60 protein-coding genes (1 of these 60 cut by a window edge) are annotated in these 55,888 nt (G+C 68.6%); 27 read left to right on the forward strand and 33 right to left on the reverse strand.

The window, feature by feature from the left end:
• The 3 genes from NS4_RS08505 to NS4_RS08515 form a co-directional block, all read left to right on the forward strand.
• A partial coding sequence (locus tag NS4_RS08505; protein WP_063058971.1) for a WXG100 family type VII secretion target occupies positions 1 to 270 on the forward strand: 270 nt, incomplete at its 5' end.
• A complete protein-coding gene (locus tag NS4_RS08510) occupies positions 267 to 1,751 on the forward strand; it encodes an ADP-ribosyltransferase (protein ID WP_063058972.1) in 1,485 nt (494 codons plus the stop codon). The genes NS4_RS08505 and NS4_RS08510, both read left to right, overlap by 4 nt.
• Before the next feature lie 16 nt (positions 1,752 to 1,767).
• Positions 1,768 to 2,055: a hypothetical protein gene (locus tag NS4_RS08515; protein WP_063058973.1), complete on the forward strand. Its 288-nt coding sequence runs from the start codon at positions 1,768 to 1,770 to the stop codon at positions 2,053 to 2,055.
• A gap of 209 nt (positions 2,056 to 2,264) precedes the next feature.
• Here NS4_RS08515 and NS4_RS08520 read toward each other — a convergent pair whose 3' ends face one another.
• Together NS4_RS08520 and NS4_RS08525 are read right to left on the reverse strand one after the other, a co-directional pair.
• Positions 2,265 to 2,519 (reverse strand): tetratricopeptide repeat protein, encoded by a 255-nt coding sequence (locus tag NS4_RS08520; protein WP_063058974.1) that lies wholly within the window; start codon positions 2,517 to 2,519, stop codon positions 2,265 to 2,267.
• Between the two features lie 240 nt (positions 2,520 to 2,759).
• Entirely contained in the window at positions 2,760 to 3,647 is an 888-nt protein-coding gene (locus tag NS4_RS08525) for a LysR family transcriptional regulator (RefSeq protein WP_063058975.1), read from the reverse strand.
• Between the two features lie 133 nt (positions 3,648 to 3,780).
• On the opposite strand from NS4_RS08525, the gene NS4_RS08530 reads away from it, so the two are divergent.
• On the forward strand, positions 3,781 to 4,128 hold the full coding sequence (locus NS4_RS08530; RefSeq protein WP_063058976.1) for a DoxX family protein: 348 nt from the start codon (positions 3,781 to 3,783) through the stop codon (positions 4,126 to 4,128).
• Between the two features lie 251 nt (positions 4,129 to 4,379).
• Here the strand turns inward: NS4_RS08530 and NS4_RS08535 are convergent, their stop codons facing one another.
• Together NS4_RS08535 and NS4_RS33295 are read right to left on the reverse strand one after the other, a co-directional pair.
• Positions 4,380 to 4,757, reverse strand: coding sequence for a VOC family protein (locus NS4_RS08535; RefSeq protein ID WP_063058977.1), 378 nt, complete (start codon positions 4,755 to 4,757; stop codon positions 4,380 to 4,382).
• Positions 4,758 to 4,812: 55 nt separating this feature from the next.
• Positions 4,813 to 5,325, reverse strand: a complete 513-nt coding sequence (locus NS4_RS33295; protein WP_245665190.1) for an SDR family NAD(P)-dependent oxidoreductase — start codon at positions 5,323 to 5,325, stop codon at positions 4,813 to 4,815.
• Here NS4_RS33295 and NS4_RS32095 point away from each other — a divergent pair.
• A complete protein-coding gene (locus NS4_RS32095) occupies positions 5,254 to 5,460 on the forward strand; it encodes a hypothetical protein (protein ID WP_063058979.1) in 207 nt (68 codons plus the stop codon). The two genes, NS4_RS33295 and NS4_RS32095, sit on opposite strands and share 72 nt — an antisense overlap.
• A 174-nt stretch (positions 5,461 to 5,634) precedes the next feature.
• Positions 5,635 to 6,108 carry an NUDIX hydrolase gene (locus NS4_RS08550; protein ID WP_063058980.1) on the forward strand — a complete coding sequence of 158 codons (474 nt, stop codon included), beginning with the start codon at positions 5,635 to 5,637 and terminating at the stop codon, positions 6,106 to 6,108.
• Positions 6,109 to 6,540: 432 nt separating this feature from the next.
• Here the strand turns inward: NS4_RS08550 and NS4_RS08555 are convergent, their stop codons facing one another.
• The 4 genes from NS4_RS08555 to NS4_RS08570 form a co-directional block, all read right to left on the reverse strand.
• Positions 6,541 to 7,509 (reverse strand): NADPH:quinone oxidoreductase family protein, encoded by a 969-nt coding sequence (locus tag NS4_RS08555; protein ID WP_063059033.1) that lies wholly within the window; start codon positions 7,507 to 7,509, stop codon positions 6,541 to 6,543.
• 5 nt (positions 7,510 to 7,514) lie between these two features.
• On the reverse strand, positions 7,515 to 8,309 hold the full coding sequence (locus NS4_RS08560; protein WP_063058981.1) for an enoyl-CoA hydratase-related protein: 795 nt from the start codon (positions 8,307 to 8,309) through the stop codon (positions 7,515 to 7,517).
• Between the two features lie 277 nt (positions 8,310 to 8,586).
• On the reverse strand, positions 8,587 to 9,609 hold the full coding sequence (locus NS4_RS08565; RefSeq protein ID WP_063058982.1) for a phosphotransferase family protein: 1,023 nt from the start codon (positions 9,607 to 9,609) through the stop codon (positions 8,587 to 8,589).
• Entirely contained in the window at positions 9,606 to 10,907 is a 1,302-nt protein-coding gene (locus NS4_RS08570) for an acyl-CoA dehydrogenase family protein (RefSeq protein ID WP_063058983.1), read from the reverse strand. Before NS4_RS08570 ends, NS4_RS08565 begins: the two co-directional genes overlap by 4 nt.
• 36 nt (positions 10,908 to 10,943) lie before the next feature.
• Here NS4_RS08570 and NS4_RS08575 point away from each other — a divergent pair, with 36 nt between their 5' ends.
• From NS4_RS08575 to NS4_RS08600, 6 genes are all read left to right on the forward strand, one after another.
• Positions 10,944 to 11,609 (forward strand): TetR/AcrR family transcriptional regulator, encoded by a 666-nt coding sequence (locus NS4_RS08575; protein WP_063058984.1) that lies wholly within the window; start codon positions 10,944 to 10,946, stop codon positions 11,607 to 11,609.
• Between the two features lie 84 nt (positions 11,610 to 11,693).
• Entirely contained in the window at positions 11,694 to 12,926 is a 1,233-nt protein-coding gene (locus tag NS4_RS08580; RefSeq protein ID WP_084487030.1) for an acyl-CoA dehydrogenase family protein, read from the forward strand.
• Positions 12,927 to 13,071: 145 nt separating this feature from the next.
• On the forward strand, positions 13,072 to 14,013 hold the full coding sequence (locus tag NS4_RS08585; protein ID WP_063059034.1) for an acyl-CoA dehydrogenase family protein: 942 nt from the start codon (positions 13,072 to 13,074) through the stop codon (positions 14,011 to 14,013).
• 6 nt (positions 14,014 to 14,019) lie between these two features.
• A complete protein-coding gene (locus NS4_RS08590; protein ID WP_063058985.1) occupies positions 14,020 to 14,799 on the forward strand; it encodes an enoyl-CoA hydratase/isomerase family protein in 780 nt (259 codons plus the stop codon).
• Between the two features lie 13 nt (positions 14,800 to 14,812).
• Positions 14,813 to 16,009 (forward strand): acyl-CoA dehydrogenase family protein, encoded by a 1,197-nt coding sequence (locus tag NS4_RS08595; RefSeq protein WP_063059035.1) that lies wholly within the window; start codon positions 14,813 to 14,815, stop codon positions 16,007 to 16,009.
• Positions 16,009 to 17,148, forward strand: coding sequence for an acyl-CoA dehydrogenase family protein (locus tag NS4_RS08600; protein WP_063058986.1), 1,140 nt, complete (start codon positions 16,009 to 16,011; stop codon positions 17,146 to 17,148). Before NS4_RS08595 ends, NS4_RS08600 begins: the two co-directional genes overlap by 1 nt.
• Here NS4_RS08600 and NS4_RS08605 read toward each other — a convergent pair.
• The 8 genes from NS4_RS08605 to NS4_RS08640 form a co-directional block, all read right to left on the reverse strand.
• Positions 17,112 to 17,780: a TetR/AcrR family transcriptional regulator gene (locus NS4_RS08605; protein WP_063058987.1), complete on the reverse strand. Its 669-nt coding sequence runs from the start codon at positions 17,778 to 17,780 to the stop codon at positions 17,112 to 17,114. The two genes, NS4_RS08600 and NS4_RS08605, sit on opposite strands and share 37 nt — an antisense overlap.
• Positions 17,781 to 17,814: 34 nt before the next feature.
• Positions 17,815 to 18,303 (reverse strand): DUF3237 domain-containing protein, encoded by a 489-nt coding sequence (locus NS4_RS08610; RefSeq protein WP_063058988.1) that lies wholly within the window; start codon positions 18,301 to 18,303, stop codon positions 17,815 to 17,817.
• Between the two features lie 5 nt (positions 18,304 to 18,308).
• Positions 18,309 to 18,773, reverse strand: coding sequence for an ester cyclase (locus NS4_RS08615; RefSeq protein WP_063058989.1), 465 nt, complete (start codon positions 18,771 to 18,773; stop codon positions 18,309 to 18,311).
• Positions 18,774 to 19,263: 490 nt separating this feature from the next.
• Positions 19,264 to 20,976: a class I adenylate-forming enzyme family protein gene (locus NS4_RS08620; RefSeq protein WP_063058990.1), complete on the reverse strand. Its 1,713-nt coding sequence runs from the start codon at positions 20,974 to 20,976 to the stop codon at positions 19,264 to 19,266.
• Positions 20,977 to 21,027: 51 nt separating this feature from the next.
• Complete coding sequence (locus tag NS4_RS08625) at positions 21,028 to 22,218, reverse strand: MaoC family dehydratase (protein WP_063058991.1); 1,191 nt, start codon at positions 22,216 to 22,218, stop codon at positions 21,028 to 21,030.
• A gap of 12 nt (positions 22,219 to 22,230) precedes the next feature.
• Positions 22,231 to 23,214 carry an acrylyl-CoA reductase (NADPH) gene (gene acuI, locus NS4_RS08630; protein WP_063058992.1) on the reverse strand — a complete coding sequence of 328 codons (984 nt, stop codon included), beginning with the start codon at positions 23,212 to 23,214 and terminating at the stop codon, positions 22,231 to 22,233.
• A gap of 161 nt (positions 23,215 to 23,375) precedes the next feature.
• Positions 23,376 to 24,152, reverse strand: coding sequence for an SDR family NAD(P)-dependent oxidoreductase (locus NS4_RS08635; protein WP_063058993.1), 777 nt, complete (start codon positions 24,150 to 24,152; stop codon positions 23,376 to 23,378).
• Positions 24,149 to 25,687: a class I adenylate-forming enzyme family protein gene (locus NS4_RS08640; RefSeq protein WP_084487032.1), complete on the reverse strand. Its 1,539-nt coding sequence runs from the start codon at positions 25,685 to 25,687 to the stop codon at positions 24,149 to 24,151. The genes NS4_RS08635 and NS4_RS08640 overlap by 4 nt, the downstream gene beginning before the upstream one ends.
• Positions 25,688 to 25,768: 81 nt before the next feature.
• Between NS4_RS08640 and NS4_RS08645 the strand changes: the two genes are divergently transcribed.
• From NS4_RS08645 to NS4_RS08655, 3 genes are read left to right on the forward strand one after another with little or no spacing between them, the layout of a single operon-like run.
• On the forward strand, positions 25,769 to 26,959 hold the full coding sequence (locus NS4_RS08645) for a CaiB/BaiF CoA transferase family protein (RefSeq protein WP_063058994.1): 1,191 nt from the start codon (positions 25,769 to 25,771) through the stop codon (positions 26,957 to 26,959).
• Complete coding sequence (locus NS4_RS08650; RefSeq protein WP_063058995.1) at positions 26,956 to 28,215, forward strand: acetyl-CoA hydrolase/transferase family protein; 1,260 nt, start codon at positions 26,956 to 26,958, stop codon at positions 28,213 to 28,215. Before NS4_RS08645 ends, NS4_RS08650 begins: the two co-directional genes overlap by 4 nt.
• Positions 28,216 to 28,983: an enoyl-CoA hydratase/isomerase family protein gene (locus NS4_RS08655; RefSeq protein WP_063058996.1), complete on the forward strand. Its 768-nt coding sequence runs from the start codon at positions 28,216 to 28,218 to the stop codon at positions 28,981 to 28,983. It begins immediately after the preceding gene.
• A 171-nt stretch (positions 28,984 to 29,154) separates the two neighbouring features.
• Here NS4_RS08655 and NS4_RS33970 read toward each other — a convergent pair whose 3' ends face one another.
• Entirely contained in the window at positions 29,155 to 30,483 is a 1,329-nt protein-coding gene (locus tag NS4_RS33970; RefSeq protein WP_084487033.1) for a GNAT family N-acetyltransferase, read from the reverse strand.
• Positions 30,484 to 31,083: 600 nt separating this feature from the next.
• Here NS4_RS33970 and NS4_RS08665 point away from each other — a divergent pair.
• Both NS4_RS08665 and NS4_RS08670 read left to right on the forward strand, forming a co-directional pair.
• Entirely contained in the window at positions 31,084 to 31,776 is a 693-nt protein-coding gene (locus NS4_RS08665; RefSeq protein WP_063058997.1) for a type 1 glutamine amidotransferase domain-containing protein, read from the forward strand.
• Positions 31,777 to 31,879: 103 nt separating this feature from the next.
• Positions 31,880 to 32,902 carry a zinc-dependent alcohol dehydrogenase family protein gene (locus NS4_RS08670; protein ID WP_063058998.1) on the forward strand — a complete coding sequence of 341 codons (1,023 nt, stop codon included), beginning with the start codon at positions 31,880 to 31,882 and terminating at the stop codon, positions 32,900 to 32,902.
• Between the two features lie 120 nt (positions 32,903 to 33,022).
• Here the strand turns inward: NS4_RS08670 and NS4_RS08675 are convergent, their stop codons facing one another.
• A complete protein-coding gene (locus NS4_RS08675) occupies positions 33,023 to 33,226 on the reverse strand; it encodes a ferredoxin (protein WP_063058999.1) in 204 nt (67 codons plus the stop codon).
• Positions 33,227 to 33,231: 5 nt separating this feature from the next.
• Positions 33,232 to 34,521: a cytochrome P450 gene (locus NS4_RS08680; RefSeq protein WP_063059038.1), complete on the reverse strand. Its 1,290-nt coding sequence runs from the start codon at positions 34,519 to 34,521 to the stop codon at positions 33,232 to 33,234.
• A gap of 143 nt (positions 34,522 to 34,664) precedes the next feature.
• On the opposite strand from NS4_RS08680, the gene NS4_RS08685 reads away from it, so the two are divergent.
• Genes NS4_RS08685 through NS4_RS08700 form a run of 4 tightly spaced genes read left to right on the forward strand, consistent with a single transcriptional unit; the run spans position 34,665 to position 38,919 of the window.
• A complete protein-coding gene (locus tag NS4_RS08685; protein ID WP_063059000.1) occupies positions 34,665 to 35,825 on the forward strand; it encodes an acyl-CoA dehydrogenase family protein in 1,161 nt (386 codons plus the stop codon).
• Positions 35,826 to 35,857: 32 nt separating this feature from the next.
• Complete coding sequence (locus tag NS4_RS08690) at positions 35,858 to 37,093, forward strand: acyl-CoA dehydrogenase family protein (protein ID WP_063059001.1); 1,236 nt, start codon at positions 35,858 to 35,860, stop codon at positions 37,091 to 37,093.
• Between the two features lie 27 nt (positions 37,094 to 37,120).
• The gene (locus NS4_RS08695) at positions 37,121 to 38,041 is read left to right on the forward strand and encodes an LLM class F420-dependent oxidoreductase (protein ID WP_063059002.1); all 921 of its coding nucleotides are present in this window, start codon (positions 37,121 to 37,123) and stop codon (positions 38,039 to 38,041) included.
• 14 nt (positions 38,042 to 38,055) lie between these two features.
• Complete coding sequence (locus tag NS4_RS08700; RefSeq protein WP_063059003.1) at positions 38,056 to 38,919, forward strand: SDR family NAD(P)-dependent oxidoreductase; 864 nt, start codon at positions 38,056 to 38,058, stop codon at positions 38,917 to 38,919.
• Positions 38,920 to 39,085: 166 nt separating this feature from the next.
• Here the strand turns inward: NS4_RS08700 and NS4_RS08705 are convergent, their stop codons facing one another.
• Positions 39,086 to 39,544 carry a MarR family winged helix-turn-helix transcriptional regulator gene (locus NS4_RS08705; protein ID WP_063059004.1) on the reverse strand — a complete coding sequence of 153 codons (459 nt, stop codon included), beginning with the start codon at positions 39,542 to 39,544 and terminating at the stop codon, positions 39,086 to 39,088.
• 69 nt (positions 39,545 to 39,613) lie between these two features.
• Between NS4_RS08705 and NS4_RS08710 the strand changes: the two genes are divergently transcribed.
• Complete coding sequence (locus NS4_RS08710; protein ID WP_063059005.1) at positions 39,614 to 40,216, forward strand: TIGR03086 family metal-binding protein; 603 nt, start codon at positions 39,614 to 39,616, stop codon at positions 40,214 to 40,216.
• A gap of 43 nt (positions 40,217 to 40,259) precedes the next feature.
• On the opposite strand, the gene NS4_RS08715 is transcribed toward NS4_RS08710, so the two are convergent.
• Positions 40,260 to 40,760 (reverse strand): cupin domain-containing protein, encoded by a 501-nt coding sequence (locus tag NS4_RS08715; RefSeq protein WP_063059006.1) that lies wholly within the window; start codon positions 40,758 to 40,760, stop codon positions 40,260 to 40,262.
• A 340-nt stretch (positions 40,761 to 41,100) separates the two neighbouring features.
• On the opposite strand from NS4_RS08715, the gene NS4_RS08720 reads away from it, so the two are divergent.
• Positions 41,101 to 41,403: a putative antibiotic biosynthesis monooxygenase gene (locus NS4_RS08720; RefSeq protein WP_157105954.1), complete on the forward strand. Its 303-nt coding sequence runs from the start codon at positions 41,101 to 41,103 to the stop codon at positions 41,401 to 41,403.
• A 28-nt stretch (positions 41,404 to 41,431) separates the two neighbouring features.
• On the opposite strand, the gene NS4_RS08725 is transcribed toward NS4_RS08720, so the two are convergent.
• The 8 genes from NS4_RS08725 to NS4_RS08760 form a co-directional block, all read right to left on the reverse strand.
• Entirely contained in the window at positions 41,432 to 42,232 is an 801-nt protein-coding gene (locus NS4_RS08725) for an NAD(P)-dependent oxidoreductase (RefSeq protein ID WP_063059008.1), read from the reverse strand.
• Positions 42,233 to 42,318: 86 nt separating this feature from the next.
• Positions 42,319 to 43,158, reverse strand: a complete 840-nt coding sequence (locus NS4_RS08730) for an NAD(P)-dependent oxidoreductase (RefSeq protein WP_063059009.1) — start codon at positions 43,156 to 43,158, stop codon at positions 42,319 to 42,321.
• 21 nt (positions 43,159 to 43,179) lie between these two features.
• Entirely contained in the window at positions 43,180 to 43,701 is a 522-nt protein-coding gene (locus NS4_RS08735; RefSeq protein ID WP_063059010.1) for a DoxX family protein, read from the reverse strand.
• 4 nt (positions 43,702 to 43,705) lie between these two features.
• The gene (locus NS4_RS08740; RefSeq protein WP_245665188.1) at positions 43,706 to 44,704 is read right to left on the reverse strand and encodes an alpha/beta hydrolase; all 999 of its coding nucleotides are present in this window, start codon (positions 44,702 to 44,704) and stop codon (positions 43,706 to 43,708) included.
• The gene (locus tag NS4_RS08745) at positions 44,694 to 46,379 is read right to left on the reverse strand and encodes a thiolase C-terminal domain-containing protein (RefSeq protein WP_063059011.1); all 1,686 of its coding nucleotides are present in this window, start codon (positions 46,377 to 46,379) and stop codon (positions 44,694 to 44,696) included. Before NS4_RS08745 ends, NS4_RS08740 begins: the two co-directional genes overlap by 11 nt.
• Before the next feature lie 117 nt (positions 46,380 to 46,496).
• Entirely contained in the window at positions 46,497 to 47,849 is a 1,353-nt protein-coding gene (locus tag NS4_RS08750; RefSeq protein WP_063059012.1) for a cytochrome P450, read from the reverse strand.
• Positions 47,850 to 47,865: 16 nt separating this feature from the next.
• A complete protein-coding gene (locus NS4_RS08755) occupies positions 47,866 to 48,060 on the reverse strand; it encodes a ferredoxin (protein WP_030521009.1) in 195 nt (64 codons plus the stop codon).
• Positions 48,061 to 48,105: 45 nt separating this feature from the next.
• A complete protein-coding gene (locus NS4_RS08760; protein ID WP_063059013.1) occupies positions 48,106 to 48,813 on the reverse strand; it encodes an SDR family NAD(P)-dependent oxidoreductase in 708 nt (235 codons plus the stop codon).
• 233 nt (positions 48,814 to 49,046) lie between these two features.
• Here NS4_RS08760 and NS4_RS08765 point away from each other — a divergent pair, with 233 nt between their 5' ends.
• On the forward strand, positions 49,047 to 50,513 hold the full coding sequence (locus NS4_RS08765; protein WP_063059014.1) for an aldehyde dehydrogenase family protein: 1,467 nt from the start codon (positions 49,047 to 49,049) through the stop codon (positions 50,511 to 50,513).
• Positions 50,510 to 51,718 carry a CaiB/BaiF CoA transferase family protein gene (locus NS4_RS08770; protein ID WP_084487035.1) on the forward strand — a complete coding sequence of 403 codons (1,209 nt, stop codon included), beginning with the start codon at positions 50,510 to 50,512 and terminating at the stop codon, positions 51,716 to 51,718. Before NS4_RS08765 ends, NS4_RS08770 begins: the two co-directional genes overlap by 4 nt.
• A gap of 57 nt (positions 51,719 to 51,775) precedes the next feature.
• Here NS4_RS08770 and NS4_RS08775 read toward each other — a convergent pair whose 3' ends face one another.
• Positions 51,776 to 52,030: a hypothetical protein gene (locus tag NS4_RS08775; RefSeq protein ID WP_063059041.1), complete on the reverse strand. Its 255-nt coding sequence runs from the start codon at positions 52,028 to 52,030 to the stop codon at positions 51,776 to 51,778.
• A 210-nt stretch (positions 52,031 to 52,240) separates the two neighbouring features.
• Here NS4_RS08775 and NS4_RS08780 point away from each other — a divergent pair, with 210 nt between their 5' ends.
• Positions 52,241 to 52,678, forward strand: coding sequence for a TIGR03667 family PPOX class F420-dependent oxidoreductase (locus NS4_RS08780; RefSeq protein ID WP_063059015.1), 438 nt, complete (start codon positions 52,241 to 52,243; stop codon positions 52,676 to 52,678).
• A 38-nt stretch (positions 52,679 to 52,716) separates the two neighbouring features.
• Here the strand turns inward: NS4_RS08780 and NS4_RS08785 are convergent, their stop codons facing one another.
• Positions 52,717 to 53,013, reverse strand: a complete 297-nt coding sequence (locus NS4_RS08785) for a hypothetical protein (RefSeq protein WP_063059016.1) — start codon at positions 53,011 to 53,013, stop codon at positions 52,717 to 52,719.
• Positions 53,014 to 53,232: 219 nt separating this feature from the next.
• Positions 53,233 to 53,970: a TioE family transcriptional regulator gene (locus NS4_RS08790; protein ID WP_063059017.1), complete on the reverse strand. Its 738-nt coding sequence runs from the start codon at positions 53,968 to 53,970 to the stop codon at positions 53,233 to 53,235.
• Positions 53,971 to 54,050: 80 nt separating this feature from the next.
• Between NS4_RS08790 and NS4_RS08795 the strand changes: the two genes are divergently transcribed.
• Positions 54,051 to 55,208, forward strand: a complete 1,158-nt coding sequence (locus NS4_RS08795; protein WP_084487036.1) for an erythromycin esterase family protein — start codon at positions 54,051 to 54,053, stop codon at positions 55,206 to 55,208.
• Between the two features lie 200 nt (positions 55,209 to 55,408).
• Here the strand turns inward: NS4_RS08795 and NS4_RS08800 are convergent, their stop codons facing one another.
• Positions 55,409 to 55,888, reverse strand: partial view of an amidohydrolase family protein gene (locus NS4_RS08800; protein ID WP_063059018.1) — the 3' end only. It continues 780 nt past the right edge of the window; only the last 480 of its 1,260 coding nucleotides appear in the window; its start codon lies beyond the right edge, outside the window; its stop codon occupies positions 55,409 to 55,411.

A 55,888-nucleotide genomic window follows, 5' to 3' on the forward strand; every position in this document is an offset into this window, starting at 1 on the left:
GGTGACCGGCTCGGCAACCTCATCGGGTTTCTGGAGGACTGTCTCGATCAGATCGAGAAGCGGGTGGGTGTGCTGCGGCAGGGCTGGTCCGGTGAGGCGGCCACCGCCTACGACGACGCGCACGCCGACTGGCTTACCGGCGTGCAGGATATGAAGGACGGTCTTCTGCGGATGCAGGAGGCCGCCCGTACCGCGCACACGAACTACACCAGCGCGGCACAGACCAATGTGGCGATGCTGGGTCGCGGCCCGGCCCCCGGTGCGCAGTGACCGATACCGCCACGATCGATGTAGACCCGCAGGTCTACTACGACGCCGCTACGGCGCTCACCACAGCCTCTATGGCGTTCGCCCACGCGGTCGATGATCGGTGGTCGGCGCTGGCCGACTGCGAACAGATGGCCGGCTCCTACGATGACGCCAAAACCTGGGCCGCCGACTACGACGCCCGAGCCGGTGAGGCCATCAAAACCTCCCGAATGCTGTGGGAGGCGGCGTGGAGCTATTGCCGGCTGATCGGTGAAATGGGCCACAATCACGCGCTGGCCGACTGGGCGTCGGTGGTCAACAACACCGCCCCGCTACCGCAGTACCCGAAGATGCCCGATTGGCTCAGCATCACGTGTCGGCCCGAACTGCCCTCTGCCGGTGGCCCGGGTGAGGGTCTGGTCGTAGAGGGTCTTTCCGGCGCGGTCGATCTGCTAGACGAAGTCGGGGTGATCATTCCCGACGGCAATACCGGCAAACTCGCCAACGCCGGCCGGATCTGGTCGGAGATGGCCGCCGACCAGGCAGTGGCGAATTTCAGTGCCGAGCTGAACCGCATTGCCGACATGTTCGCCGCCGTGACCACGCCGGAAGCGCAATACATCGATGAAGACCTGCGCAAAATGGCGACCGCCACCGTAGAGGTGGTGGGCCTGATCGGCGAACTCGGTATCGCGGTCAACGATCACATGGTTTCCCTCGAAGAGCTGCGCAACAAGCTGAAAGATCAGCTCATCGCGCTCGGTATCGAGATCGGCAAAGAGGTCCTGATCGGTATCGGACTCTCGGTGATCACAGCCGGTTTCGGGGCGGCGCTGGCCACCGCCCGCGGCGCGGCCGCGGTCAAGAAGTTCGCCGGGCCGATCCGCTCGCTGGTGGTCATGTTCAAGAACGCGAAGATCACCAAAGGGGTCAAGCCCACCAACGCCCCCGCCAAACACCAGCCGACGCTGGCCGAGCTGGCAGCACGGAAACCAGCGACCACCCCGACCAAGCCGACCAGCACCGTCACCAATGCGCTCACCGAAGACGACCATATCGCCATCAACTCATACAGTGGCCAGGCGTATCAGTTCATGAACGCCTACCTGCGCAACCCGCTTGCGCCGGATGACCCCTATATCAACAGTCGTGTCAAGGCCCTCGACGAGGCGCTGGGCAAGCTGCCAAACTACGAGGGGCCCGTGGTCCGCCACACCAACCTCCCTCCGGAAGTGCTCGACAAGTACGTCCCGAATCACACCGTCATCGAAGACGGGTTTTTTTCGACCAGCCGCAACCCCAACGGCGCCTCTCCGATGTTCGAGAATGGTGCGGAGGTCGAATTTCAGGTCTTGTCCAAGACCGGCAAAGACGTCTCGGCGTACTCGAAGGAGCCGCAAGAGATGGAAGTGCTGTTTCCATCCGAGACACCGTTCATCTGCACAGAGAAGACTTTCGATCCGGTGAAGAATCGGTGGTTCATCCGCCTGATCGAGCCGTAGGAGCAAGGAGACACAGATGCCCGAACACATCGCAGGAAAGACGTTCTTGACCCCTGAAGAGGCGCGCGCCGCGGGGCGCCGCGTGCTGACCCCGGAAGAGATCGCCGAAGCAAACGCCAAATTCGACGCATGGGAGAAGACCCGCAACCCCGACGCGCCCGCCCCTGTGCCATTCGGCGGCCGGTTCTCCGATGATCTGGTGGGCACCGAATACGACCCCGAGGCCGCCGGCTACCCCGACCACATGCGCAAGGAACTGCCCCCCGACTACCCCGAGGTGCTGCGGAAGCAGTTCAAGCGGTGACCCCGGCGACGCGGGCCGATGCTTTCGCCCGCTACACCGGGGCCGGAGCACCAGAGGCTTGACCGAAGGAGGGCCGGCCATGCGGAAGCCATCGCCCGTCCGCTTAGGGCGTACCCCAGATAGACGAGTTGGTTCTAACGAGTTTGTCGACACCGCAGCCGTAAGAGATTGCCCCGGTAGATCGAGATGTACGGGTGGTCTGAGTCGAGTTACTGTTCGGCCTCGGTGAGGTTCTGCTCGAACAGCGCGAGTGCCTCAGCCGCCCGGCCAGCGGACTCGTAGTCGTAGGCGAGGTTGTTTCGAGTGGTCAGGGTGCCTGGATGGCCGAGGCCCAGAACTCGCTCACGGTCGGTGAGGGTCGTTTCGAACAGCGAGATCGCCTCGGAGAATCGCCCAGCGAGGCAGCCGGTCTGCCCCCCGTCGTCGCCCCGGTCGACGAAGCGGGGATGATCGCCACCGCCCATTCGGCACTCTATCGAGTCAGCGCCGAATACCTCTGACGAACAGGGCGATAGGAAGAAGCTGTTCGTGATTCGCCGTCGAATCAGGTGCGCCGAGCAATGCCACCGGCTCACCACCGAGCCGCAGGGGGGAACATTGCGATGTCGGCGATCCGTGGGTGGACCTGCTGGGAGGAGTCCGACGAAACACACGCCGCCCGGGCACAGGCCGCGTCATCGGCTATGTCGCACGTCGGCTCGGGTTCAGGAGAGGGTCCCGTGGTCGCGGACGGTTCGGGCGAACGCGCGAATCAGTGAGGACTCTTTCGAGGTCTGCCATGCGAAGGCCCATCGGACTGGTGGGGCATCGAGCACCGGGAGGTAGACGAGGTTGGGCCAGGGGTAGAAGCGGGCTGCCTCGGCCGGGACGGCGAGGACGGCCTGGCCGGAGACGACCGCCTTGACCTGGTCGTCCCAGCTGGAGACCGTCGGGCCACGCGTGATCGGGCGACCGGAAGGGGTACGGAACGGCTGGAACGCTGCTTCCATCGCCACGGGGACCGGCGACGTCGGGGTGACGAAGGTGAGGTCGCCGTAGTCCTCCGAACAGACCGACACGCGGTCGGCGTACGGGTGGGATGCTGCCAGCATCAGCAGAACCGGCGAGGTATGGGTGACGGGTCCGATGGTGAGGTCGGGTTCGTGGATGGGCAGCCACAGATGCGCCACGTCGATCTCGCCCGAGCGAAGCAGGGCGAACGGAGCGACCGGGTTGATGTCACGGTGGTCGACGAGGGTGTCCGGGAAGCGGGTGCGGAACTGCTCGACGAGCTTGTCGACCATCCAGCCCTGCGGTCCCATGGTGCCCAATGTCAGGGTTGCGCCGGAACCGCGGGCGGTGGCCGACACTGCGTCGATCCCGTTCACGATTTGGCGGTAGCCGGCGTCGAGTTCACGGTAGAGCCGCTGTCCAGCAGGGGTCAGGCGGACCTTACGCGTGGTGCGTTCGAACAGGGTGGTGCCGATGCGTCGTTCTTGCTGCTTGATCGCCTGACTCACCCGAGCGGGGGTGATATGCAGCCGTTCGGCGGTACGGCCGAAGTGCAACTCCTGCGCCAGCGTCAGGAAGATCTCGATATCCCGTAGCTCCACCCGTCCTCCACATTGTGAAGCCTCACGTTAACAGTGTCGTGCGGGAACGCTCCTTTTTCGATGCCTTCACAGCAATGACACTGATCAACAGCATCATCTACATGAGCATTGCCAGGGAAGGGATCGAACTTCGATGAACACCGCCTACCACATCGTCGCTGTCGTCACCGCGCTGTGGATCGGCTTCTCGGGATACTCGCTGTTCGCCAAGCAGCAGTTCGTCGTCGAGCCACTCCAGCAGTACGGTGTCCCGCGGTCGTGGTGGAACTGGCTGGCTGTGGCCAAGTCCGCCGGCGCCCTCGGATTGGTGGTGGGTCTGGCCATCCCCGCGATCGGAGTAGCGGCCGCGGTGGGACTGATCCTCTACTTCCTCGGCGCCGCGGCCACCACGGTGCGGGCACACTCCTACAAGACCACCGTGTTCCCACTGTTGTACCTCGCACCGGCCGCGGCGACACTGACGCTGCAACTGGCCGAATAAGAGCAGAAAGAGATTGCGCTGTCGCCGACGGTGGCTGCCCTGATCGGCCGGGACCCGCGGTTTCTCCACCCTTCACGACACTCGGCGGCAAGCGCCCTCACCCGCGGCAACGCCACATCGGACCGATTTCGGCGAGTGCTACGGCGAGCCCGTGCCGTGGGGCCGCGGTGCCCGGCCGTCTGCCCCCCGCCCGGCTGCCGGGAACGCGGAACGCCGCCAGGCACCGGTACCTGGCGGCGTTCCGCCGGCTGCTAAACCGCCTGCCGGCACACGGCTTCGACGTTGTTGCCGTCGGGGTCTCGCACGAACGCGCCGTAGTACGCGGGGTGGTACTCCGGCCACAGGCGGGGCCGGTGCAGAACTTCCGCGCCGGTGTCCACCGCCGCGTGGAAGAAGGCGCGTACCGCCGCTCGGCTCGGTGCGGTGAAAGCGATATGCGATTCACGGAACCCGGCTCCGGCAGGCAGCGGTCCCAGCCAGAAGGAGGGTTGGGGTGGGTTCGTACTCCCGTAGCCGATGACTTCGTCGAAGTCGATCACCCGGGTCCCTCCCAAGGGGGCGAGTATTCGATCGTAGAAGGCGGCACTGGCCGCGATATCAGCACATTGAACCGCGAGATGATCGAGCATCCGGGGCCTCCATCGTAGAACTCTCTTTCGGGCGTGCGCCCTGTTCGGCAGGACATCAATCGGCGAATATCGCGCGAGTATCGGAGTTCGGCGCGGTACCGCGTCCGTGCCGGGCCTCCTGCGTCCGAATCGGCCTCGTCGTCATGCTTTCGACCGTAATCGCGCATAGGCCAGAGAATGTCCGCAATTCGAAGTCGGCGCGACCTCGCCGACCGGCCCCGCAGTGATACCCGCGGTGGCGATTGCCGACAGTGGTCCCCGGCGACGACCTCGCCCGGCGCCCGCCGTCGGTGGTGAGGAGCCGGATCACAGCGTCGCCGGTGAGCACGGCGCCGAGGTTCACCGCGAGCTCCCGCTGCATCGCGGCCAGATCCTGGTCGGCGCAACCGCCCATGAACTGGACGCCGGCATTGTTGACCAGCATGTCGATCGGACCGTCTGCTTCCGCGGCGGCCAGTAAGGCACGGAAGCCGCTCTCGTCGGTGACATCGAGAACATGGGCGGTGGCACCGATCTCTGCGGCGGTCTGCTCCCGATCGGCTACGAACTCGGTCTGCGCGCGGACAATGTCATCGCCTCGGCCGGGATCTCCATCGGCGCCGCCGCCCTGTACGACCGCACCGGCTCCGTCGGCACCTGCGTGGTGACCACACTGTCCAACGCCCGGCGTCAGGTCGACTTCTCGACCAACCCGGCCGCCTGAAATCCCGTGGCCGGAGGATGGCCGCAAGGGTGATCTCTGTTCGCCGGAACCTCCCGCCGACCGCGCCCGAGCTCGACGAGCGACGGATACGGGTCGCTGCCGTGTCACACCGGATTACCGGACAGTTGCGTGATGTTCTTATGAGCGACGAGGGGCTCCGGGCGGAGGTGTGTGGTGAGTTTCCGGTTGGCGGCGTATGCCGTGTGTGTCGACGGCGAGCGGGTGCTGCTCGTCCGCCACGTATCGCCGGCGGGTGACACGACTTGGACCCTGCCTGGTGGCAGGGTTGAGCACACAGAGGATCCGTTCGATACGGTGGCCCGGGAGTTCGCCGAGGAAACCGGTTGCGCGGCCGCGGTCGAGCGGCTGCTGGGCGTGGACTCCAGGGTGATACCCGCTGCCGAACGGGCGGTCCCCGGTGGACCCGATCATCAGAATGTCGGCATTTTCTATCAGGTCCGCATCGCCGGCGGGCGGCTCCGGCCGGAGCCGGACGGTCGAACCGTCGACCCGACGTGGACTCCGATGGGCGAGGTCGTATCCCTGCCTCGGTCATCGCTGGTGGATATCGGCCTCGCGCTGTTCCGCACCCGTCCGGCGACCGGCCATGTGGCTCCCGTACCGGTGACCGGATCGGTGCGGCACTGACGCGGATCCTCACCGCTGTACGAGGTCGGGGCCGCAGCATCCGTTTCGTGCGCGCCGGTGCCGAGGCCGATGGTTCGAAGCAACACCGGCCGCGCTGGCGCCGGCGTGCGCGGGTGCGAGTTCTCGATGATGGGCACGGTCGGAACGGTTGCCGTGACCGCGGTTCGGCGCACCGCGGCGACCTCGAGGTCATCGGTCGATAGTGCTGCGGGACGAACCGGCGACCACGGCTCCGCGGCAGGACGGGATCGAGAACCCGAAGTGAGCGGCTCCCGATCGACCGGAGCAGGGACTTTCGCGCCGGTGCGATGCTCGACGACGCGGCAGTGAGCGCGCACAGATCCGTCGATACGGGCAGGACACGAGTTCCGCGACGACGCCGGTGTCCCGATGGGCGACCGGGAAACATCGGCCTCGGCGTCGTGGGGACGATCAGGCTGTCACATCGATGACCACCTTGCCGATAGCCCGGCCCGCGGCGACCTGTTCGAGGGCACGGGCGCTATCGGCGAGCGGGAAGGTCGCGCCGATATGCGGTGCGACCCGGCCGTCGGCGAGGAGCCCCGCCAGTTCCCGCTCGTTGCGCTCGAACTCGTCGGGCTCGATATCGCGGAACTGGAAGCCGATGATCCGCACTCCTTTGACCAGCACCAGATTCAGCGGGATTCGCGGGACCGTTCCGGAGGCGTAGCCGATAGTGACGAAGCGACCGCCGCGGCCCAGCGCGCGCAGGGCCGGTTCGGACAGGTCACCGCCGACGGGGTCCAGGACTGCGGTGGCGCCCTCGGGGACCGCCGCGCGCAGGGCTGCCCGCACATCGGTCTCCCGATGGCCGATCAGGTACTTCGCCCCGTAGGACTCCGCGGCGGCGAGCTTCTCGGGCGAAGACGTGACCGCCACCACCTCGATGCCGAGCGCGTCGGCCAGCTGTACCGCCGCCAATCCCACCCCGCCCCCGGCACCGAGTACGACCACGGTGTCACCCGCGCGCACCCGGGCCACCGACCGCAGCGCGTGGTACGCGGTGCGATAGGCGACCCCGAACGCGGCGGCGGTCCGGTCGTCCACGCCCGGCGGGATCGGCGCAAGATTCGTGGCCGGGACGACGATCTCCTCGGCGAAGGCGCCGTACAGGCCGGTACCGGACACACGGTCCCCGATCGCGAACCCCGGGCAGTCCGGGCCGAGCTCGGTGATGTGGCCCGCGAATTCGCTACCCGGGACGAAGGGCGGCGGCACGGTGACCTGGTACCGCCCGGCGATCAGCAGAACATCGGGGAAATTCGCCGCGGCCGCGCGCACCCGTATCCGCACCTGCCCGGGGCCGGGCCGGGGGAGGGGCCGCCGTTCGATCCGCAGTACCTCCGGCGACCCGTACTCGGGGCAGACCACTGCCCGCACCGTGGTCACCTGCCCTGCCACACCGGAGCGCGTTTCTCCATGAACGCCGTCGCGCCCTCCTTGGCGTCCTCGCTGGCGAAGACCACACCCTGCCAGTGCCGCAGCCGGTGCGCCGCCTTCTCGGGGTCGGTGACCGACAGGCGCACCAGTTCCTTGCAGGCGGCGACCCCCAGCGGTCCGTTCGCGGCGATCCGGTCCGCGAAACCGAGGGCGGTGTCGAGCACGTCACCGGCCGGCACCACGGCATTGATCAGGCCGATCTCATAACCGCGGGCGGCGCTGAACAATTCGCCGGTGAGCGTCCACTGCAATGCGATCCCGAGCGGAAGGCGCTCGGCGATATAGGTGCCGCCACCGCCCGGGAAGAGTCCGCGCTGCACCTCGGGCAGGCCGAATTTCGCGGTGTCGGCGGCGACGATGAGATCGCAGCCGAGCAGCAGTTCCAATCCGCCGCCGACCGCGGTGCCGTTGGCGGCCCCGACCACGGGAACCTCGACGGCCCCGCGGGTGAGGCGCTGAAAGGCCCGGTTCTCCGGGGTATCGCCGAACCCGACGTCCTCACCGCCGGAGAAGGCGCGCAGGTCCATTCCCGAGCAGAAGGCGCGGTCTCCGGCGGCGGTGAGGACCAGTGCCCGGGTGCCGGAATCCTGTTCGGCCGCCAGCACGGTGGCGCCGATACCGGCGATCAGGTTGCCGTTGAGCGCATTGCGCGCCCGCGGGCGGTTGAGGGTGAGCACGGTGACCGGACCGCGGAGCTCCACCAGGAATTCTTCATCGCTCGTGCTGTGTCCATCGGTCATGACCGAAGGCCCTCCGTGGTTACGCGGCGCTGCCGCCTCCGGGCCTGATTCGTTCATGACGTGTCCATCGGTCATGACCGAAGGCCCTCCGTGGTTACGCTGCGCTGCCGCCTCCGGGCCTGATTCGTTCATGACGTGTCGATCCGTCATGACCGCGGCCCTCCGTGGTTACGCTTCGCTGCCGTCTCCCGGCCCGACTCGTTCATGCTGTGTCGATCGGTCACGACCGAGGGCCTTCCGTGGTTACGTTCCGCTACCGCGTCCGGGCCCGACTCGTTCATGACCTGTACTCCGTCGTCTCGGTGAGTTCGGCGGCCGAGCGCATGAGTTCGGGCACGATCGGGCCGAATGATTGCAGTTTCACATCGTCGCCCGCGCGCTGGAAGCCCTGTTCCAGGACGATCGCGAGCTTCCATTTGGCCAGCACCAGGTAGTAGTCGAGATCGTCGACCTGCCGGCCCGATACCTGTGCGTAATGCGCCACCACCTGGTCGCGGGAGGGCATTCCGCGCATATCCACGTAACCCGATTCGGCCGCGTCGGGAGCCGAGGTGTCCGCCGGCCAGCTCTGTACCATCCAGGCCAGATCCAGCTTCGGGTCGCCGACGGTACCCATCTCCCAGTCGACGATGGCGGCCAGGCGGGCCGGCCCGCCCGCCCGATACATGACATTGGCGAACTGGTAATCGCCGTGCATCAGACCGGGAATGTAGTCCAGGGGCCGGTGCTCACGCAGCCAGCGGGTGGCGGTGTCCATCCCCTCGAGGTCACGGCCCTTGATCCGCTCGAAGAAGCCGGTCCATCGGGCGACCTGACGTTCGTGGAATCCGTCCGGCCGCCCCAGATCGTGCAGACCCCGCGCCCGCCAATCCACCCGGGACAGCAACGCGATGCCCTCGGCGAGCTGATAGGCCAGGCCGGCGCGGGCGGTGAGGTCGGTGTCGAACGGGGCCGGCCAGACCCGGCGATGTTCCATCGGCGACCAGCCGTCCACAAATCCCATCAAGTAGAACGTGCGGCCGAGGACCGACGGGTCGGTGCAGACGGCCACGGCGTGGGTGTGCGGAACGTCGGTACCGTCCAGCGCCTCGATGATCCGCCACTCCCGCAGGATGCCGTTGTCGCGGTCGGCCGGTGCCCCGGCCGGTGGTATCCGCAGCACACTGCGGTGTTCGCCGCGGGTGATCTCGTAGATCTCGTTCTGGGTTCCGCCCGACAGGAACCGGGTCTCCAGCGGTTCGCCCTTGCCCGGTAACCCGGCGTAGTCCATCCACTGCGCCAGCGGCGCGAAGTCGATCATTGGTTGCCTATCTCGTTTTCCAGGTAATCGGCGTATTTGGCCCGCGCCGCCTCGAGCTTGCGCGGTATCCATTCCGTGGGCCACTGATCGGCGCTGGGCCGGTGATCGCGCAGGACCTGTTTGGCGACGGTCATCTTGTGCACCTCGGTCGGTCCGTCGGCCAGACCCATCACACCGGCGCCGTGGATCATCGTGAAGAAGGGCAGCTCGTTGGTGGTGCCCAGCGCGCCGTGTACCTGCATGGCCCGCCAGGCGATATCGTGCAGCACGGTCGGCATCACGACCTTCACCGCGGCGATATCCTTGCGGACCTTCTTGTAGTCGTTGTATTTGTCGATTTCCCAGGCCGTGTACAGCACCAGCAGCCGGAACTGTTTCAGTTGGGCGTAGGAATCGGCGATATAGCCCTGCACGAACTGTTTGTCGGCGAGCCGGCTGCCGGCGGTTTCCCGGCTCAGCGCGCGTTCGCACATCATGTCCAGGGCCTTCTGCGCGAGCCCGATGGTGCGCATGGCGTGATGGATACGGCCGCCGCCGAGCCGGGTCTGCGCGATCACGAACGCCTGCCCGGCCTCGCCGAGCAGGGCCTCGGCGGGTACGCGGACATCGTCGTAGTGGATCAGCGCGTGTGAGCCGTCGTTCAGCGGTTCACCGGCCAGGCCGATATTGCGTTCGATGCGGATCCCCGGGGTGTCGGCGGGCACCAGGAACATCGACATGCCCTGGTAGGGGCTCACTTCCGGGTCCGTCACCGCCATCACGATCAGGAATGCGGCGGTGCGGGCGTTGGAGGAGAAGAACTTCCGGCCGCTGATCGCCCAGTCGTCCCCGTCGCGTACGGCGCGGGTGCGGAAGAGTGTGGGGTCGGCCCCGGCCTGCGGTTCGGTCATCGAATAGCAGGAGAAGAGTTCACCGTCGAGCAGCGGCCGCAGATACCGCTCCTTCTGAGCCGCGGTGCCGTAGTGCGCGATGATCTCGGCATTGCCGGTATCGGGCGCCTGGCAGCCGAAGACGATCGGAGCCCAGGAACTGCGGCCCAGGATCTCGTTCAGCAGCGCCAGCTCGAGCTGGCCGTAACCCTGCCCGCCCAGGTCCGGGCCGAGGTGGGTCGCCCACAGTCCCTGGTTGCGGACCCGCTGTTTGAGCGGATCGACAGCCGCCCGCCGGGCGCCCTCCAGGGGCACGAACTGCTCGTGCGGCCAGAGGAGATCCAGTGGTTCGACCTCGTCTCGTACGAACGCATCGGCCCAGTCGAGCTTCGCCTGGAAGTCGGGTTCGGTCTCGAAATCCCATGCCATTTGCGCCTCCTCTCCTGCGGTGAGAATATACTTCTTATGAAGAAGAATGCAATTCTTCCAGAGTCGGATCTGGTCGGCCGGATCGCGCGGAAGGCGGTGGCCGAGCGGGAGGCCGAATACGCCGGCGAGATCCGCCGGCTGCTGGATGCCGCACTGGATCAGGTGCGGCGGTGCGGGGCGGGCGCGCGTCCCCGGGTGGCCGATATCGTCGCCGCCGCCGGGTTGTCCAACGACGCGTTTTACCGGCACTTCCCGTCCAAGGACGCACTGATGGCGGCGGTGCTCGCCGATGGGGCGGAACGGCTGGCGGAATATGTCGCGCACCGGATGTCCAAGGAGTCCCGGCCGCGGGCCCGGGTCCGCGGCTGGGTGGCGGCCATCCTGGCTCAGGCCGAGCCGGCCCTCGCCGCCGATACGCGGGCCGTGCTGTGTCATACCGGTGCGCTCGGGGTGGACCTGGTGACCGGGCAGGCCGGCTCGGCGCCGCGACGGCTCGCGGTACTGCTCCATGCGCCGTTCGCCGAACTGGGCGTGGCCGAACCGGAATTCGTGGCCGGGCTGGTCGCCTACGCGACCGTCGGGAAGTTGTCGGAGTACCTGTGGTCGGATACCGAGCCCACCCCGGCCGAGGTCGCGCGGCTGGGCGACTTCTGTCTGGCTGCCGCCGCGGCGGCCGCCCGGACGTCCGGCTCGCCGCCATGAGGCCGGGCCGGTCCCGAGTGGAACGGACATCGGCCAAACCAGCAAACATTGCAATCCTTATTAGGATTGCCGTAGGGTACGCCCATGGACTTCACGATGGGTGCGACCGCCACGAAGCTCCGCGGCGAGCTACGCCGGTTGATCACCGACGAGGTCCCCGCCGACTATCTCGGCGCCTTCACCGACGATCCCGCGGACCTCGCCGTCGCCCAGCGTTTCTGCGCGACCCTGGCCGAACGCGGTCTGCTCTGTCCGGCCTGGCCCGAGGAATTCGGCGGCCGCGGCGCCTCGATCTGGGAGCAGACCGTGGTCCGCGAAGAGATGTGGGCGCAGCACGAACCACGCGGTGCGCAGTACATGGGCGTCAACTGGGTGGGGCCGACCATCATGCGCCACGGCACCCCGGAACAGCAGCGCAGACACCTGCCGCCGATCGCGCGCGGCGAGGTCGTCTGGTGTCAGGGCTTCAGCGAACCCGAGGCAGGTTCGGACCTGGCGTCGCTGCGCACCACCGCCCGCCGCGACGGCGCCGGGTGGACCATCTCCGGGCAGAAGATCTGGACCTCCTACGCCTCCATGGCCCAGTGGTGCTTCCTGCTCGCGCGCACCTCGAACGCCGGGCGCAAACAGCAGGGACTCACCGTCTTCCTGCTGCCCATGACCGATCCGGGCATCACTGTCCGGCCCATCGCCTCCATGCTGGGTCCGCACCATCTCAACGAAGTCTTCTTCGACGGTGTCCGGGCCACCGAGGCCGATGTGCTCGGCGAGGTGGACCACGGCTGGTCGGTGGTACAGGAGGTGCTGGCATTCGAACGCGTCGGCATTGCCCGCTACGCCCGCTGCGATCGGCTGCTGCACGCCGCACCCGAGGTTCTGGGCGAGAGCTGGGACGAGATCCCGGAAGCTCTGCGGGGGCGCTGGGCGCGCATGCTCACCCGGTGCCGCCGCGCGCGGCTGCTCGCGTACCAGGTACTGTCGCTGCAGAGTTCGGGCACGGTCGCGCCCGGGGACGCCGCCGCCTACCGGATCGCGGTGACCCGGCTCGATCAGGAGAGCGCCGAGGTGCTGGTGGAACTCGCGGCGGCGGTGCCCGGCGATTCGGCGACGCGCCGCCGGTTCCGGCGGGCCGTCCACGACCACTGGCGCTATGCGAATGCCGCGACCGTCGCGTCCGGAAGTATCGAGGTGCAACGGATTCTGCTCGCCCGCGAACTGCTGGCGGCTCCCGGGTCGGGGCGGGAGCGACCGGCGGTGGAATCCGCGGCCGCAGCGGTGCGGAGCAAGCATCGGCACGCCGGACGGGTCGGGTCGTGACCGAGGGGGAAACCGCGGCGGCGGAGAGCCGCCCGGTGTGTGGGCCGGAATCCGTGGTGGCGGCGCACAACCGCAGGGGTTGTCGCGGTCGGCGGAGGAGGACTGTGTGAGTACGTCGAACGGGTCGGCCGGCGCCGCCCACGAGGTGCGGATCGAACTCGCCGCCGAGGCCGCCGAGTTCGGTCGCGAAGTGGTGCGCGCGCTGGGCGCGGCGGGCGGGGACGAGTTGGTGCGGCGGGCCGAACAGGACCCGCGCGACCGGCAGCGGGTGGTCGAGCCGGTGCTCACCGGCCTCGGTGCCTGGGAACTGGCCCCGCGACGGGATCCCGTCGAATTGGAGGCGGCGGCCGCGCTGTGCCGTGGCGCCGGATATTGGGCCACGCCCTACCCCGTGGCGGAACGGCTGGCGCGGCCGGACGACCCGGACCACGACGGTCTGCTCGTGGTCGCGGGCGCGGAGCCCGCGGGACCGGTCGCGGGGCTGGATCTGCGCTGGGTGACCGTGACGCCCAGCGGCGCACGGGGGTCCGCACGACCGGTGCCCGGCGGTTCGGTCCGGGGCTCGGCGTTCGTCGCCCCGCTCGAGATCCGGCCGCTCGTCGGTGACGGCAGCGCGGATCTCGCGCTCGCACTGACCCTTCCGTGCTGGACGCTGCTGGGGATGCTGGACCGGGCCCTGGAGCTCGCCCGCACCCATGTGTCGATCCGGGAACAGTTCGGGCGGCCGCTGGCCCAGTTCCAAGGGGTGCAGTTCCAGCTCACCGATGCCGAGGTCGAGCGGCGGGGAGTCGACCTGCTGGCCCGGTACGCGCTGTGGAGTATCCAGACCGGCCGCCCCGAAGCGGTCGACGACGCGCTGGCATTGCGGCTGGCGGCGCTGGAGGCCGCCGATATCGTGTTCCGGACCGCGCACCAGTTGCACGGTGCGGTCGGATTCTGTGACGAGACCTCGCTGTCGTGGCTGTCCCGGTACAGCCTGCCGCTGCGCCGGTTCCCGTTCGGCGCGGTGACCACCGAACAACTGCTGGCCGGCCGTATCGGCCGGCACGGTCTGGCAGGTCTGTTCTCCGATCCGGCGGGAGTGTGAGGAACCGTGCGATACGACCTGCCCGATGTGCTCACCGTGACCGGAGAGGGCCCGGTGCGCATCGTCACCATCGATCGGCCGGCGGAACTCAACGCCGTGAACGCCGACCTGCACCGGGGGCTGGCGCAGGTCTGGCGGCAGCTGGCCGCCGACACCGAGGCCCGGGTGGTGATCCTCACGGGTGCCGGTCGAGCCTTCAGCGCGGGCGGTGATCTGGACTGGATCAGCTCGTTCGTGGACGACCCGGTGGCCCGGGACGAGAGCATCCGCGAGGGCGCGGAGATCATCGAGGAGTTGCTGCGCTTCCCGTTACCGGTGATCGCGGCGGTGAACGGCCCGGCCGTGGGTCTGGGCGCGAGTATCGCGATTCTGTGCGATATCGTCCTGATCTCCGAACGCGCCCATCTGGCCGATCCGCATATCGCCGTGGGACTTGTGGCCGGTGACGGTGGCGCGGCCCTCTGGCCGCTGCTCACCCCGATTCTGCGATCCCGCGAGTACCTCTACACCGGCGACCGGATCGACGCGGCCACCGCGGTGGATCTCGGACTGGCCAGCCGGACGGTACCGGGGGAGGAGTTACCGGCCGCGGCCCGGGCACTGGCCGAGCGGTTGGCCGGATTGCCGCAGCAGGCGCTCAGCAGTACCAAACGGGTGGTGAACATGTACCTTTCGCAGGCGCTGGCGGGGCCGCTGCAGGCCGGTTTCGCCGCCGAGGTGGTGACCATGCAGTCGGCCGACCACCGGGCGCGACTCGCGGCCCTGCGCGGGCGGGCGCGGCGATGACGCGGAGGTGACCGTGACAGACAGCGATCTCGCGGCCTTCCGGGACACCGTGCGGCAGTGGTGCCGGGCGAATATCCCCACCCGGTGGCGGGCCACCCAGACCGGTGCCACCGACGCGGAGTTCGTGGCGTTCCAGCGGGAGTGGTTCCAGCGGTTACGCGCCGCGGGGTACGCGGTGCCGCACTGGCCCCGGGAATACGGCGGCGGTATGCCGATCCCGCAGCAGATCGTGCTCTACCAGGAACTCGCGGCGCACGACGCGCCGCGGCTGGTGCTGGCGTTCGTGGCGATCCATCACGCCGCGGCCACCCTGCTCGCCGGCGGTACCGCCGAACAGCGGCAGCGCCATCTGTCCGCGATTCTCGACGGGGAACTGTGGGTGCAGGGGTTCTCGGAACCGAATGCGGGGTCGGATCTGGCCGCGCTGCGCACGGCCGCCCGGCGCGACGGTGACGACTATGTAGTGACCGGGCAGAAGGTGTGGGCCAGCGGCGCCCAGTACGCCGACTGGTGCCTGCTGCTGGCGCGGACCGACCCCGGCGCACCCAAACGCCGGGGGATCTCGTACTTCCTGATGGATATGCGTACGCCCGGGATAACGGTGCGGCCGATCCGTCAGGCCACCGGCGAATCGCATTTCTGCGAGATCTTCCTGGACGAGGTGCGGATACCGGCCGCGAATCTGCTCGGCGCCGAGAACCGGGGCTGGCAGCTGGCCCAGCAGACGCTGGGCGCCGAACGCGGCCTGACCATGCTGGAACTCGCGGAGCGGCTGGGTAATGCCGGGTTCGGTTGGCTGGTACGGGAATGCCGCACCCCCGATGCTCTCGGACGGCGGCCGGTCGACGACGGGGATATCGCCGATCGGCTGGCCCGGCTCGAGATCGAGCTGACCGGACTGCGTGCCCTGTGCCGGGATCTCGTCGAACGCCACGACGCGGGCACCGTCGGCCCGGCCGACGCCTCCGTGGTCAAGCTGTATTACAGCGAACTCCTCCAGCGGATGACCGATTTCGGGGCGGAGATCTGTGGCCTGCCGGGGCAGACCGTGCTGCGCAAGCCCATGTCGGGCGGCTGGGAATCCGGGGCCTGGGTGCTGGATTTCGTCGGCTCGTGGGAATGGACGGTGCCGGGCGGCAGCAGCGAGATCCAGCGCACCATCATCGGCGAACGCGGTCTGGGCCTGCCCAGGGAACCGGCGGGAGCGTGATGAGCGGCGAATTCACCGAATTTCATGGGGAACTTCGCAGCGTGGCCCGGGAACTGCTCGGCAAGAGTGGCGCCGCGGGCCGGATCGACTGGCCGGTGCTCGTGCGGGCCGGTTGGCCGGGTCTGGAGGTGGCGGAGGAGCACGGGGGAGCCGGGGCCGGCCTCGTCGAAGTCGGCATCCTGCTGGAGGAGGTGGGCCGGGCGGTGGCGCGCACCGCGTATCCGAGTGTGGCCGCGGCGGGTATCGGCGCCCTGGCCCTGCTCGAGCCGAATGCCCACCGGGACGCGGTGCTGCGCGAAACCGTCTCCGGCACCGCGATACCCATTGCGGTGCTGGGGGGAAATATGGTGCCGGCGGCCGGCGGCGAAACGGCTTGTGCCGGCACCGGAGGCATAGTACCCACCTTCCGGCTCACCCAAACCACCGCGGGAACGGAAATTTCCGGAAACGCGGATTTCGTGCCCGATGCTCCGGCGGCGACCACCCTGCTGATTCCCGCACAGGCGCCCGACGGCGCCGTGTGGGTGGCCGTCGTCGAGCCCGGTGCGCCCGGTGTGCGTATCGAGGAGCGGCCGGTGGTGGACGAGACCCGGTCGCTGGGCCGCGTGACGGCCCAGGGCGTCGTCCTCGCGCCGGAGGCGGTCCGGCCCTTCCGCGCCGATATCGGCTGTGGGCCGCGCGCGCTCTACGACCGCGCCGCGCTGGCGGTGGCCTGCGACAGTCTGGGAGTCGGTGCGGCCATGCTGGAGGCGACGGTCGAATACGTCCGCGTGCGGGAACAATTCGGCCGGCCGATCGGCTCCTTCCAGGCGGTCAAACACGCCTGCGCCGATATGCTCGTGGACCTCACCGTCGCGCGCCGGCTGGTGTCGGAGGCCCTGGCCGTCCCGATGGACGGTACCGCGCCCGCGCGCCGGGCCGTCTCGGCGGCGAAGGCCTTCGCCGGTGAAGCCGGGGTCCGGATCGCCGGAAAGGCCGTGCAGTTGCACGGCGGTATCGGCTACACCTGGGAGAGCGGCATCCACCGCTATCTCAAACGTGCCACGCTCGACCGCGTGCTGTTCGGTACCCCGGCCGATCACCGCCGCGCCCTCGCCGACCGCTATCGCGGGGAGCTGTCCGTCCCGGCGGGGGAGTGACCGGGGCCGAGCAGCTCGTCGACCACCCGGTGTACCTTCTCGACGCTGCTCGGCTCCTCGAGGCGCAGGGCGATATTGGCCGCGTTGAGTACGGCGTCGATCTGGAAGACCGCCAGATCCGTGTCACCGGTGCCGCGGCCCCGCCTGGCGGCGGCGAGGTCGAACTCCCGCGCGAGCGTGTGCAGCCAACCACGGCGTTGTTGCCGCAGCGCGTCGCGGACCGGCCCGGGACGGCTGTCGAACACCGGGAGATTCGCGCCCCAGAAACATCCGCCGGGGAACAGCGGTTGTGCGGCGTAGTCGATCCACCGGTCTATGAGCGCGCGCAATCGGGGGGCGCCCGCCGACGCGGCACCGGCCGGGACCACGACCGCTTCGGCGAACACCTCGCCCGCCGTCGCCACGGTGGCCAATTGCAGGGCCTCCTTGGTGCGGAACAGGGTCTGGATACCCGCTTTGCTGAGCTCGAGGTCGTCGGCGAGCCGGCCGAAGCTGAGCCCGTCCAGGCCGTCGAGGGAGGCGATGTCGACGGCGCGCCGGGTGACGATTCGCCGCGACCGTGTCCCTCGCTCCCGGCGGCGGTCGCCGTCGCGCTCACCACCGGGCCGCGGATCCGCGCTGCCGCCGGTCATCGCCGGTACCTCGCCACCGCATGCGTCGCGGGCGTCACAGCACCTGCTCGACGTGGTAGGCGACCCCGCCGTCGACCGGGTAGCCGGACCCGACCGCGACGATGTCGTTGAGAAAGGACAGCCGCGCCGATCCGGTCTCGAACAGCGGGGCGGTGCGGAAATAGTAGCGGGGCGGATCGACCCGGAATCGCGTGGCGGGATCGGCCATCTCGGCGCGGACGTCGGCCGGGATCACCCAGCGACCCCGGTAGGTCATGTACACCAGCTCCTCGTCGACGCGCAGGGTCAGCCGGACATCGAGCAGCATGGTGCCGTCGGGACGGTACAGCGCCCAGTCGCCGCCGCCGGCCACCACCTCGCCGCGTAACCGGGGTCCTTCGAACGAACCGCCCGCCGCCCCGTACAGAACTCGGCGGCCGAGTGGCCCGCCGGTCCCGAAATCCAGACGTGGATTCAGGTCCACGACCATATCGAACAGCGGCGCGGTACCGACCGCCGCGATCGGCCGCACACGCGCGTCCATCGTCGTCACCGCTCGGCCGCCGCGCTCGGCTGCCCGAACAGCCGGGCCCGCACCGTATCCGTGGATACGCCCGACTGCGCGCACAGTTCGGCCAGATCGAAGACGAAACGTTCGCTCGCGATCAGATCGTCGGCGAAGGTGAAGCCGATGAACACCGGTATCGCGGCACGCCGGCCGTTCGGTTCGGCACCGAACCGGTCGCCGGTCATGGTCATTCTCGCGGTGCCCCAGCAGATCAAGGTCTCACCGTCGTCCGCGTGCCCGTCCAGTTCGACCTGATAGTCGGGAAAGGTCGCGAAGAAACGCCGCAGTGCCCGCTCGTTGTCCGCGAGCCCGTGCGCGGTCGTCCCGAACGCCGGGGTTTCCAACCGCATATCCGGGTGGAGGAGACGCAGTGCGGCGGGCAGATCCCGGGCGCTCTTGGCGGCGGCCAGTGACCGGGCCAGTTCGAACATGCGGTGACCGTCCATCGTGCATCCTCCGGTCGTGGTAGACGCCGGGCAGGTCCCGGTGCTAAAAACATACATACGGCCGTATGTAAAAACAAGGGATGGGCGGAGCGCCCGGTTACGTCCACGGACAGAGGCAATTCACGACCTGTCCGGTGGCGTACCTGCCGACGAACGCAACGGTTCGGTATCTGCGCCTCCACATGAGACCGACGAGAAAGAGTCCGTCGCGACAGCGGGCGCCGACGGGGTGCCGGCCGGTCGTGAGTAGCGGTACCGGGTGTGGTGGCCGGGTTGTAGTGGCCCCGTGCGGCTGCTGTGCCGCGGCCGGCCGGCTACGGAGTTACTTGTGCCGCCGTCCGGCGTCCCCGCGGCCGATCTCGGCTGTACCGGCTCTCGGGTCACGCTGTATGTCGTTCCCGCGCCGACAGGGCCGTGGGCTCGGGTGCGCCCTGCCGGAACGGCTGTCCGGGTGTCGGCGTGCGTCGACGAGACCTCGCGGCTCCGCGGGCTACGGTGACTCCGCGGCGGCGAGCCGCTGGGCCGCCAAACGGCGCAGATCGCTCGATTTGATCTTGGCGCTCCCGGTCAGCGCGAGATCCTCCTCGGTGAAGAACAGGATCTCGCGCGGCACCTTGTAGCCGGCCAACCGGGCACGGAGATGATCGCGGATCGCGCCGGTGTCGAGGGTCCGGCCGGTATGGGGGACCACGCAGGCGACCACCATCTCACCGAGCGTCTCGTGCGGGACGCCGACCGTCCGGCCGATCTTCACGCCCGGATACCGGTCGAGCTCCTCGTCGACCTCGAGCGGGGAGACATTCGCGCCGCCGGTCTTGATGATGTCGGTGAGCCGCCCCTCCCAGTACAGGCGGCCCTTATCGTCGAGGTAACCGCCGTCGCCGGTGTGGAAGTAGCCGGCGTCGTCGAGGGTCTCGTCCAACGGGGTCCCGAGGTATCCGAGCATCAGGGTCGGTCCCTTGACGCAGATCTCGCCGTGCTCGCCCCGGCGCAGCGCCGCGCCGGTGAGCGGGTCGGCGATCTTCACGGTGACCCCCGGCAACGGTACCCCGCTGCTTCCGGCGATGGTCTCCTCCGGCGTGTAGGCCGGGAAACAGGTGGTGATGGTGAAGGTTTCGGTATTGCCGTAGGCGTGGCCGGGTTCGGTCCAGTCGGTATCCACGGTGGGGTGGGTGGCCAGCGCCAGGTCGCGGTCCACGAACTTCAGACTGCTCAGATCCGCTGTCTCCCAGTTGGGTGCGCCCTGGAGCTGGGCGTGCTGGTGCGGCCAGGCCACCGGGAAATTCACCCGCTGTGTCCGGATGAGGTCGAGGGTCGCGGCGGCGTCGAACAGCGATTGCAGGATCAGGGTGCCGCCGGCGGCGAGCGTCGCGCCCAGCGCCTGGGCGAAATTGCCGGACCAGAAGAAACCGTTCGCGGTCCAGCAGCGCACCTCGTCGTCGGGGCCGAATCCGAACATCCGCCGGAAGCGCCACATCTGCAGGGTGACACCGCGATGTGCGCTGCGGATACCCTTCGGTTTGCTGGTGGTGCCGGAGGAGAAGAAGAGGACCGCGGTATCGCTGGGTTGCACTGTCGCCGCGGTGGCCTCGATCAGCGCCGGGTCGGTCTCGGCGCCGCGGGCCAGGAAGGCGTCCCAGCTCTCCACTGCTCCACCCGGTACCGGGTCGCCGACCACCGCGAGGTAACGCAGGAAGGGGTACGCCGCGGAGGCGACCGCGCCGGGGGCGGCAGTGGCGAGCCCCGGTTCGAGCTCGGTGAGGAGGCCACCGAAATCCGTTTTTGCCACGCTGCGTTCGAAGAGGAGCACCGACACTCCGGAAACCCGGAGCAGATGGTCCAGTTCGGGCGCCGTGGAGAAGGTGCTGAGCGCGACCGCCACCCCGCCGGCCAGCGAGGCGCCGAAGACGGCGGCCGGCCATTCGGCACGGTTGGTCATGAGTACGCCGACCCGGCTGTCCTTGCCGACCCCGCACGCGCGCAGCGCCCGCGCCACCTCGTGGGCCCGCGCCCACAGGTCGGCATAGGTCCACTCGATACCGTCGGCAGGGGAGATGAGTGCGGTACGGGAGGCGTACTGTTCGGTGACCTCGCGCAGGAATCCGGGGAGCGTGAGCGTCCCGAGCCCCGGTTCCTCGGTCAGCGGCGGGCCCGCGACGATCGCCGCCGCCCGGTCGGGGGTGTGCTGGGGCCCGGTGCTCATCGCCGGTGGTCCTCTCTGACAGTGCTGGCGCGCGCGGCGCGGGAACCGCTCTTATCGCGGCAGTTCGACTTCGGCGGTGCAGTCGACCAGGACACCGCCGTCCTGGTTGGTGAGTTTCAGCTTCACCTGGACCAGCGGTACGCCCCAGCTCGATTCCGGGAGCTTGTCGACGATCTCGCCCTCGAAATAGGTGACATCGCCCTCGAAGGCGGGCAGGCGGAAATCGGCCTTCGTATGCCGGACCAGCCCGTCGTTACCGGCCCAGTAGGCCAGGTAGTCGGTACACCAGGCGCCCATGGTCGCCCCGTAGCCGTAGGCCCGGGCCATACCCACGTCACCGGCTTTCTCGGCGTCGATATGACCGCGCGAGGGCCCGACGTAGAGGCCGTCGCGCAGGCGCGGGTCGATCTTGGCGCCTTCTTCGTCGAAGCCGAAACCCTCTGTCCAGCCCGGGTCCTGGTAGACCCAGGGATCGTCGATCCCCGCGGGCGCGGTCCAGCGGAAGGTGCCCCAGATATTGAACAGGAAGGCGCGGTACTCGGTGGTGAAGCTGGCGATACTGTGCGGGCCGATCACCCGCCGCGGCAGTGCGTCGCCGACCTTCACCTCGTCGAAACGCGGAGACACACCGAGCCGGTTGGACATCAGCCATTCGGTGCGCAGCGCGTCCACCTCGGCGAGTTCGGCGGCCGTCCACTTCTTGATCGCCCCGAGCTGGTTCTCGTACATACCGCGCTTGTTCGCCTCCTCGGCGAGATAGCGGATCGCGGTCGAACGCTCCTTGGCGACGAGGGTGCCGTGCTGGTTGCGGTGGACGGTGTCGCCGCGCGAGAACATGGTGGGCCCGGCGAATTTCGTCTGGACCACCTTGTAGTCGTGGAAACGGCGTTCCTGGAACAGCTGGTCACCCGGCCGCACCGGGCAGCCGTAGAACCACCATTCCTCGCCACCGAAGATGAGGTGGCTGTCGGGGATACGGCCCACGCAGGCCGGCGCCGCGCCGTGCCCGTAGTCCAGCGCCACCGCGATCGACTGCGGCGCCACCAGCCCGCCGTACCGGGACGCCCGGGAGAACTCCTGATCCCAGTGCAGCGGGTTCGGGTAGTCCATCGCCATCACCCAGCGGCGGATATCGGAGGTACTGCACGGATCCCACAGCTGGCCGCCACCGATCGGCTTCCCGACCCGGTGGTCGACATCGCTGAGGTCCAGTTCGACTGTGGCGTCCGGTTTCTTGCTCACGAGAACTCCTGCTCAGCGGTTCACATCGACGACTATCCGGCCGCGGACGGTGCCCGCGAGGAAATCGTTCGCCGCCGCGACGGTCTCACCCAGGGTGATCTCGCGGGCGATCGAATCGAGTACGGCCGGATCCAGATCCCGGGCGAGCCGGGCCCAGGCGTCGAGCCGTTTCGGCCGCGGCGCCATCACACTGTCCACACCCAGCAGCGAGACGCCGCGCAGGATGAAGGGGGCCACCGACGCCGGGAAATCCATGCCCTGGGCCAGGCCGCAGGCCGCGACCGCGCCGCCGTAGCGGGTCTGCGCGCAGGCATTGGCCAGGTTGTGGCTGCCGGCGGTGTCCACGACCCCGGCCCAGCGTTCCTTCTGCAGCGGTTTGCCCTTGTCGGCGAATTCGGCGCGATCCACGACCGTGGTCGCCCCGAGTTGCTTCAGATAGGCGTGTTCGCCGGATTTGCCGGTCGCGGCGGCCACCGCGAAACCGGCCTTGGTGAGCAACGCGATCGCCACACTGCCCACGCCGCCGGTCGCGCCGGTCACCAGCACCTCGCCGCGGTCGGGGGTGAGCCCGTGGGCCAGCAGGGCATCGACACAGAGGGCCGCGGTGTAGCCGGCGGTACCGATGGCCATGGCCTGTCGCTCGGTGAATTCGGCGGGCAGAGGGATCAGCCAGTCGCCGTCGAGCCGCGCCCGCTGGGCGAGGCCGCCCCAGTGGGTCTCACCGACACCCCAGCCGTTGAGGACCACCTTGTCGCCGGGAGACCAGCGGGCGTGGCTGCTGCCGGTGACGGTGCCCGCCAGATCGATGCCCGGGATCATCGGGAACTTGCGCACCACGGGGGAGGCGCCGGTGATCGCGAGTGCGTCCTTGTAGTTGAGCGTGGACCAGGCCACCTCGATCTCGACATCGCCTTCGGGCAACCGGGCCTCGTCCACGCTGGTGAGTTCGGTCTTCGTACCCGATTCACCCTTGTCGATGAGAACTGCGGAGAACATCGGTGATGTGTTCCTTTCTCGATTCCGTTCGGTTGCCGTTCAGCTTGTCGAACGACGGTGCCGAGGGACAGGGTGCCGAGCCGGAGACTTCCGGGAGAATTATATTCTCTGAATCAAGAATCATATTTCCAGCGGTCCGGACCGGTGTCAACACCCCCGGGTCAGCGCGCGGTCCACCCACCGTCGACGACGATGGTCTGCCCGGTCACGTACCGGCCGGAATCCCCGGCCAGCCAGACGATCGCGCCCACGATGTCGGCCGCGGTGCCCTCGGTGGGCAGCGGGATATTGCGGCGCAGATAGTCGGCACCGCGTTCGCTGTCGTAGAGACTGTCGGTGATCTCGCTGCGGAAGAAGCCCGGTGCGACGGTGTTCACCCGGATCGAATGCCGGGCCCACTGCACGGCGAGTTCGGCGGTGAGCCCGGACAATCCGGCCTTGCTCGCGGCATAGGAGGCCTGCGGGATGCCGGGGATACCCACCCGTCCGCTGATCGAGGAGACATTCACGATCGAACCCCGGCCGACTGCGCGCATGGCGGGGAAGACCTGCTGCGCGAGCAGTAGCGGTGCCAGCAGATTCAGTTCCAGGGTGCGCCGGATATCGGTCAGTGATTCCGCTTCCGCGCCCGCGGTGCCGAAACGGTTACCGGCCGCGTTGACCAAGATCTCCGGCGGGCCCAGCGCGTCGGTGACCGCCGGCACGATCTCGGCGATCCGCTCGGGGTCGCCCAGATCGCATTCCACGGCCAGGCCGTCGATCTCGGTTGCCAAGGACTCCAACCGGTCCCGGCGCCGTGCCACCACCGCGACCCGTGCGCCGAGTCCGGCCAGCGCCCGGCTCACCGCCGCGCCCAGCCCGGACGATCCGCCGGTCACGACGGCCGCTCTGCCGTCGAGCTCGAAGGGGCGCACGGCCGCCGCGCGATCGCCGCTCACGCCGGGTCCTGCCGCGCGATCAGGCCGGCGAGCTCGGTGCGCACCACCTTGCCCATGGCATTGAGCGGTAGCGCGTCGACCGCGGCCCAGACCTCGGGAACCTTGTACCCGGCGAGCTCACCGCGGCAGTGATCGGCCAGTTCCGCGAAATCCACCGGCCGGCCGTTCGTTTCGATCACAGCGGCCACCTGCTGCCCGAGCCTTTCGTGCGGCACTCCGCATACCGCCGCCCGGCCGACGGCCGGATGGGCCGCCAGCACCCGCTCCACCTCGAGCGGGTAGATATTCGCGCTACCGCGGAGGATGACCATCTTCTTGCGGTCGAGTACGGTGAGCCAGCCGTCCGCGTCGACGGTGCCGATATCCCCGGTGGCGACCGGCCCCTCCGGTGCGGGCTGTACTTTCCCCTCCGACCAGTACCCGAGCATCGGCCGCCACAGTCCGGCCCACGGCCCGTCCGTGCGGCCCGCCAGCCGCAACTCGCCGAGTTCGCCCGGCGGCAGCCGGTTTCCGTCGTCGTCGTAGGCGGCGACATCGTAGTGCGGCAGGACCCGGCCGGCGGCCCGCGGCCGCCACTGGGCACCGGGCGGATCGATGGCGACCACGGTCGGCGCTTCGGTGAGGCCGTAGGTCACCCGCGGTATCGGGCCGTGCGCCTGCGCGAATGCCGCTCGGAGGGTGTCCGGGGTGTCGCTGCCGCCGCTCCACACCTCCCGCAGCGAACCCAGGTCGAGGTCCGCGCGGGCGGCCAGATCGTAGAACTGGGCCGGGGCGCCGTTCCAGACCGTCACCTTACGGGTGGCGATCCATTGCGCGACCCCCGCGACATCGCGGCGGTCCATGATCACCGCGCATCCGCCGGCCTGAGCGGTGAGCAGGGTGGACAGGACCATGAGATTGAGGATGGTCAGCGGGAAGCTGTCGCCCTTACGCAATTCGGGGCCCCACCCGCGGGTGGCGACCAGTACGGCCCCGGGTAGCAACAGATTGCGCTGACTGTGGACGACCGCTTTCGGGCGCCCCGAGGTACCGCTGGTGAACGCGATCGCGGCCGGTGCCTCCGGATCATGCGTGATCGCGGGGGCCGCCGGGGCCCGCAGCGCGGCGGCCCAGCGAGCCGGATCGACCCGCGCGGGGGTATCGAGTGTGCAGCGGGGTCCCGCCAGAACGACGCGCGGCTCGATCAGATCGTGCAGATACCGCTGTTCGGCCGGGGCGAGCGCTTCGCCGATACCCGCCCAGATCGCCCCGATCCGCTGCGCGCCGTGGAAGGCGGCCACGATCGGCAGGTCGTTGGGCAGGCAGGCCGCGACCCGGTCGCCGGGGCGGACGCCGAGCGACCACAGCGCTCCGGCGGCGGCATGGGCTTGTTCGTCGAGTTCACGGTAGGTCCAGGAACCCGATACCGCCTCGACGGCAACCGCTTCGGGGTTCGCCGCGAGGGCGGGTTCGAGTACCTCGGCGACGGACGCCGGAATCGCGGGCACGCCGGCGCCGCTGCCGGGCCCGGCGTTCTCGCCATTGAAACTGGGCACCCATACTTGATATCACTATCCTTACAAAGATTCATCAGATAGCCGTCGATTTGTTCGGCCGGCCCGGTGAAGGTAGGGCGTATGCAGCACACAGGGCCGCTGGCCGGAGTGCGGGTGATCGATCTGACCGCGATGGTGATGGGTCCCTATTGCACCCAGATCATGGCCGATATGGGCGCGGATGTGATCAAGGTGGAGCCGCCGGCCGGGGACAACACCCGCCATATCTCGGTGGGCCCGGTACCGGGAATGGCCGGCGTGTTCGTCAACGTCAACCGCGGGAAACGCAGTGTGGTCCTGGATCTGCGCGAGGAAGCGGGCAAAACCGCGCTGCGTGAACTGATCACCGGCGCCGATGTGTTCATCCACTCCATGCGCGGTAAGGCCGTGGCCGCGCTCGGGTTCGACTACGAGCGGGTCGCCGCGCTCGAGCCGTCGATCGTCTACACCAACTGCTACGGCTACGGCCGGCGCGGCCCCGACGCCGACCGCACCGCCTACGACGACACGATCCAGGCTGAATGCGGACTACCGCACGTCCAGGAACTACTGACCGGCACACCGGGTTACGTGGGCACCATCATGGCCGACAAGATCGCCGGAATGACCGCCGTCTACGCCACCATGATGGCCCTGTTCCATCGCGAGCGGACCGGGGAGGGGCAGGAGGTGGAGGTCGCCATGTTCGAAACCATGGCCGCCTTCATGCTGGTCGAGCACGCCAACGGCGCCCTGTTCGATCCGCCGCTGGGGTCGGCCGCCTACCCGCGCGCGGTGACTCCCGAGCGCACCCCGTACCGCACCGCCGACGGTTATCTCTCCGCACTGGTCTACAACGACAAACAGTGGACGGCCTTCGTGAACGCGGTCCGCCCGCCCTGGAACGGTCCGGAATTCGCGACCCTCGCCCAGCGTGCGCGCCGGATCGACACCGTCTACGCCCATCTGCGGGAGACCTTCGCGACCCGCACCACCGCCGCTTGGCTCGATCTGCTGAATTCCCTGGATATTCCGGCCGCGCCGGTCCGCGGCCTGGACGATCTCTTCGACAACGCGCACCTCAACGAGGCCGGTTTCTTCGAAACGATCGACAGTCCCGACGGCCCGCTGCGTTTCCCCGGCCCGCCGACCTGGTTCTCCCGCACCCCCGGCCGCGTATCCGGTCCGGCGCCCCGCCTCGGCGCCCACACCCGGGAAGTACTGGAGGCGGCGGTCGTACGCGAACAGAGACCCGCCGGGCCGGCCGGCAACGGCACGGGAACCCGGGGATGAAGGAGACCGATATCGACCTCGGGCAGTGGCTGCGCCCCGGCGACCGGATCGTCATCGGGCAGGCCTGCGGTGAGCCCACCACGCTCGTCGAGGCCCTCATCGATCAAGGACCCCGGATCGGCGATCTGTCCGCCTTCACCGCGACCAGCTTCTCCGGCCGGTTCGCGCCCGGGGTCGGCCGCTCTTTCGCGCTGTCGAGTATGGGCGCCATCGGCGCGCTGCGCAGTCTCACCAGGATCCACGAACTCGACATCGTGCCCTGTCATGTGGGCCGGGTGGCTCCCATGATCGAATCCGGCGAACTCGGCTGCGATATCGCGCTCGTTCAGGTCAGCCCCGCCGATTCCGCGGGCAGGCACAGCTTCGGGCTCGTCAGCGACTATGTCCGGGCGGCGGTCGCGCGAGCCCGGGTGGTGATCGCGGAGGTCAACGAGCAGGTGCCCTACACCTTCGGTGAATCATTGGCCGCCGCCGAGATCGACTGCGCGGTCACCGTATCGACCCCGCCGGTGGAGGTGGCGCCCGCAGCGATCGGTGCGGTGGACGAAGCCATCGCCCGCCACATCACCGACTACATCGGCGACGGCGCGGTCCTGCAGATCGGTATCGGTGCTGTGCCCGACGCAGCGGTACGGCTGCTGGGCGATCGCCGCGACCTCGGCGTCCACTCGGGAATGATGGGAGACGGTCTCGTCGACCTCGTCGAAGCCGGCGTGATCACCAACGCGCGCAAAAAGATCGACCCGGGTGTCTCGATCACGGGCGCGCTCATCGGCACCCGGCGACTCTACGATTTCGCCCACCGTAATCCGGCCCTGCGCATGTGCCCGACCTCCTATACCCATGACGCCGCCGTCCTCGCACAGCTCGACCATCTCGTCACGCTGAACTCCGCGCTCGAGGTGGACCTGACCGGGCAGGTGAACGCCGAACAGTCCGGCGAGAGCTATATCGGCGGCACCGGCGGCCAAGTGGATTTCGTCCGGGCCGGGCTGCGCTCGCCCGGCGGGCGGTCGATCATCGCGTTGCCCGCCACCGCGCGCCACGGCACCGTCAGCCGGATCACCGCGGCGCTGTCCGGGCCGGTCACCACCGCGCGGACCGAAGTCGACATCGTCGTCACCGAATACGGCGCCGCCGAACTGGCCGGGAAATCGCTGGCCGAACGCGCCCGGCGCCTCGTCGGTATCGCCCATCCCGGTTTCCGTGACGAACTGGCCCGGACCGCCCGTCTCATCGAGAAACGAGGATTCTAGATGGAGGACGCCGTACTCTTCGACGCCCGCGCCGACGGTATCGCGGTGATCACCCTCAACCGGCCGCAGACGCGCAACTGCCTGTCCGCGGAGGTCCGGACGGGGCTGTTCGCGGCCTGGGACCGTTTCGAACACGACCCGGCATTGCGGATCGCGATCCTGACCGGTGCCGGACCGAAGGCATTCTGCGCGGGCGGGGACCTACGGGAGATGGTGGACACCGGGATGGCCGAACCTCCCCGCGACATGTTCCCCGTCCCCTACGACACGATCGAACTGTCCAAACCGACCATCGCCGCAGTAAACGGCGCCGCCTTCGCCGGTGGCTGGATGATCGCCCAGGCCTGCGATCTGTGCGTGGCCAGTACGACAGCGACCTTCGCGGTCAGCGAGGTGAAGGTGGGCCGCAGCTCACCGTGGGCCGCGCCGCTGATCCATATGATCCCGCAGCGCATCATGATGGAGATCCTGCTCACCGGTAACCCCATCAGCGCGGCCCGGGCCTACGAGATCGGTCTGGTGAACCGGCTGGCCGAACCGGACGAACTGTTGACGGTGGCTCTCGATCTGGCCACCACGGTGCTCGCCGGCGCACCGTTGTCCGTGCGCGCCGCACGCGAAACCGTCATGCTGGCAACCGAAATGGGCCGGTCGGCCGCGCTGCGGGCCGCCCGGCACGCCTCGGCGAGGGCCTATCGCAGTGCCGACGCCCAGGAGGGCCCGGCGGCGTTCGCGGCGAAGCGGGCACCGCGGTGGACGGGGACATGAGATCGCGCCCGAGCCGTTGCCGAGGAGAGGCCTGCGGCAACGGCCGTTCGAGTTCGGGGCAGCGGATGGAATCTCCTGCGTCGCGGTGTATTCCGTATCAGGACGAGCCGTCCGGCCGCGTGGCCGCGGCGCGGCCGGACATTGTCATCTACTCGATGGCACCCGGGTGCGTTACACGCCGAACGCGGTGGGGTAGGCGATGGTGCCTCGGGGAACCGGGCGGGTGTCGTCCAGGGCGAGTGCCATCATGGCCTCGTCGGGGGCGTCGAAGGGTGCGCGGATTCCGAAGCGCGAGGCAGGGGTGAAGCCGAAGCGCGGGTAGTAGTCGGCGTGCCCCAGGACGACCACCGTGTGCTCGCCCATCGACCGGGCCGCGTCCAGCGCTGCCCGGATCGCGGCAGAACCCGCGCCCGTACGCTGGACCCGGGGCAGTACCGCGCAGGGGGCCAGCGCCAAGGCCGGTTCACCGTCGATACGGCAGCGGGTGAGCAGAGCGTGCGCGACGACCTCGCCGGCGGAGGTGGTGGTGACCATGGACAGCCCTTCGATCCATGCCTCGGGGTCGGCCCGCAGAGCCTCGACCAGGTCGGCCTCCTCGGGGGTGGGGAAGGCGGCGAGTACGACTTCGCGGATGGCCGCGATATCGCCGCTGGTCTCGGGACGAGTGCGCCAAGTGCTCATGGTTGTTCCGTTCTCGGTCGTTGCGGTGGTGTGGTCGTCGGGACGCAGGATGTACGCGGCGTAGTGGTAGTCGTGGCCGTGCCGGCTGCGCATGGCGATTTCTGTGCGCAGTGCCGCCAGGGCCTCGCGCATGCCCGGGCGGTTCGGGTCCATCCGGCGCATTCGCTCGATGAGCGGGGTGTAGTACTCCTGCCACCAGTCGGTATCCGGTAGCGGCCAGTACGCGTCCACTCGATAACCGGCCGAGCGGGCCGCGTCGGTATTGGCGGCACGGGTCCGCAGCGGATATATCGCGTCCCAGTAGGCGCGCACCGAGTCCCCGGGGGTGGTGCCGGTCCATTCGATCTCGGTGATGGCCAGGACCCCGCCCGGGGCCAGCAACCGCCGCCAGGTACGCAGTGCGGTATCGAAGCCGATCGTGTAGACCGAGCCTTCGGCCCAGATCGCATCGAAACTGTGGTCGGGAAACGGCAGCCGGTCCATCGAGTGGTTCATCACCGAAACCCGCCCGCCCAGTCCTCGACGGGCCGCCTCGGCCGCCAGGTCGTCCAGGTAGGGCTGGTGGATATCGACGGCGGTGACGGTCGCGCCGGTCTCGGCGGCGAGCAGCAGGCCGGCGCGGCCCGGTCCGCAACCGGCGTCCAGTATGCGGGGGCGATCGGGAAGCGGCCCGGCCGCCGCGAGCAGACGCCGGGTCGTGGCGTCCGAGCCCGGACCTTGTCTGGGTAGACCGTCGTGCAGGACGAAGAGCGCTTCGATGACCGCATCCGGGCCCGAACCCGTGCCGGTCGTGCCGTGATCAGCAGTGGAAGAAGACAACGTAGAAACCCTTGAACAGGGACCCGCTACGAGTCGGCCACGCGCCGCGAGCGATAGCCGGCGGTGCGAATGAAATCCGATCGGTCCGGGATCCAGGAGAAGAAGACGACCGTGCGAGCAGGCCGAGCGGCTTCACGAATCCGGGGCGCGGCTGTGGACGGCTGCGGCCGTCTCACGGCCGTACACCTCCACCACCGGGGGGTGCCACCGGAAACGCAGGTATCGGGTTGTCGTCCCGTCGGAACGCCGTGCAGCCACGGCGTGGGAGACGACTACGCGATGTAGTCGGGCGCGCTCGGCGCGGGCCGGATCACAAAACACCTCTTCCAAGGGCTGATAGCCCGACGTGGTCGCCGGGACACCCCGGAAATCAATCACACACGCCGCACAGGGCGCAACTGTTTTTCGCCGCCGGCCCCACCCCGGGATCGGCAGCGCAGTGCACCTCGAAGATCCCGAGGGCCGGTCGACCGCCGACCGCGACGGAACGTTGTCGTTGTTGCCGCCCCTGCCGGTCCGCTTTATAGTGGATGCGAATTCGGGTTTCGTGAAATCCACTTTCTCCGCGCACAGCTCTACAACCGATCGGGAGTAAGCTGTATGGCCGAAATTCTTTTCGTGGTGACCGGGGCGAGTTATTGGACCCTGAACGACGGGACCCGGCACCCCACCGGGTATTGGGCCGAAGAGTTCGCCGCCCCTTATCGCGCACTGACCGGGGCCGGTCATCGAATAGTGGTGGCCACCCCGGCCGCAGTGGTGCCCCATGTCGATCTGATGAGTCTGCGACCGTCGATGGCCGGCGGCGAGCAGGCCGCCCGGGAGCTGGAAGAGACCCTGCGCGCGGCCGAAGAGTTGCGCCGGCCGATCGACTTGGCCCACGCCCGCCCGGCCGACTACGCCGCGGTCTACTACCCCGGTGGTCACGGCCCCATGGAGGATCTGTGGCGGGACGCGGACTCCGGTAGGTTGCTGACCGCGGCGCTCGCTTCGGGCAAGCCGCTGGCCATCGTCTGCCACGCACCGGTGGCGATCCTGGCGACCAGACACAACGGTGTATCGCCCTTCGCCGGGTACCGCCTGACGGCATTCACCAATGATGAGGAGGACGCCGTCGGGTTGCGGGAGAAGGCGTTCTGGACGGCCGAGGACGAACTGGGGAAGCTCGGTGTCGAATTCACGCGTGGCGAAATCTGGAAGCCCTACACCGTCGTCGACCGGAATCTGTTCACCGGTCAGAATCCGGCTTCCGCCGGTCCGCTCGCCGAAAAAGTTCTCGAAGTACTCGCCTGACGCCGATTCGTTGCTCGGCCGCGTTATCCCGTGTGCAGGAACAACCGCGGCGTGCTCCGGAAATACCGAAATCCGAGCAGAATAACCACAGGAGACGGTGAACATGCGCGGAGTCATCATGTACGCTCCCGGCGACATCCGGGTCGAGGACCGGGCGGATCCCGAGATCGTCGAGCCCACCGACGCGATCATCCGCATCGCCGCCACCTGCATCTGCGGGTCGGACCTGTGGCCCTACCGCGGCGTGGAGCCGGTGGAGGGTCCCACTCCGATGGGGCACGAGTACATCGGCGTCGTCGAGGAGGTCGGCCCCGAGGTCGCCGGTCTCGCGCTCGGAGATTTCGTCGTCGGATCGTTCTTCGCCTCCGACAACACCTGCGAGATCTGCCGAGCCGGATATCAGAGCCGCTGCGTGCACAACGTCCCGATGGGCTCGATCGGGACCCAGGCCGAGCGGGCCCGTATCCCGCTCGCCGACGGAACCCTTGTCGTCGTTCCGGGTTCTCCGGGCCCGGCGCAGTACCCCGGCCTGCTCGCGGCCTCCGACGTACTCGGCACCGGCTGGTTCGCCGCCGTCGCCGCCGAGGCGGGACCCGGGAAAACGGTGGTGGTCGTCGGCGACGGCGCGGTAGGCCTGCTGGCCGTGCTGGCCGCGAAACAACTCGGCGCCGACCGCGTCATCGCCATGAGCCGCCATGCCGACCGTCAGGCGCTGGCCCGCAGATTCGGCGCCGACGAGATCGTCGAAGAGCGCGGCAAGGCCGGGGTGGACAGGATCAAGGAACTCACCGACGGGCTCGGCGCGCATTCGGTGGTCGAGGCGGTCGGCACCCAGGAGTCCATGACGCAGGCCATCCGCGCCGCCCGGCCCGGCGGCCATGTCGGCTACGTCGGGTTGACCTACGGTGTCGAACTCGACGGTATGCGGCTGTTCTTCTCCAGCGTCCATCTGCACGGCGGTCCCGCGCCGGTGCGCCGGTTCCTGCCGGAACTGATCGATCTCATCATGCGCGGTGACATCGAGCCCGGCGACGTCTTCGATCTCTTCCTGCCGCTGGAGCAGGCCGCGGAAGGTTACCGCGCGATGGACGAGCGTCGTGCCACCAAAGTCCTTCTCACGGTATGAGACCGTGTCCGGTGGTCGCGGGCCGGGGCGGCGACCACCGGAAGACGCCACCGCCGAAACCCAGAACCGGTCACCGGCGCCGAGTACGAGCGAGCCGCATCCGAGATCTGAATCCGGTGTTCAGCCCTCGGTCTCGCCGGCGATCTTGATCGCCCACTCGGGGCAGGCGTCCTTGGCGGTGAGTACCGCCTCGCGCAGGTCCTCGGGGACGTCCTCGGCGACCGCCTCCGCATAGCCGTAGTCGTTGAGCGTGAACACTTCCGGGCACAGTGTGGTGCAGATACCGTGCCCCTTGCAGGAGTCCTCGTCGACGATGACCTTCATGTGGCTTACCCTTCCGTCCGGTCGAATTCCAGGTGTAGAGCGGTGATCCCGCGCAGGATGAAGGTCGGCAGATACTGGTATCTGCGCGCGTCGGCCGGACCGTGGGCGCTCTCGTCGATCCGGATATCGGTGGTGCGCTCGAGCAGGCGCTTGAACGCCACCTTCGCCTCGGTGCGGGCCAGCGGGGCGCCGGGGCAGGTGTGGATACCGCGGCCGAAGGCGATATGGGACCGGGCGTTCGAGCGTTGCGCGTCGAAAACGCTCGGATTCTCGAAACGCCGCGGATCGCGGTTGGCGCCGCCGTTGGCGAGCATCAGGACCGTGCCCGCCGGGACCTCCACACCGCCGACCGTGGTGGTGGTCTTCGCCAGCCGGAAATCACCCTTCACCGGGCTCTCCATCCGCAGCATCTCTTCGATGAAGTTGTTGATGCGCTCGGGGTCGCCGCGCAGCCAGGCCTGCAGTTCCGGGTCCTCGGCGATCAGTTTCAGCCCCGAGGACAGCAACCGCACAGTGGTTTCCTGGCCGGCCGAGAAGAGATTGGCGGCCACCCGGACCACGTCGATCACCTCCGGTCGGCTGCCGTCGGGGAAGGTGGCCTCCGCGAGACTGGTCAGCACGTCACCACGAGGATTCTTACGGCGGTCCTCGATATAGGTGGAGAACTTCTCGTAGAGGAATTCGATCGGGTTGTGCTCCATGGCGTGCTCGGAGCTGGTGCTGCCGACCGTTCCGGTGCGGTGCGGATCGCGCTGCAAGGCGTTGAGGAACTCCTGCTGGTCCTCCGGCGGCACACCGAGTAGGTCCGCGATCACGTAGAGGGTGAAGGGGCCCGCGAAATCGTGGATGAGTTCACCGTTTCCGGGCGCCAGGTACTCGTCGAGCATCTTATCGGCCAGTTCCCACATCGCCTCTTCGTTCTCCTTGAGGCGTTTGGGAGTGATCAGCCGCATCAGCAGACCACGGTGCGCGGTATGGGTCGGCGGGTCCAGAGCCGGGAGCTGATCGCTGAACGGCAGCGAATCGCGGTGTTCGGCGATCAGGGCGTCGGCATCGGAGTTCTCGTCGATGGGAACCGGGAAACCGGGAAAGGGCCCGGTCACCGAGATGCAGGAGGAGAACCGCTCGGCGTCGTTGAGGACTTCCAGGGCCTCGTCGTAACCGGTCACCATCATGACGTTGTGGTGCTTCTCGCGGGTCACCGGGCACTGTTCGCGCAGGGCGTCGAAGTACGGGTAGGGATCAGCGACCAGCTCCTGCCCGAGGAAGAAATCCAGATCCTCGAAGTTTTTCACGTGACGGGTTCCCTTCGCTCGGCCGGCACCCACCGCCACGAGCAGCTCCGCCGGTTGACTTCCGCATTTGAGAATATAACTCTCATCTGTGAATATGAGATTTCCACACGGTGTGCCGTGCGTCAACCGGAGGACCGGCGAACATGACCCTTGATCTCACCGCTGACCAGCGGCTCTTCCAGCAGACAGCCCGGGAATTCCTGGCCGACACCGTCCCGGTGCCGACAGTACGCGCGCTCGGCGAGGCCGGGACCGGATTCGACGATCGGTGGTGGCGCTCGGCCGCCGAACTGGGCTGGACCGCCATGCTGGTCGCGGAGGAACACGGCGGCGGCACCGTATCGGGGCGTCCGATGACCGAATTGGCGCTCATAGCAACAGAACTCGGCCGCGCCTGCGCGCCGGGGCCGTTCGTCGCCACCAACGCGGTCCTCGCCGGGCTGGCGAGCGCGAGCGCGGCTGGTGACCACACGGTCACGGCGATCGCGGCGGGCACCCTGATCGCCTCCTGGGCCGTCTACGAACCCGGACGTGGTCTCGATATCGTCGACGCGCTCGCCGGCCGCGATGCCCCCACCGACGGGGAATGGGCGCGCGCCGTCCGCGACGGCGCCGGCTACCGGCTGACCGGGGTGAAGGATCGCGTCGAAGCCGGGGACCGCGCCGACATCCTGCTGGTGACCGCACACAGCGCGGACGGCCCGGTACAACTGCTGGTGCCCACCGACGCCCCGGGCGTCACCGTCACCCCGACCTGGACCCTGGACCTGGTCCGCCGCACCGCAAGGATCGAATTCGCCGAGGTGGCGGTGCCCGCCGACGCCGTGACGCACACCGGAGCCGCGGCGGCCGACGCCGTACGCGTCCAGTTGCACACCGCCGCGGTGTTGACGGCGGCGGAGACGGTGGGCGCCACCGGCAAGGCGTTGGAGGCGACCCTGGCCTGGCTCACCGACCGATTCACCTTCGGCCGCCCACTGGCCTCGTATCAGGCGCTCAAACACCGCATGGCCGACAACAAGACCTGGTACGAGGCCTGCCGTGCGACCACCGCGGCGGCCGCGGCGGCCTGTGACGACGAGCCGCGCGCCGCGGCGCAAGCGGTGAGCGTCGCGAAATCCTATGTGGGCGCGAAAGCCCCCGTGATCGGTCAGGACTGTGTGCAGTTGCACGGCGGTATCGGGGTCACCTGGGAGCACGATCTGCATCTGTATCTGCGGCGGATCGGACTGGGCCGCGCGCTCTACGGCACTCCCGAGGAGCATCGCCGCCGGATCACCGACCTCCTCGTCAGCGCCGCGTAGCGCGGCAGAACTCCCCGGAAGGCGACACCGCTATGACCACCGAACTCGAACTCGAACCCGTAGCCGAGTTCCGCGAACGCGCCCGGATCTGGTTGCGCGCCAATCTCGCGCCCGCACCGCCGGACCAGGGCCCGCCCGACAGCAAAGAGGAGTGGGACCGGGCGCGGCAACTCCAGCGGATGCTGCACGACGGCGGGTTCGCGGGTATCTGCTTCCCGAAGGAGTACGGCGGCCTCGGTCTCACCCCCGCGCATCAGCAGGCCTTCACCAAGGAGTCCTACCCCTACGAGATGCCGGTGATCCTCAATGTGCCGACCCTGTCCATCTGCGCGGCCACCCTGCTCGACCTGGGGACCGAGGAGCAGAAGCGGGAGCATCTGAGCGCGGTGCTGCGCGGAGACGAGGTGCTGGTGCAGTTGTTGTCCGAGCCGCGCGGTGGTTCGGATCTGGCCGGACTCACCACCCGGGCCGAACGGGACGGCGAACGCTGGATCCTCAACGGCTCCAAGATCTGGAGTTCGGGCGCCTACGCCGCGGACTACGGGTTGTGCCTGGCCCGCACCAACTGGGAGGTCCCCAAACATCGCGGGCTCACCATGTTCCTGGTGCCGATCGAGGCCGAGGGGGTGACCGTGCAGCGGATCCGGCAGGTCACCGGATCCACCGAGTTCTGCCAGGAGTTCTTCGATGATGTGGTGCTCGGCGAGGAGGCCGTGATCGGCCGGGTCGATGACGGCTGGGAGGCCGCGTCCCGGCTGCTCTACCACGAGCGTGCGGCCATCGGCGGGACCTCGCCGTATCTCAGCGGCGCCCGGCCGCATCTGGGCGGCGAGCAGTCCCCGATCCTGGATATCGCCCGCGACAGCGGTCGACTCGACGATATCCGGGTCCGCGAGGACGTCGGCGAGGCGTGGGCCATGCAGGTGGTACGCGATCAGCTCATCGACCACATCACTCGCAGTGTGCTCGCCGGGGAACTGCCGCCGGCCGCCGGATCCATCACACGCCTGTTCAGTGCCGAGAATTCCTGGCTGCAAACCGATCTGGCGGTGAAGGTCGCGGGAGCGGCCGCCGCCACGCACGCCCCCGGAGATCCGGTCGACACCGCGCGCATCGGCACCGATTTCTTGTTCCGCGCCGCCTGGAGTCTGGCCGGTGGCAGCACCGAGATCGCCCGCAATGTGATCAGCGAAAGGGTGCTCGGGATGCCGCGGGAGTACGCCGCCGACCGGGATGTGCCGTTCAACGAGGTGAAACGTGGACGTTAGTGCCGGAGCGAGGAGGCGGAGATAGCGATGCGGTTCATCTTCCACTATCCCGAGACCGGCGGCATGGCGGGCGATGTGCTCGACGCGGGGCCGCTGGGAGAGGTCGCGCGCGCGGCCGAGCGGGCCGGTTTCGCCGGATTCTCGCTCAGCGAACATCCGGCGCCGGGCGCCCGCTGGCTGGGGGCCGGCGGCCATCAGACCCTGGACCCCTTCGTATCACTGGGGTACGCGGCGGCGCTGACCGAGCGGATCCGCCTGATCACCTATCTGTCGGTGGCGCCCTACCGGAATCCCATGCTGCTGGCCAAAGCGGCGGCCACCCTGGACAAACTCTCCGGCGGCCGGGCGGTCCTGGGGATCGGCACCGGGTATCTGAAGGGTGAATTCCACGCGGTGGGCGTGGATTTCGAGGAGCGCAACACCCTGTTCGACGAAGCTCTGGATGTGCTGCCGCTGCACTGGAAGGGCGAGCCGTTCAGCTATACCGGCAAGCATTTCAGCGCCCGCGAGGTGCAGGCCCGGCCGACCCCGGTACAGCAGCCCATTCCCATCTGGATCGGAGGTAACTCCGCGCTGAGCCGGCGCCGGGTGGCGCGGGCGGCCCAGGGCTGGATTCCGATGTCCGGGGGCGCCGAACTCAGTACCACCGCCCGCACACCGGAACTGGGCACGATCGCGGACCTGGCCCGAAAGATCGCCGATGTGCGATCGGCGGCCGTGGACAACGGGCGCACCGGCCATATCGACCTGGTGTACTCCTACAGCCATACCGGGCTCACCGGTCCCGGCGCCGATCCGGGACCGCACCGGGAAGCATTCGCCGAATTGGCGCGCGCCGGGGTCGACTGGATCACCGTCTCCACCCGCGCCGGTGTGCACGACACACTCGATCCGGCGGTCACCTTCGATTTCCTGGCGTCCTTCGGCGCCCACTACATCGACGACTGAGAGGAGCCGGCGGGATGGGCTGGTTCGAGGAGCGCGGCGGTCTCGCCGGCAGTGTGGCGGTGGTGACCGGCGGGGCGGGGGGACTGGGCGGGGCGATTGTGGCGGATTTGGTCGCCAATGGAGTGCACCCGGCCGTACTGGACCTCGACCCAGCCGCGACCGCGGAGCTGGCGCAGTCACTGGCGGAACAGGGCCGCGACGCCGTCGTGCATCACGGCGACGCCCGGGATCCGGTGGCTCTCGCCGCGCTGTTCGAGGCCGCCGATGCGCGGTGGGGCCGGCTCGATACGCTGGTGAACGTGGTCGGTGGCACATTCCGTGCGCCGTTCACCGACACCGGGCCGAAGGGCTGGGATGCGCTGTTGCGCACCAACCTGACCCATGTCCTGCACGCCTGTGGCCTGGCCGTGCCGCGGATGCGCGCCGGCGGGCACGGCGGCAGCATCATCAACATCACGACCATCGAAGCCCATCGCGCCGCACCGGGTTTCGCGGTGTACTCGGCGGCGAAGGCCGCGGTGGAGCAGTTCGCGCGCACCCTCGCCGTGGAGGTGGCCCCGGACCGGATCCGCGTCAACAACATCGCCCCCGATTTCGTACCCACTCCGAACCTGGAACGAATCGGGACCGGTGACAACGCGATGCTCGATCCGGCGGGCGTCAAGGTCGCTATCCCCATGGGCCGCGCCGGTCACCTCACCGATATCTCCCATTGCGCGGTGTTCCTGGCCTCCGGTCTGTCGTCCTATCTGACGGGGACCACCCTGCACCCCGATGGTGGTACCGGGGCGTCGGCCGGCTGGTTCAACTGGCCGGTGGAGGGCTGGGCCAATCACGCGCCGCTGCGGGTGCTGCGCGCGAGCGAGGAAACGCGGTAACGACGCGGGTTCGCTGCCACGGTCGACGGGCCGGAAGCACCGGGGTGGCCCGGGGTGTTCCGGACGACCGGTCCATCAGCGTGGGCGATATCGGCGTCACCCGGTCCGCGAACCCGCCTGCGGATGCGCGCCTGCGCGTGCCGTAGCCGATTCGATCGGGTTCTGGTCAATCGGTGCCGGGGCCGTTCGGCGTCTGGTCGGGGGAATGTGCGGTCAGGATGCGCAGGGCATTGAGGAAACCGCGGCGGTCGGCGGCTGATAGCTGTTCCAGGACCTTCTCGTTTTCGCGCGCCTGGATTTCGGCCTGCACCGCGGCCGCGATCCGGTGTCCCTCCGGTGTCAGCTCCAGCAGCCGGGCCCGGCGGTCGGCGGGATCGGGGGTGCGTTCGATGAGGCCGCGATCCTGGAGGTCGTCGAGGACCGCGATGATCCGGGTTTTGTCCGCGCCGATCTCCTGGGCGAGTACGCCCTGCCCGCGGGCGGCGCCGCGGCTCAGCGTGCTCAGGACCGTGTAGGCCCACATGGTCAGCCCGTGGGCTTCGAGAATCGGGCGTTCCAGGGCGATGAGGGTGCGGGTCAGCGGCGCGAGCATCGCGGCCAGATCCGGACGGTCCGTGGTTCCCATGAGTAGAACCTACCCACTGGGAAATGGTAAGCATTGACGTATTATAAGCGTATGCGTACTGTCTGCGGTATGACCACAGACCTAGTCGAACTCGACCGCCGGGCGGTGCTCACCACAGTGACCACCGCCGAACTCGTAACCCCTGACCGACTCGGCCTGCCGACCCCGTGCGCCGGGTGGACCGTGGGCGACCTGCTGGCGCATATGGCCGCACAGCATCGCGGCTTCGCCGCCGGTGCACGTGGCGACGGCGCCGACCTCGCGCACTGGCAGGTGCGCAAACCGGGACCGCACACCAAAGCCGAGTACATCGAATCCGCGGCGGAGGTCCTGCGGGCCTTCGCCGAGCCGGGGACGGCGGACCGTCTCTTCGCGCTGCCGGAATTCGGGCCGGAGGTGACGGTCCCGGGCCACCAGGCCCTCGGATTCCACCTGGTCGACTATGTCGTCCACGGCTGGGATCTCGCGCGCGCCCTCGGCGTGGGCTATGAACTGGACGAGGCCACGGCCGAGCCGGTGTTGCGTATCGCCGAATCCGTTCCCGACGGCCCGGAGCGCGAGCAGCCCGGGTCCCCCTTCGCCCGTGCGCTGCCGGATGGCGACCCGGGCGCGCCGCTGGACCGGATCCTCCGGCTGCTAGGGCGTTCACCCGCGTGGCCGGAACGCGGATAGCCGCAGCGGAATCGGTCGGACCTCGCAGCAGGCTCGCGGGTGCTCAGGCGTCGGCGAGCTCGTTGCGCCAGACGGGGCTGTCGACGTAGTGGTTGTCGTAGCGCTGCGAGCTCGCACCGATCTCCTCGACGCTCGCCTCGCCCCGGTAGACCCGCTCGAGCAGCCGGTAGTAGTCGAACCGGTGCAGCCCCGGAGTGAAGACCACGAGCAGTTCGGCCTCGGCACCGGCGGCCGGGGCGAACGCGTGGGGCACCGTGGGCGGCACGGTCAGGAAATCACCGCGCTCGAGCCGCACGATCCGCTCGCCCAGCAGAATCCGCACGGAACCGTCGAGCACCAAAAACATCTCGGTCGCGGCGGTGTGGAAATGCGCCGGCGCACCGGGGGAACCCTTGCGCAGGGTCGCCTTGTTGGCGGTCAGCGCGCCCCCGGTCTGTCCGGCGTCGGCGAGCAGGGTGATGAGGCTCAGCGCACCATCCTGGAGGGTCTCGGCCTCCTCGGCACGAACGAGGACGGGGGCGGCGGTCTGCGCGGAAGCGGTCATCGGAACTCCGTAGGTCTCGGTGGGTGCGGTACCCGTTTTTCGTCTGCTGCAGAGTCGACGGAGCAGCCCCGCCGACTGTGACATCCCACCGGAACGACGTGTCCCGAGCTGCCGCCGCCACTACCGATACCGCGGCTATGGGCTTCCGGCCGGGCTGTACAGGACAACGAGCGGATGTCCACGGCGGGGGAGGCCGCAGCGACCCGACGACGCAGCCGCTCGCCTCGCCCGTCCACACCACAGCCCACGGCGCCCGAAGATTTTCCATGGACCGCCGTTGTCACAGATGCGCGGTCTGCTTCGTCCATTCCACAACAACGGAACGGAGCAGGAGCAGAACATGTTGGATACGAAAGAAATCGTGGCGGTTACAGCGTCTGGTGAGCTGCGGACCCATATCGACGGCGACGCCGGCAGCGCGGGAGATACCGACACCCATCCGGCGAAGTGGAAGTTCTGGGTGCTGACCATGGGCGGGCTCTACCCCTTGCTCACAGCCCTGGTGATGGCCACCGCTCCGCTGCTCGAACCGCTCCCGACGCCGCTGCGGCTGGCGTGCATCATGCCGGTCGCGGTGGCGGCCATGGTGTGGGTGATCATGCCCTTCCTGTCCCGGCGCTTCGCCGGGTGGCTGGCCCACTGACCACGCCCGAGCCCCGCGGCCTGCGCGGTCAGCCGGATCCGGCCGCCGCCCGGATGGCGGGATCGAGCAGGCCCAGATCGCTACCCAGCCGGTCGGTGAGCTCCCGGACCACGGCGATATCCTTGCGCAGGAACTCGCCCACCGATTCGGCGAACGCGGCCACCGACCCCTTGGCCGCCACGCTCAGTACCGCACGACCCGAACTGCTGGCATGCGGCAGTGCGGACAGCACCTCGGCTTCGGTGAGACCGAGTTCACCGGCCAGCCGCACAGCCTCGGTGACCAGGCCGATCTGGGCTGCGAACAGGGAATTGTTGACGAGCTTCACCCGTTGGCCGTTACCGAGTTCGCCCACGGCCAGGACCGGGTCGGCATACGCGGTGAGGACGGGGCGGGCCCGCGCCACCGCCGCGTCGGTGCCACCCAGGAAGACGGTGAGCGAACCGTCGGCGATATTGTGCGGGCCCCCGCTCACCGGCGCGTCGACCACGAGGCGTCCGGCGGCGGCCGGGGCGGCGGCCACGGCGGTCGCGGTGTCGGGACTGCCCGTCGTGTGCAGGATCAGTACCGAACCGGCGGGCATGGTTTCGAGCAGCCCGCTGTCCAGGCAGACCTCCCGCGCTTGCGCGTCGGTGAAAACACAGATCACCACCGCTTCGGCGTGCTGTCCTGCCTCAGGGACGGAACCGACGGCGGTGGCGCCGGTCGCGGTGATCGCGCCGCGCGCCGCGGGCCCGCGCCCGAGAGCCCGGACATCGTGCCCGGCCGCGGTCAGCCGCCGGATCATGGGGATACCCATCCGGCCGGCGCCGATGAATCCGATACGCACGCGGTTCTCCTTCGATCGGGGACGCGGGGTGCGACGCGACCCGTGGTGCGGCGGCCGGGGGCTCACGCGGGCGCCCCGGCCCGGGTTCAGCGCGGACGTCCCATCAGGGTGAGGGTGGCATCGGCGGTGTCGAGCACGACCCCGGGTGCGATGCCGGCGGCGGCCGCCAGCTCGCTGATCAGCCGGACATCCTTGCGCAGCAGATCGCCGGCGTGCGCGGCGATCTGGTCCAGTTTCCCGCCGCCCGCGAGTATCCGCCCCAGTGCGAAACTGTTCCCGCTCCCGTTGCCGATCACCTCGCCGAGCCGGTCGGGGCTCACCCCCAGCCGGGCGCCGAGCTCCAAGGTGCCGACCGCGGTGGCCATATGTGCGGTGAACAGGAGATTGTTGAGCAGTTTGGTGGTCTGCCCGGCGCCGATACCGCCCAGATGCACCACCGGGTCGGCGTAGGTCTCGAAGACCGGCCGGCAGCGCGCGAGGGTCTGCTCGTCACCTCCGGCCATTACCAGCAGCCGTCCGGCCGCGACGGCGGGGGCCCCGCCGCTGACCGGCGCGTCGATGAGCGAAACACCCCGCTCGGCAGCGATTTCGGCCAGATCCCGGCACGTGTCGGGATGGACCGTGCTGTGGATCGCGATCACCGGTGCCGTCGCACGCCCGGCCGCGGAGGCGGCGAATCCGGCCAGTACCCCGTCTGCGCGTTCGAGGACTTCCCGGACATCGGCGTCACCGACCACGCACAGACACACCAGATCGCTGTCGGCAGCGAGTTCCGCGGGACTGCCGGCGACTTTCGCCGCGGTATCCGCATACGGTTCGGTGGTGGCGGGGCGGCGCGCCCACAGGGTGGTCCGGTACCCGGCCTCGACGATACGGCGGGCCATGGGCCCGCCCTGACTGCCCAGTCCGATGAATCCGACGCGCATGATGTTCTCCTCTCGCGCGGCTCAGGAATCGGCGTCCGCCGAGTCCGGTTTCGGGGTGGCCGGCCGCCAGAACACCGCCAGCAGAGCGGCGGTGGCCACGACACCGACCCCCAGCGCGACGGCGCCGCCACCCCAGCCGGTGAGCTCGATCCCGGCGGCGTGATCCACCGACAGCCATCCGGGGCCGAGGATTCCCAGCGCCAGCGAGACGACCGCGAGGACCAGGACGTACTCGTAGCCGTCTTTGAACACGAAGAAGCCGTTCTTCCGGTGTGCCAGCAAGGCGGCGACCAGCATCACCGAGATCACCGCCGCGGCGGCCAGCGGGGTCAGCAACCCCAGGACCAGCAGGGCCCCGGCGCCGATCTCGGTGATCACGCTGAACCATGCCTGCAGTACGCCGTGACGTAATCCGAGGCCGCTGAACCAGTCGGCGGTTCCGGCGATCTTGCCACCGCCGATCCAGTGGTTGACTCCGTGCGCGATCATGGTGCCGCCCACGACCAGACGGAGCAGCAGCAGCGCGATATCGGTGACGTCCATTCGGTTACCTTTCCGGCCGCGCCGCCGCGCCGCCGTCGAATTGCAGGGCAGGGCCGGAGAAATCTCCGGTCCCGCGGGCGTTGGTGCATTCTTCCGCGAAGGCCAGCACACTGCGGTGGTAGGCCGGTGCGGTCCGGCCGAGGCTCGAGTTGTGACCGGTATCGGGCATCCGGTTCACCACGACCCGCGGCGACCGGGTGAACATACCGCCCACCGCGACCATCTCCGCGGGATCGTTGCGCCACACCCGCTCGTATTCACCCAGGCTGTACCGCACCGGAACACAGATATCGGGGGCGAGTCCGAGAAATTCGCGCGCGGCCCAGTCGTGCAGCGCCCGCGACTCCAGATGCGAGCCCTGCGCGGAAACAGTACCGCCGCCCCGAACGTCGTCGGGATAGAGCCGCGACGGCTCCCAGATCAGCCGCCCCACCCCACGTGGCCGTCGGCCGGCGATCCGGTCGGTACCCCAGAGCAGCTCGTGGGCGGCCTGCTGGTGCCGGCGCCCGGTGCCGGCCAGTTCCAGCCCGAGCAGGTCGGCGCCGCGTTCGGCGGCCGCCATCCGGACCGCGAGTTCGCAGCCCGCCGAATGCGCGAGCAGGAAGACACCCGCGCCGCGGGGCAGACCGTCCAAGAGTGCGTCGACGGCGCCGTAGACCAGATCCACCCGGCGCTGTGGGGAGTCCAGGCGCCGGGCGTGCGGAGCCGAGCTGCCGAACCCGGGGCGGTCCAGCGCGAGCACGGTGTAGCCGAGCCGTTGCCCGGCACGCAGCAGCGAGTACTCCGGATGGCCGGGGCAGTCGAAATACCGGGAATCCACGGCGCCGCCGTGCAGGGCGACCACGACCGCCCGCGGGCCGGGCGCCGCGGCCAGCAGCCCGGACACCGGAATCCCGTCGACCTCGGGTACTTCGGCGATCACCGGCAACGGGCCGGGGGACTCGGCCGGCGCCAGGTCGGATCCGGTGAGCGTCACCGCGTACCCCGGGCCATCAGGATTCACTCCGCAGCAGTACCGCACCGCCCGGGGTGAGGCCCCCGCTGGACACCACCGCAACCTTCGCGTCGCGCACCTGCCGTGCCCCGGCGGTCCCGCGCAATTGGACGATCGCCTCGTGCATCAGTCCCATGCCGTGGGTGCGGCCGTGCGAGAGCTGACCGCCGTGGGTGTTCAGCGGCAGGAGGCCGTCGCGGGCGATGTTCTTCCCGCCGTCCAGGAAATCCTTGGCCTCCCCGATCTTGCAGAAGCCGAGCGCTTCGATCCAGGACAGGCAATTGATGGTGAATCCGTCGTACAACTCGGCGACGTCCACATCGTCGGGTCGCAGGTCGGTGCGGGTCCACAGATGGGCGGCCGGACCGAGGACCTGCGGTTCGTGGGTGAGAGTGCTCTGATCCCATTCGATCCGCTCGACGATCTGGGTGCCCACCGCCTCCACCCGGATGGCGGGTACGGGCAGATCCGCCGCGGCCTCCCGGGCCGAGACGATCACGGCGACGGCGCCGTCGCACGGGACATCACAGTCGTAGAGTCCGAACGGTGTGGTGATCGGCCGCGCGCTCAGATAGTCGTCCATCGTCAGCGGATCGCGGTAGACCGCACTCGGGTTCAGCGCGGCGTTCGCGCGCTGGTTCAGCGCTATCCAGCCGAGGGTTTCGCGGGTGGTGCCGTAGTCGTGGAAATGCCGTTGTGCCTTCTGTGCCAGCGTATGCGCGGCGGAGGTGGAACCGAACGGATGCATCCAGCTCGCGGTGCGGCCGCCACCGGTGGCGGGGATCGTGCCCCGTTTCATCAGCTCGTTGAACGTGGCCTCCCAGACCGTGCGGAAACACAGCACATGGGTGGCCAGACCCGCGTGTACCGCGAGCATGGCCGCGATCACCGACCCGCCGGGCCCGAAGGTCTCTATCCCGCCGTTGTGCCAGGTGGGCCGGATACCGAGCGCGGACTCCAGCGCGGTGACCCCGCCCTCCCCGAACCCACCGAGGTTCCCGCCGCCCGGATACGAGGACAGGCCGTCGATATCGTCGAGGCTCAGGCCCGCGTCGGTGATCGCCTGCTGGCAGGCGTCGACAGTGAGTTCCAGCGGCGGCCGCATGAGCCGCCGCCCGATCCGCGACATCCCGATTCCGGTGAGCGCGACGCTGTCCTCGAATTTGTCGCGGCGCCGCCTGGTGGTCACGTGCTGGGCGAATTGATCAGCGGGTATCTCGTCCACCGGCAGTGGCGCCGGGCCGGGCTGGTGCGCGGCGGGCCGGAACAGTGGCAACCACACATCGTCGTCCTGCCGGAACAGCACCTCCAGCCGCATACCCAGGGTGAGCTCGCCGGGATCGCAGTCGACGATATTGGTGGTCAGCCGGACCCGCGGATCGTCGTCCAGCGCCACCGTCGCCACCACGTACGGCGGCGGGAGGCCCGGTAGCCCGAAGCGGTGGTTGACGGTGAACGACGCCAGGATCGCGGTCCCCGAGACGATCCGGGGCGCCAGCTCGCGCCCCCGGCAGTAGCGGCAGATCGGCTGCGGCGGATGGATCAGCGCCGAACACGCCCGGCACTGCTGGATCCGGAGGTTGCCGTCGGCGCCCGAGGTCCAGAAGAACTCGGTGTCCAGGGACAGCAGCGGTAGCGGCCGCCCCGATCGGGGTGCCGGTTCGTCGCCGGTCGTCGATGACATATCGCCTCCTCGTGGCGTCGGTGCCGGGGCCCGGTGCCGCCGGTAAGCGACCACGTCCGGTGGTCCACCCGGGCGGTCGCCCGTCCGGGTGCCGGAATTTCGTTGTGCCGCTGTGCGTCAGATCTGCGCCGCGTCCTTGCGGACGGTCACCGGCTCGGCGAGCCGCTGTTCGTCGCAGACGGTCTGCAGTTTCTCGAGTGTCTCGGCGAGCCCGGGGCCCAGTGGTTCGCCGGGGGTGAATGTGGCCGGCAGGTGCCGCATTCCCTGGATGACCGCGATGGTCTCGTAGTGCACGGCTTCCTCCGGGATACACCGGAAGTCCGGTAGCCGATCCAGCACCGCGAGCAGCATTCGCTTGTACACCGCGCGGGCCACATTCGATCCGATACACCGGTGGATACCCAATCCGAAACTGAAGTGCCGGTTGCCTTTACGGTCCAGCACGACCGTGTCGGGCCGGTCGAACACGGCCGGGTCACGGTTGGCCATGGCCCAGGACAGCCACAGCCGTTCGCCTTCGGCGAACCGCGCGCCGGCCAGTTCGACATCGGCGTTCAGCGTGCGGCCGTCACCGGGCGCGGGTGTGAAGTACCGCAGGAACTCCTCGGTCGCCGAATCCAGCAACTGGTCCCGTTCCCGGCTGAGGGTTTCCCGTTCGCCCGGATGTTCCGACAGCCATTCCAGCGAATGCGCGGTGAGCGCGGTGGTGGTGTCGAAACCGCCGCCGATCAACAGGCCGAGCATGCCGAGGATCTCGATATCGGACAGGGGTTCGCCGCCCAGTGTCGCCTCGGTCGCGAGCGCGTGGACGAGGCCGGGCCGGGGATGCGCGCGGATCTCGGTGAGATTGGTGTAGAGGTCCAGGCCCATCTCCTGGTGCATTCGGTGTACCCGCTCGAACTCCGGGGAGTCCGGTGGGGTGTACACCGTCGCGTGCGCGGGCTCGCTGTAGACCGCCCAGTTGCGCAGCGGGACGCCCAGCATGGCCAGGGTCAGGACCGCGGGCACGATATTGGCCAGATCGTCGACGAAATCGATCCGGCCCGTGGCGATCTTCTCGTCGAGCGCGGCGCGGACCAGTTCGTCGACGAGCGGTATCCACCGCTGCACCGCGGCGGGCGACAGGTACGGGTTGAGTACGGCCCGCAGTTCACGGTGCTCGGGGTCGTCCATCTCCAGGATGCCGTTGCGAATGGCGGCCTGGTTGGTGGAGGGAATGGTGATGCCCTGATATCCGCGCCGTACGCCCTCGACGTCACGGTCGTTGGAGACGTAGGGGCACCGGGCGAGTTCGAAGACCTCCCGGTTGCCCGCGGCGACCCAGTAGCCGTCGTGGCGGTCGGTCCAGGCGATCGGGCACTGCCGGTGCATATGCTCGGTGATCGCCTGGAACGATTCCCGGTAGGCCGGCCCGTAGCGGTCGAAATCGAGCCGGGGATGCAGGCGGTCGGTGGGTTCGGTGGCCGACATCGGATGCCCCCTCGTACTACTCGGTGAGCGAGATGGCGCGCTCGGGGCAGGAGTGCACCGCTTCGCGCACCTGATCCTCTTGGTCGTGGGCCACATTCTCGTCGACCGGCGAGGAATGCCCGTCGATTTCACTGAGTTCGAACGCTTTCGGCGCGATCATCGAGCACAGGGTGTGCCCCTGGCAGCGTTCCTGATCGACATGGACCTTCACGGTTGTCACTTCCCTTCGGATGCGGTGGGCGGATTCCTGGGGCTGTCAGGTGTTGCGTCCGCCGTTGACGCCGATGATCTGGCCGGTGATGTAGCCGGCCTCCTCGGAGATCAGGAAAGCGCAGGTGGCGGCGATGTCCTCGGGTTTACCGACGCGCCGCACAGGGGTGCGCTGGATATGGTCTTCGACGGTGCCGCCGAGCAGCCGGCGTTCCTCGGAGCGGCGCAGCATGGGGGTGTCGATGAAACCCGGGGGTACCGCGTTCACCGTGATTCCCGACGGGCCCAATTCCAGCGCAAGGGATTTGGTGAGTCCGTTGACCGCGGATTTCGACGAGACGTAGTGGGACATGAACGGCTGGCCCGACTGTGCGCTCGACGAAGAGATGTTCACGATGCGTCCCCAGCCGGCTTCGATCATATCCGGCAGTACCGCCTGGATGGTGTGGAAGACGCCGTGCAGATTCACCTCGATGACCCGCTGCCATTCCGCGAAGTCGATGTTCTGGAACCGTTTGAACCCGTCGACTCCGGCCGCGTTCACCAGGACGGTGACCGGCCCCAGCTTCTCGCGGACGGACCCGAGCGCTTCGGCGATGCTGTCCGGATCGGTCACATCGGCCCGGTAGGCGGAATCGTCGGCCGCGGCGGCGTTGCGGTCCAGGGCGGCCACATGGAATCCGTCGCTGCGCAACCGCTGCGCGATGGCCAGTCCGATGCCCGAGGCGCCGCCGGTGACAACTGCGGTTTTCACGCCTGCCTCTCCTCTCCCGCGCCCAGTGGCGCAAGAACATGCATTCCGAATAAAGAGAACCGTACTCTCGTGTAGTTCGTGTCCGCAAGATCGACGGAAGCCGTGTGCGGGCGGTCGACCTGCGGAAGTTTTCGGAACGCTCCAGCTCATCGAATCGTCAGCCGGACCACTCCTCCAAATGTACTATTCTCCTCAAACGAGAATGCAATTTTCATAACTTTCGAGGAGGCGGGATGTCAACGCAGGAAGAGGCGGCGACTGCCACCCAACGGTTGCTCATCGACGGGCAGCTGGTCGAGACCGGGGCGACCCTGGCCTCACTCAACCCCGCGAACGGGGAAGTGGTCGGCCATGCGCCCGAGGCCGGTGTCGCCGAGGTCGACGCCGCGGTGGCCGCCGCCCGCCGTGCGTTCGACACCACCGACTGGTCGACGAACCACGAATTCCGCGCGCGCTGCCTGGAGCAGCTCTACCAGGCGCTGCAGGACAATGTGGAGGACCTGCGCGCCCTGATGATCGCCGAGGTCGGCGCGAGCTACATCCTCACCAAGGGCAATCAGCTCGAGACCCCGTTCGAGATCGTGAAGTACTACGCGGGCGTACTGAAGGACTACACCTGGACCGAGGATCTCGGTGCGGTCGAGATCCGTGGTGCGCAGCACCAGCGCTGGGTGGAGAAGGAGGGCGCGGGCGTAGTCGCCGCCATCGCCGCCTACAACTATCCCTACCAGCTGGCGTTCGCCAAACTCGCGCCGGCGTTGGCCGCGGGCTGCACGGTGGTGCTCAAGGGCGCCCCCGACACCCCGCTCGTCACGCTGGCGCTGGGTGAGCTCATCGCGAACCGCACCGATATCCCCCCCGGGGTGGTGAACATCCTCGCGAGTTCCGATGTGGCCGTCGGGGAACGGATGACCACGCACCCCGACGTCGATGTCGTCTCGTTCACCGGCTCCACCCCGGTCGGCCGCAAGATCATGGCCGCCGCCAGCGCCACCCTCAAGAAGGTCTTCCTCGAGCTCGGCGGAAAATCGGCGGCCATTCTGCTCGACGACGCCGACTACAACCTGGGCGCCATGTTCGCCGCCTTCAGCATCTGCTCGCATGCCGGCCAGGGGTGCGCGATCACCACCCGGCTGCTGGTACCCCGCGCCGATCACGACAAGGTCGCTGAACTGGTCGCCGCCAATCTCGCCAATATCACCTACGGCGACCCGGCCGACCCGAAGAACTACATGGGCCCGCTGATCAGTGAACGTCAGCGCGACAAGGTGCACGGCCTGGTGGAACGTGCGGTCGCCGCGGGCGCCACCCTGGTGGCCGGCGGCGAGAAGGTCGATCCGGGGTATTTCTACAAACCGACCCTGCTGGCCGATGTGGACCCCGACAGCGAGATCGCGCAGGAGGAGGTATTCGGCCCGGTGCTGGCGCTGATCCCCTACGACGATATCGATGACGCCGTGCGGATCGCCAACAACTCCATCTATGGGCTGTCCGGCGGCGTCTTCGGCGCCGACGCGGAACGGGCGCGGGCCGTGGCCCGCCGGATCCGTACCGGCACCTTCAGCATCAACGGCGGCAACTACTTCCACCCCGACGCGCCCTTCGGCGGCTACAAACAGTCCGGGGTCGGGCGTGAGATGGGGGTCGTGGGCATGGAGGAGTTCATGGAGAGCAAGACCCTCGCCGAGGTGGTCTCGTGAACGGGCCGCTGGCGGGGATCAGGGTGCTCGAGGTCGCCATGTACGGGTTCGTTCCCTCGGCGGGCGCGGTGCTCGCCGACTGGGGCGCGAACGTCGTCAAGGTCGAGCACGCGGTCACCGGCGATCCGCAGCGGGGGCTGCGCCAAATCGGCAAGTTCAAGGTGGAGGGCGATCCGAACCCGAACATCGAGCACGCCAACCGCGGGAAACGCAGTATCGGCGTGGATATGTCGAACCCGGCGGGCCGCGAGGTCATCCACGAACTGGCGCGGCGCGCGGATGTTTTCCTCACCAGTTTCCTGCCCTCGGCACGCGCGAAGTTCGGCATCGACGTCGACGATATCCGTGCGGTGAACCCGAAGGTCGTCTACGCCCGGGGCAGCGCGCTGGGGCCGCGTGGCCAGGAGTCCGATCGTGGCGGCTATGACATGACCGCCTTCTGGTGTCGCGGCGGTGTGGCCGCCACCATCACCCCGGAGGGCACGGACGGGATGATCCAGCCGCCCGGTCCGGCGTTCGGCGACACCATCTCCGGGACGAACCTGGCCGGCGGGATTGCCGCGGCGTTGCTGAAGCGGGAGCGCACCGGGGAACCGTCCGTCGTGGATGTTTCGCTGCTGGGCAGCGGGCTCTGGTCGCTGGGGCATACGGTCGCGCTGTCGGCGTATCAGGGTGAACCCATGCTGGCACCCCCGCCGGGGACCCACGGCGCGATGGCGAACCCGCTGTCGGGTCTCTACCGCACGGCCGACAACCGCTATCTCTCGTTCGTCATGCTGCAGCCCAGGAAGTTCTGGGCCGACGTCTGTCACCATATCGATCGCCCCGAGCTGGCCGAGGATCCCCGCTTCGCCGACGCGGCGCAGATCGCCGCCAATACCGCGGCCGGGGTCGAGATCCTGCGCGAGGCCATCGCGCAACGGACGTTGGCCGAGTGGACCAAGAAGTTTGCGACACTCAAGGGCCCCTGGGCCCCGGTCCAGGACTCGTATCAGGTGGGACAGGACGATCAGATCAGGTCCAACGAATACATTCTCCCGGCCGGAGAGCTGGAACTGGTCTCCAGTCCGGTGCAATTCGATGTCACGGCTCCCGAGTTGCGGCCCGGACCGGAGTTCGCGGCACAGACCGAGGAGGTACTGCTCGAACTCGGCTGGGACTGGGATCGGATCATCGAATTGAAGACCAGCGGTGCGGTGGCCTGACCGATAGCGCACAGTGGCGCCGGAACCCTCGGGGTTCCGGCGCCACTGTGTGTCCGTTCAGCTGCTCTCGCAGCCGATTCCGTTGCCGTCGCGGTCAAGGTCGTACTCGTCGGGTCCGATCACCCGTACCCGCCCGGTGTAGGCGGGCCCGTTACCACTGCCGCCCTCGCAGTCGACATCACTGGTGATGGGCACGCAGGGATCGTAGGAGGCGTGGCATCCGGCCGGTGCGGCGCCGGCCGGGGCGGCTTCCATCAGGCCGAAGGAGGCGGCGGCGAGGGCGGCGGCGCCCAGGATGGACAGGGTCTTCATCAAGTCTTCTTTCAGCGGGAAGGACGAATCGCTGAAGTTTCGCACGGCCCTGACCGGACGAGCTCGATTTTGATGGAAAAGTGACCTCTTAAAATAGTTATCGGATACTTACCGGAATGCAGGGCAACTGCGCTCTCGCCCGGGAATCGTCTCCGGGGCCCGGGTGTTGTCCCGGGCGCATCCCGTCCGCCCATCTCCCGGAGGCCGCTCATGACGACACCGCGTGCGCATGAATTGATCGACCCCGCAACTGATTTCGGTGCTCGTGTCGGCGAGCGGCTGGACCGCGAGCAGATCGTCTGGCTGACCACCGTGGGCCCCACCGGCACCCCGCAGCCGAGCCCGGTGTGGTTCCGCTGGGATGGGCGCAGCTTTCTGATGTTCAGCCGTCCCGACCGCCCGAAGCTGCGCAATATCGCCCGCAACCCGCGGGTGGCGCTGCACTTCAACAGCACCGACAGCGGGGGAGAAGTGGTGGTGTTCGGCGGTGCGGCCCAGCTCGAGGTCACCGTCGACGCGGATGAGATCGCAGCCTACCTCGGCAAGTACGAGGCGGGCCTGGCCGGGCTGTCCATGACCGGTGATCAGTTCCGGGCCGAGTACTCGGTGCCCCTCCGTGTAGTGCCCGACCGCTTGCGGGGCTTCTGACCCCGGTCAGAACTCCACTCATCGGGTGCCGCGCGCGCCTATTCGCTGAAGATCACGCTCTCGAACGCCGACTGCTGCTCGGGGACCGAGGGGTTGCCCTCACAATTCGGCCCGGGGAACGCGGCTACCCGGAGGTCGGTGTCGTTGGCGAGCATCCCGGCGGCGCCCGGGGTGTTGTGGCATCGATCGGGCACCGGGTCGCTCAATACGGCGGGGCCGCCCTGCTGTGACACGTAGACGAAGTCGCCGGGGACCGCGTGTGCGGTGAGCGGGACGGTCAGCGTGAGCGCCGCACCGGTGGCGACGACGCTCAGGGTACTCGCGATGTATCGCATGCGCGCTGCTCCTCTCGGCTCGGGTAACGGCTGTACGTGTTCGCAGTATTCACCTTCGATGGGTGGGACGCAGGCGTGATATCGACTTCGCCGGTCAACGGATCCTTTTCGGAGTGTCGCGGTGGCGGCGGATGATCGGTTGTCGTCGCCCCTCGCTGCCGGGGCGAGTGCTGAGCGCGCCGGAACCAGGTACCCGATCGGGCGCTACACACGCCCTGATCACCCCGGGTCCCTCGGCGAACTCGAGCTCTGCCACGGAAGGTGGCCCAGATAGTCGCCCAGCCGGCCCGCTGCCCGGAGCATGGCCAGTCCCTGGTCGGTGAGCCGGCGCTGCCAGGCGGCGAGCGCGGTGGTCAGGGCGTCGGTGCCGCCGGCCGTCCGGACCTGTTCGACCACGATGGCGATACGGTCCAGCCCGTAGCCTCCACGCCGGAGCAGGTGGGCCAGTTCGGCGTCGCGGATATCCGGCGCGCGGTAGATCCGGTAGCCGGTGCCCGGGTCGCGCTCGGGGGTGAGAATGCCCGCGGCCTCCCAGGCGCGCAGGGTGGCCGGGGTGATGCGGAGGTGATGGGCCAGCTCGCCCACGGTGCGGTCGGCGGGCGCGCGCGAACGGTCGGTGTCTTGCCCGGTGGGCAGGTGGGCGATGGCCCGCCGGACGGTATCCAAGGTTTCGCGGTCCCGGAGCAGCTGCTGGTGGCCGCGGTCGATGAGCTTCAGGGCGTTGTCCAGGTCGCCGGCGTGGAGTTCGGTCATGATCCGGCCGGCGAGCGCGTGCCCGTACGCCGCGACCAGGGCGAGAAAGGCGCGCAGAGCGGCCGCGTGGACCTCGGTGTAGACCCGGTAGCCACTGGCCGTGCGTTCGGCGGCCGGGAGGTACCCCTCTCGTTCGTAATTGCGGACCGCCTGGGTCGAGAGTCCGTGCTCGCGCGCGAGGTCGGCTGGTCGCAGGTTGATCACCGGTTTGAAACTTTATCGCCTGAATACCGCATGGATACATAGTAAGTATCAACCGAGACTTCAAAGATACGATCGAAGAAATGAACTTCGACATCGATACCTTGCTCACCACCTCCCCTGAACTGCTGGCATTCGGCGAACCCACCCATCTCGAACCCGCTTTCGCCTGGACCCGCAACGAGCTGTTCGCCGAACTGGCAGACCGCGGGTACCGCTCGATCGCTCTCGAGACCGACCGGGTGGCCGCTCTCGCCGTGAACGACTACGTCCAGCACGGCGTGGGCACCCTCGATACGGTCATGGACGAGGGTTTCTCGCACGGGTTCGGCAGTCTCGCCGCCAATCGGCAACTGGTCGCCTGGATGCGGGAATACAACCAGGGGCGACCCGCCGCCGAGCAACTGGCGTTTCACGGCTTCGATATCTCGGCGGAGACGATGAGCGCGTTCAGCCCGCGCCGCTACCTCGAGTACGCTCGCGACTACCTGGGCCTCGACCTCGACCTGGCCGGCCTGCTCGGTGCGGACGAACGGTGGCACCGTACGGAAGCGGTCATGGATCCGGCCGAATCGATCGGCGCGACCGAAGCGGCCGACGCACTCCGTGTGCACGCCGACGATATGCTCACCGAGCTCTATCTCCGGGCGCCGGAGCTGATGGAGAAGACGTCACGGGCCGAATGGTTGCGGGCCCAAACGTATCTCACCGCCGGACTCGGTCTGCTGCGGTACCACAAACTGGCGGCCCGCCGCGTCGAACAGACTGTCCGCTGGACCCGCATGTGTGCCGCCCGGGACGCGCTGATGGCACAGAACCTCCTCGATATCCGCCGCTTCGAGGCCGACCGGGGCCCGACCCTGGTGTTCGCCCACAACGCGCACCTGCAACGAAATCCGAGCCATATGACCATGGGACCCATGGAACTCGACTGGCACAGCGCCGGCGCCATCCTGCACTCCCTGGTGGGCGCGGACTACGCCCTGATCATCGGTAGCCTGGGTCGCGACGAGACCTTCGACCTGCTCGAACCCGAACCCGACACCTACGAGGGGTTCCTGCAGACCCGCATCACGGACCGGGGCCTGATCGCACCCCCCGAAATCCCCCCCCGCCCGCACCCGCGACGACCACACCCCGGCGCACGGCTACTTCCCGCTCGACCGCGCCTCGATCGACGCCGCCGACGCGATCCTGCACATCCACGACGGCGCCGGCTACCGCGGCGCCGGGGAGAGTGATCCGCGACCATGGGTGCCCGCGAACCCGGCGTGATGGTCGGCCGGGGGGCGTGACCGGACCGGGCCGTTGCCACGGCTCAGCGTGGCGGCGGTCCGGAAAGGTGTGGGATGAACGCCTCCCGGACTCCCGCGGAGTCCGGGAGGCGGTGTACCGGCGATCGTGGCGGGCTCATGCGGGATCGCCCGGCCCCGGCCGGGGCTCAGCTCGCGTGCTTGGCGGCGAAACGCTCCGCGTACTCGGCACGGGTCGTGGTCGACAGGTCCACGTCGGTGGCCTTGGCGCGCAGCGCGCCGACCGTCGCCTGCTCCCGGGGAGTATGGGCGAACGGGTCCCAGTTCAGGAAGCGGCAGGCGTTCTGCCAGGTGATCTTGTCGATATCGGAATCGTCGGCACCCGCCCCCTCGAGCTCGTTGAGCACGAATTCCGGGGCGCCCGGCCACAGTGAATCCGAATGCGGGTAGTCGCATTCCCAGGCGATGTTGTCGATGCCGATCTCGTGCCGCAGTTTCAGCGAGGTCGGGTCCGTGACGTAGCAGGCGAGGACGTGCTCCCGGAACACCTCGCTGGGCATCTTGCCGCCGAAATCGCGGCGCAGCCAGCGCTGGTTGGTGTAGTGCCGGTCGGAACGGTCCAGGAAGAACGGAATCCAGCCCACGCCGCCCTCGGACAGGGCGACCTT

Origin of the sequence: Nocardia sienata NBRC 100364, from assembly GCF_001613205.1 — a bacterium.
Classification (GTDB): Bacteria; Actinomycetota; Actinomycetes; order Mycobacteriales; family Mycobacteriaceae; genus Nocardia; species Nocardia sienata.

Bases quoted from the DNA above. Each gene is read 5' to 3' on its own strand.
- NS4_RS08695 (WP_063059002.1), top strand. From the start codon at position 37,121: ATGCGGTTCATCTTCCACTATCCCGAGACCGGCGGCATGGCGGGCGAT.
- NS4_RS08610 (WP_063058988.1), bottom strand. From the start codon at position 18,303: ATGGACGCGCGTGTGCGGCCGATCGCGGCGGTCGGTACCGCGCCGCTG.
- NS4_RS08600 (WP_063058986.1), top strand. From the start codon at position 16,009: ATGAGCGGCGAATTCACCGAATTTCATGGGGAACTTCGCAGCGTGGCC.
- NS4_RS08650 (WP_063058995.1), top strand. From the start codon at position 26,956: ATGAAGGAGACCGATATCGACCTCGGGCAGTGGCTGCGCCCCGGCGAC.
- NS4_RS08745 (WP_063059011.1), bottom strand. From the start codon at position 46,379: ATGTCATCGACGACCGGCGACGAACCGGCACCCCGATCGGGGCGGCCG.
- NS4_RS08710 (WP_063059005.1), top strand. From the start codon at position 39,614: ATGACCACAGACCTAGTCGAACTCGACCGCCGGGCGGTGCTCACCACA.
- NS4_RS08705 (WP_063059004.1), bottom strand. From the start codon at position 39,544: ATGGGAACCACGGACCGTCCGGATCTGGCCGCGATGCTCGCGCCGCTG.
- NS4_RS08580 (WP_084487030.1), top strand. From the start codon at position 11,694: ATGGACTTCACGATGGGTGCGACCGCCACGAAGCTCCGCGGCGAGCTA.
- NS4_RS08750 (WP_063059012.1), bottom strand. From the start codon at position 47,849: ATGTCGGCCACCGAACCCACCGACCGCCTGCATCCCCGGCTCGATTTC.
- NS4_RS08775 (WP_063059041.1), bottom strand. From the start codon at position 52,030: ATGAAGACCCTGTCCATCCTGGGCGCCGCCGCCCTCGCCGCCGCCTCC.
- NS4_RS08520 (WP_063058974.1), bottom strand. From the start codon at position 2,519: ATGGGCGGTGGCGATCATCCCCGCTTCGTCGACCGGGGCGACGACGGG.
- NS4_RS08530 (WP_063058976.1), top strand. From the start codon at position 3,781: ATGAACACCGCCTACCACATCGTCGCTGTCGTCACCGCGCTGTGGATC.
- NS4_RS08690 (WP_063059001.1), top strand. From the start codon at position 35,858: ATGACCACCGAACTCGAACTCGAACCCGTAGCCGAGTTCCGCGAACGC.
- NS4_RS08685 (WP_063059000.1), top strand. From the start codon at position 34,665: ATGACCCTTGATCTCACCGCTGACCAGCGGCTCTTCCAGCAGACAGCC.
- NS4_RS08735 (WP_063059010.1), bottom strand. From the start codon at position 43,701: ATGGACGTCACCGATATCGCGCTGCTGCTGCTCCGTCTGGTCGTGGGC.
- NS4_RS32095 (WP_063058979.1), top strand. From the start codon at position 5,254: ATGGGCGGTGGCACCGATCTCTGCGGCGGTCTGCTCCCGATCGGCTAC.
- NS4_RS08615 (WP_063058989.1), bottom strand. From the start codon at position 18,773: ATGGACGGTCACCGCATGTTCGAACTGGCCCGGTCACTGGCCGCCGCC.
- NS4_RS08780 (WP_063059015.1), top strand. From the start codon at position 52,241: ATGACGACACCGCGTGCGCATGAATTGATCGACCCCGCAACTGATTTC.
- NS4_RS08645 (WP_063058994.1), top strand. From the start codon at position 25,769: ATGCAGCACACAGGGCCGCTGGCCGGAGTGCGGGTGATCGATCTGACC.
- NS4_RS08675 (WP_063058999.1), bottom strand. From the start codon at position 33,226: ATGAAGGTCATCGTCGACGAGGACTCCTGCAAGGGGCACGGTATCTGC.
- NS4_RS08620 (WP_063058990.1), bottom strand. From the start codon at position 20,976: ATGAGCACCGGGCCCCAGCACACCCCCGACCGGGCGGCGGCGATCGTC.
- NS4_RS08715 (WP_063059006.1), bottom strand. From the start codon at position 40,760: ATGACCGCTTCCGCGCAGACCGCCGCCCCCGTCCTCGTTCGTGCCGAG.
- NS4_RS08560 (WP_063058981.1), bottom strand. From the start codon at position 8,309: ATGACCGATGGACACAGCACGAGCGATGAAGAATTCCTGGTGGAGCTC.
- NS4_RS08665 (WP_063058997.1), top strand. From the start codon at position 31,084: ATGGCCGAAATTCTTTTCGTGGTGACCGGGGCGAGTTATTGGACCCTG.
- NS4_RS08795 (WP_084487036.1), top strand. From the start codon at position 54,051: ATGAACTTCGACATCGATACCTTGCTCACCACCTCCCCTGAACTGCTG.
- NS4_RS08730 (WP_063059009.1), bottom strand. From the start codon at position 43,158: ATGCGCGTCGGATTCATCGGACTGGGCAGTCAGGGCGGGCCCATGGCC.
- NS4_RS08575 (WP_063058984.1), top strand. From the start codon at position 10,944: ATGAAGAAGAATGCAATTCTTCCAGAGTCGGATCTGGTCGGCCGGATC.
- NS4_RS08570 (WP_063058983.1), bottom strand. From the start codon at position 10,907: ATGGCATGGGATTTCGAGACCGAACCCGACTTCCAGGCGAAGCTCGAC.
- NS4_RS08535 (WP_063058977.1), bottom strand. From the start codon at position 4,757: ATGCTCGATCATCTCGCGGTTCAATGTGCTGATATCGCGGCCAGTGCC.
- NS4_RS08785 (WP_063059016.1), bottom strand. From the start codon at position 53,013: ATGCGATACATCGCGAGTACCCTGAGCGTCGTCGCCACCGGTGCGGCG.
- NS4_RS08565 (WP_063058982.1), bottom strand. From the start codon at position 9,609: ATGATCGACTTCGCGCCGCTGGCGCAGTGGATGGACTACGCCGGGTTA.
- NS4_RS08655 (WP_063058996.1), top strand. From the start codon at position 28,216: ATGGAGGACGCCGTACTCTTCGACGCCCGCGCCGACGGTATCGCGGTG.
- NS4_RS08720 (WP_157105954.1), top strand. From the start codon at position 41,101: ATGTTGGATACGAAAGAAATCGTGGCGGTTACAGCGTCTGGTGAGCTG.
- NS4_RS08700 (WP_063059003.1), top strand. From the start codon at position 38,056: ATGGGCTGGTTCGAGGAGCGCGGCGGTCTCGCCGGCAGTGTGGCGGTG.
- NS4_RS08765 (WP_063059014.1), top strand. From the start codon at position 49,047: ATGTCAACGCAGGAAGAGGCGGCGACTGCCACCCAACGGTTGCTCATC.
- NS4_RS08515 (WP_063058973.1), top strand. From the start codon at position 1,768: ATGCCCGAACACATCGCAGGAAAGACGTTCTTGACCCCTGAAGAGGCG.
- acuI (WP_063058992.1), bottom strand. From the start codon at position 23,214: ATGTTCTCCGCAGTTCTCATCGACAAGGGTGAATCGGGTACGAAGACC.
- NS4_RS08605 (WP_063058987.1), bottom strand. From the start codon at position 17,780: ATGACCGGCGGCAGCGCGGATCCGCGGCCCGGTGGTGAGCGCGACGGC.
- NS4_RS08670 (WP_063058998.1), top strand. From the start codon at position 31,880: ATGCGCGGAGTCATCATGTACGCTCCCGGCGACATCCGGGTCGAGGAC.